The organism is Rhodococcus sp. 06-1460-1B (assembly GCF_002258475.1).
Lineage (GTDB): Bacteria > Actinomycetota > Actinomycetes > Mycobacteriales > Mycobacteriaceae > Rhodococcoides > Rhodococcoides fascians.
This window is the reverse complement of the sequence record NZ_NOYS01000033.1, coordinates 171494-228773: the sequence shown is the minus strand read 5'-3', so window position 1 is coordinate 228773 and position 57280 is coordinate 171494. Positions and strand designations below refer to the sequence as shown.

Below are 57280 nucleotides of genomic sequence, written 5' to 3'. Positions count from 1 at the left end.
AGCGAGTTGTCTCGACCGACGATAGGCGGGGTACCTGCCGGGCCACCGACGGTGAGCAGCAACAGATTGACTCCGTTGCCGAACAGCAGCAGACCGAGCAGCATCTTGGTGATGCTGCGTTCGAGCAGCAGGTACACACCCGATGCGACGAGAACGCCGACGATGACGAGCATTCCGACATCTGCGGTCATCGGGCACTCACTCGGCCTTGGCTCTGCATTTCCACCTGTGCGTCGAGACGCGCGCCGAGACTGCGGAGCACGTCGAGTACCAACCCGACCACGATGAGATAGACACCGAGGTCGAAGAACAATGCGGTGACCAGCTTGATGTCACCGAGAATCGGCAGTGTCACTTCCAACGTCGCCGACGACAGTGCCGGAGCGCCGAGGAACATCGACGCCACCGCCGTGCCGGCCGCGAAGATCAACCCGAGACCCAGGATCTTGCCTGCGTCGATCGGGACCGCTTCGCCGAGCTCGTACCGGCCACCGGCGAGATACCGCAGCACCAGCGCGAGGCCCGCCGTCAGACCACCGGCGAAACCGCCGCCGGGGGCATTGTGTCCGGAGAAGAAGAAGTAGATCGACAGCACCATGATCGTCGGGAAGATCAACCGCGTCGTGACTTCGAGAATCAACGAACGATGCCGCGGATCGATCAGATCGCCGCCGAGCAGCCACGTCGTCTCCGCCGCGTCGTTCGTGTCCGACGACGATGCGGGGGCGTCGGACACCCGCGGAGCGCTGCCGAACCGCCGGTTGCGGAACACCAGGCTGGCCACGCCCGTCGCGGCGACGAGGAGTACGCAGATTTCGCCGAGTGTGTCCCAGGCGCGGATGTCGACGAGGATCACGTTGACGATGTTCTTGCCGTCGCCGAGCTCGTACGCGGCCTCGGGGAACTGCAGTGAGACCGGCGCGGCACTGCGGGCGTTCATCGCGAACGCGCCGAGCACGCTGACGGTCGCTCCGACGGCGACGGCGAGTGCGGCGCGGGGGCCACGCGAACCTGCCGAGCCCCGGTCGTCGACCTCGGCGGGCAGTTTGCGCAGTACCAGGACGAACACCACGAGGGTCAGCGTCTCGACGAGGAACTGAGTCAGGGCGAGGTCAGGAGCGCCATGGATGGCGAAGATGACGCCGCAGCCGTACCCGGTGAGTCCGACCAAAATGACACTGGCCAGACGGTTGCGCATCACTGTCGCGCCGAGGCCACCCGCGATCATGATCACTCCGATGACCAGCTGCAGCGGGGTGTTCCACAGCGTGTAATCCAGGCCGGGTTCTTGGCCGACGATCAACACGATGATCGGCAGCAGCACCAGCGTCAGCAGGATCGTGCCCTGAGTGAGGGGGAGCGAACCACGCTGCGTGGTGCCGGTCAAGCGAATGGACAGGGTGTCCATGGACTTGAGCACGTTGTCGTAGATGCGGTCTGCGTTACCGAGCGGCGGATGCTCGAATTTGAGTCGGTTGACCACCCGGTGTGCGATGAACAGCCCGACGCCGCCGGTGACGACGACGACGGTCAGCGCCAGCGGCAGGTTGAACCCGTGCCACAACGCCAGGTGGTAAGGCTCCTGCCCGTACGACGGCAGGGTTCGGGCGTAGGGACTGACGATGTGGTCGACGACCGAGGACGTGAATCCGGCGATCAGACCCAGAACGGCGAGGAACGCGGGCGCGGCGAGGAACAATGCGGAGGGTGCATGCATGGCCCTGACGGACGGGCTCGGACGCTTGAGCTGTTTGCGGGCGAACGCGCCCCAGACGAACCGAATGCTGTAGGTGACCGTCAGAATCGAGCCGATCACCAGGCCCGCGACGACGACAGCCGCGACCGTGGGGTCGAGCGTCGGCGTGCTGATCACGGCCGACAGGGCTGTTTCCTTGCCGACGAAGCCGATCATCGGTGGTAGTCCGGCCATGCTCGCCGCCGCGAGCGCTGCAATGGCGGCGAGCCACGGGGCCTTCTTGCCCAGGTGGGCGAGCTTACGAATGTCTCGGGTGCCGGTGGTGTGGTCGATGATGCCGACCACCATGAACAGCGTGGCCTTGAACATCGCGTGCGCGATCACCATCGTCAGACCGGCCAACATGGCCTTCTCGGATCCGATGCCGACCAGGACCATCAGGAAGCCCAGCTGGCTGACCGTGCCGAACGCCAGAATCAGTTTCAGGTCGAATGCACGCAGTGCTCGCCACCCGGCCAGAATCATCGACAGCAAGCCGAGGCTGATGACCGTGGCGCGCCACGGACCGGAGTCCGCGAAACCCGGAGCGAGGCGCGCGACCAGGTAGATACCGGCCTTGACCATCGCGGCGGCGTGCAGGTAACCACTGACCGGCGTCGGCGCGGCCATGGCACCGGGCAGCCAGAAGTGCATCGGCACGATGGCCGATTTGCTCAGTGCGCCGATGAGGATCAACACGATCGCCACTCCGGGCAGCCAGCCGCCCGGGGCGTTCGCGACGACGTCGGACAGGTTGTACGACCCAGCGGCCTGGCCGAGGACGATGATGCCCACCAGCATCGCCAGACCACCTGCGGTGGTGACGAGCAGAGCCTGCGTCGCGGCGCGCCGACTCGACGCGCGTTCTGCATAGTGGCCGACCAGCAGGAACGACAACACCGTCGTGATTTCCCAGAAGATGTAGAGCACGAGCATGTTGTCGCTGGTGATCAGACCGAACATGGCTCCGGAGAACGCGACCATCTCGGCGGCGAACAGGCCCAGCCTGGGCTCGTCGTCCTCGAAGTAGCGGGCGCAGTACAGCAGGATCAGCGAACCGATGCCCAGAACGAGCAACGACATGATGGCGGCGAGCGAATCGAAGCGCATGTCGATGTCCATCGACAGGCCGGGAACCCATTCGATGTGCAGCTTCTGGTCGGTGTTCCAGTTGCCGAACACCCAGATCAGGCTGAGCAGTGGCACCAGGGCCAAAGGGAAGAATGCAGTACGTCCCCACCACCGGACGAGAAGCGGCGCGAGCAGCGCGGCGGCGGCGTGCGCAAGAAGAATAGCGAGCAAAAATCACTCCGTCGTCTCGGTCGCCTCGGCTTTCGGGCCGGGGCGGTGGTCGTAGGGCGGCGATGAGTAGGGTCGTGAAATTGTGTGTGAAATCGACCTGGGTCTCCGAAGACTCGGCCTTTGAGAAATAGCGGACCGACCACCGAACGGTGGCGGGCACGTTTGTCGGTTTCCATCCTACTTTGCGTGGTCGACGGCGTGCCATGCGGTACAAACCGGACGTTTCCGATAGAGAGAGTCGATCGTCGATGAGTGAACCGAGACCCATTCGCACCGCCGGTCTTGCGTACGTTCGCCACCGCCGCATGCTTCAGACGCGGTCGACGGGCAAATCTGCCTTCTACATGGCCGGCGGCAAGATCGATCCCGGCGAGTCGCCCGAGCAGGCGCTGCACCGCGAGATCAGGGAAGAACTCGACGCCGCGGTCATCGACGTTCGGCTGCTCGGAGTGTTCGAGTGCCAGGCCTGGGGCCATCCGATGGGCACCCCGCTCGAGATCACGTGTTTTCTCGCCGATCTTGCCGACGAGCCGACGCCGACCAGCGAGATCGCCGAGATTCGATACTTCACTCGCGACGAGTACGCCGCCATGCCCGATGTCGCCCCGGGGTCGTTGATGGTGTTCGACCGAATGAAGGCCCTCGATTTGATCGACTGAAGCGCGTATGTTGGATGTGGGAGAACGTACGTTCTCCACAACCGCCGCGAAGGAGTCTCCATGACCGACCTGTCCCAGAAGGCCACCACCCTGCTCGAGCTGCACCAGCCGGGCAACCCGGTCGTCCTGCCGACCGTATGGGACGCCTGGTCCGCCAACCTCGCCGTGTCCGCCGGCTTTACTGCACTGACCGTCGGCAGCCACCCCGTCTCCGACTCCATCGGCAAGCCCGACAACGAGGGCATCACCTTCGACGAACTGCTCAACCGCATCTCCCAGATCTCCGCCGCCGTGGACGCACCGCTCTCGGTCGACATCGAATCCGGCTACGGAGAAGACCCCAAGCGCCTGATCGACGGACTGATCTCCGCCGGAGCCGTCGGCCTCAACATCGAGGACACCGTCCACAGTGAGGGCGGCCGACTCCGCGAAGCACAGGAACACGCCGACTTCGTCGGAGCCCTCCGCGCCGCATCCGACGCCACCGACGTCCACGTCGTCATCAACGCCCGCACCGACCTGTTCGTCAAGCAGATCGGTGACGAGAACGATCGCGTCGACCGCGCCATCGCACGCCTGAAACTGGCCGCCGCTGCCGGTGCCGACTCGCTCTACCCCGTCGGCTTCCACAACGACGCCGACTACAAGCGTCTCGCCGAAGAACTCCCGCTGCCCATCAACGCCATCGCCAACCCCGCCGAGGGCGACCTCTCGCACTTCGCTTCCCTCGGCGTCGGTCGCATCAGCTTCGGCCCGATCTTCCAGATGGTGCTCGCCAAGCGCGCCGAAGAAGTTCTGGCCCGCTGGAAGTGAGAGCGGCTGCGCCGCTTGTGAGTGAAACTTCGTAGCCTGCTACGAGTTTCCGCTCACGACCCGTAAGCCCGCAGATGCGCCACCTGCTCGGGATCGAGTGACGGCTTGACCGTCGCCCGAGCGGTGGCGACATCGTCGGCGGTGACGTCCGCTGCGTCCATCGACCGACGCATCGCCGTCAGTGCGGCCTCGCGCAGCAGGGCTGCGCAGTCCGCGGCGGAGTAGCCGTCGAGATCGCGTGCGAGGGATTCGAGATCGACATCCTCGGCGAGCGGGGTCGACTTGCCCGACGCCTTCAGGATGTCCACTCGCGCATCGGCATCCGGCGGCGGGACGAAGACCAGGCGCTCGAGCCTGCCGGGTCGTAGTAGAGCCGGGTCGATCAGATCGGGCCGGTTCGTTGCGCCGAGAACGACGACGTCGCGCAGTGGTTCGACGCCGTCGAGCTCGGTCAGCAGTGCCGCGACCACTCGGTCGCCGACACCGGAATCCGAACTCTGCCCGCGACGCGGTACGAGGGCGTCGACCTCGTCGAGAAAGATGAGCGAGGGGGCGGAGTCGCGGGCACGCTGAAACAGTTCACGCACAGCCTTTTCCGAGGATCCGACCCACTTGTCCATCAGTTCCGCGCCCTTGACCGAGTGCACGCTGAGCTGGCCCGAACTGGCCAGGGCGCGCACCAGAAACGTCTTGCCGCATCCGGGTGGGCCGTACAGCAGAACTCCGCGCGGTGGCTCGATGCCCAAGCGCGCGAACGAATCCGGATGACGCAGCGGCCACAGGACGGCCTCGGTCAGGGCCTGCTTGGTCTCGACCATGTCTCCCACGTCCTCGAGGGAGAGGCTGCCGATCGCCAATTCCTCGGCCCCCGATCGTGACAACGGCCGAATCACCTGCAGCGCGCCGATCAGGTCGTCGTGCATCAGTGAGGCGGCCGTCGCATCGTTCGATGCTCGCGCGGCCGCTCGTAGCGCCGCTTCGCGCACCAGGGCAGCGAGATCGGCGACAACGAAACCCGGTGTCCGTGAAGCTATTTCGACGAGGTCGACATCACCCTGAGGGACCTTCTTCAGTAGATGCTCCAGTAACGCTCTGCGACCGGCGGCATCGGGGAGAGTGAGGGTCAGTTCGCGATCGCACAGATCCTGCCCACGCACTCTGGCGTCGGTGGCCTCGGGATGTGCCGTCGTCACGATCAGTGCGAAGCCCGGAGTGTCCACGGCACGGCGCAGCACATCGAGGACGAACGTCGACGCAGGCTCCGGATCGGACGGCAGCAACGCGTCGACATCGGTGATCAGCAGCACCCCCGAGCCGGTCAGTTCGTCCACCGCAGCAGTGACGCGTTCGACGCGAGCCGACGCCTCCAATGCGCCGATCGACGGCCCGTCCAGCACGACGCATCGCCGTTCGCCGATGACGGCGCGTGCCAACGTCGTCTTGCCCACTCCGCCGGGGCCGGTGATCAGCACACCCAGATGCGGAGATGCGCCGAGGGTGGCGAGCAGTTCCGACTCGTCGAGCGCCAGTCGTAGCCACTCGGTGAGTTTGGCCTGTGCAGTGCTCACACCCACCAGGTCGGCTGCGCTGACGCGTGGCGGGGCCGCAGCTCCGAGCGTCGGAACCGATGTGGCCGAGGCTGATTCAGGTGATCCCGAGGCGACCGTGCCGCGTCCCCAGCTCACCGCAGAATTGGGTTGCACGCTCACGGGACCGCCGGAGGGTTCGACGGCCGAGACCGTCAACAGTTCGGTCGTCCACGCCACCCCGAACGTTCGCGACAGTGCCTGCGTGGCCGTCGACGTCGATGTGCCGGGCCCCAGATCGCGGGGGAGGAGCGACACGGTGTCGCCCACGGTGAGGACCTTGCCGAGCAGCGCTTGGCGCAGGGTGGCGTCGGAAATGGAACCGGTGGCCAAGGCCGACCCGGTGACCGTGACGGTTCTCGCCCCGTAGACCGTCACGGGAGCGACTGCCACAGAAGCATTTTCGCGCAGTCCGGCATTGGAGAGCGTGACGTCGTCGAGCAGCGCGGTACCCTGCGGGATTCCGCTGGGAGCCTCGGCAACCACCGCAGCCGTACGCCGAGAACCGATGAGCGAGACGGCATCCCATTCCCGCAGACCGAGCGCCGCCAAGACCTCGGGATGGAGCCGGACGACGCCTCGCCTGGCGTCGGCAGCCGAGGTGTTCAATCGGGTGGTGAGAACGAGCTCGGGGGTTCGGGATTCGGTCACACGTCCAACCTAATGGGGTCGTCAGCTGCGCGGTCGGCGAAGTCCCAGACGCGCCTGCGACCGGCGCGCGTTGCCGGGCGACCGTCGAATGGCGCGGCGTTCCGCGCGACGCTCGGCCGGCTTCGCATCCCACGTGTACGGGCGTGCAGCCGTCCAGCGCTGCGAGCGCACCGCGAACGGAATGTGCACGAGGTAGGCGAACACCAATCCCATCAGCAGGACCAGCGGGAACGTGATGAGCGCGGCAGCGAGCAGCGCGACCAACACCAGCAAACCGGCGGCCAAGCGCGGTGGCACCGAGACCGTCTTGAGCGCGAGAGTGGGGATGGTGCTGACGATCAGACCGGCGGTGAGGATCGACCAGCCGGCGACGACGTAGAACGAGGCCCACCAGCCGTCGCCGAATTCCTCGAATGCAGCGATCGGGGCGAGCGCGATGAGTGCACCTGCGGGTGCGGGGACCCCGGTGAAGAACTCGCGGGCGTACGCCGGGGTGTCGTCCTCGTCGAGCAGGGTGTTGAACCGGGCGAGGCGGAGCACGATACTCACGGCGTACACCAGTGCGACGATCCAACCGCCACTACTGCCCTCGAGCAGAGTCACGTAGAGCACCAGGGCGGGCGCGACGCCGAACGAGATTGCATCGGACAGAGAATCCAGCTCGGCACCGATCTTGCTGGTGGCGTCGAGCAGACGAGCGATGCGGCCGTCCAGTGCATCGAGTATCGCAGCGGCACCGATCATCGCGAGTGCGGTTCCGAGTTGACCGTCGAGAGCGAACTTGACCGCCGACAGCCCGGAGCACAACGCGAGAATGGTGACGACCGACGGAAGCAGACGGATAGCAGCAGGCGGCTTGGCGCGTCTGGTGATCATGTCGTTTCTACTGGGGGAGCTCGGCGAGTACCGTCTCGGCACCGACCGCTCGTTGGCCGCGTTCGACGAGGAGCGTCGTCCCGGCCGGGAAGTAGGTGTCGACGCGGGAGCCGAATCGGATCAGGCCGTACGTGTCGCCGATGGAGAGCACGTCTCCGACCTTCGCGTTGTTGACGATGCGTCGAGCGATGAGACCGGCGATCTGAACTACGCCGACGTGGTGGCCGGATTCGGTCTCGATGTGCATGCTGTTGCGCTCGTTGACCTCACTGGCCTCGGCCAGGTCGGCGGACTTGAACTGGCCGCGGCGATGTACGACCTCGACCACGCGTCCGCCGACGGGAACACGCTGCACGTGCACGTCCAGAACGGACAGGAAGATGCTCACTCGCGGCACGGGCTGTGCACCGAGATCGAGCTCGGCGGGCGGGACGGCGGTGTCGACGAGGGTGACCAAACCGTCGGCGGGAGCGACGACGACGCCGGGGCGGTTCGGCGGCACCCGCGACGGGTGGCGGAAGAAGGTGGCGCAGGCTCCTGCGGCGACGAGCCCGGCATTGCGGACCCACTTCGACCGACGGGCGAGCACTGCGACGGCCAGGGGACCGCCGACGAAGGGCAGTCCGGCGGGGTGTAGCGGTGGAACCGTTTCGCGAACCAGGTCGACGATGTGAGCCACTCCCGTGCGGGGTGGTTGATCAATCGGGGCGGGACGGCGTGCCACGGTCTCCTCTTACTGTCGGGCGAGCTCGGATGCGGGCAGGGATTGGACGCCGGGGACTGATCGGACGGCGAACAAAACGACTGCCGGGGCCCTCACAGAGTACGTGAGCGGCCCCGGCAGTCGGGAAGTGCGAGTGAAATCAGACGCGGCTGCGACCGGTCACGAGCTTGACCAGGAACAGCAGGATGCATGCACCGAGGATGCAGGTGATGAAGCTGAAGATCAGGCCGCCACCTTCGACGTCGACGCCGAAGACCTTGAGCAGGTAACCGCCGATGAGGCCGCCGATGATGCCGACGACGATGTTCAGGATGATGCCCATCTGAGCATCGGTCTTCATGATCTTGCTGCCGATCCAGCCTGCGAGCCCGCCGATGATGATCCAGCCGATGATTCCGAGACCCAACATGTGTTGCCCCCACTTTCCGTGTGTTCGATTGCTTGTCGAAACCATGGATGCCCAGGGGCAACAAACCTGAAACCTTCCTGAGAAAAGTTATTTTCGGCTCGACTTTTCGCTTTCGGTCTTGATTCGTCGGAGCGTGCTGTTCATGCCTTCGACCAGCTCGACATCGAACTCGTCGATCCCGCCGAGGATCCGCTTGACCAGCAGCGACGACACGGCCGAGGTGCCGCTCGGTGCTTCCCGCTTCTCGACGACGGTGGTTCCGTTTGCCGTCGGAGTGAGCGTGTACGACCAGATCGTCTTGTTCTCGACGATGCGGAACGCCAGTGCCTTGTTCGGCTCGAAGGTGACGACCTTGGCGCTGGTCGGCCAGACGAGCAGGCCCTTGCGGTTGATGTTGAGCGTTCGGGTGCCCTTGCCGACGGGTCCGCCGAAGACCTTCATCTTCTTGCACTGCGGACTCCACTCGCCCATGCGCTGTAGGTCCGAGACGACCGACCACACGGCCTGCGGACTGGCATCGATGTCGATCGTGGCTTCGAGGGTCTTGCTCAACGTGGGCCTCCGGGTTGTAGGAATAGCTGCAACTGATCGTCACACCAATCGTGTGCATCCTATGCGGCCGTGACCACACTCGGCCACCATGTGAGTGAAACCTCGTAGCCCACTACGAACTTCCACTCACATGCGAGCGAAGCGAGCTCCACTCCCGCTCACATGCGAGCGAAGCGAGCCAAGACGAACGCATACAGGCCGTAAAGAGCGATTCCCACGCCGGCGAGGATCAACAGAACCTGCCCGTACGGCTGGGCTCCCAGGGTCTTGACGGCGCCGTCGATTCCGGTGGCCTTCGACGGGTCCGACTGCAGTACCGCCACGACCACGAGGATTCCGGCTCCCACGAGCGCCGTGCCCTTGGCCGCGTATCCGGCGATACCGAGTTTGACGACCGCTCCGCTCTGGCTGCCTTCGAGGTCGTCGAGGAAATTCTTCGAGACGCCCTTGTAGACGTGGTATCCGCCGACGCCGATGACGATCAGGGCGATGACGATCAGTACGAGCTTGCCGCCACCGGATTCCATCAGTCGCGCCGAGTAGCCGGCGTTCTGTTGTCCGCTGGACTTACCGGATCCGGTCGCGAAACCGTAGGTAGAGAATGCGAAGGCGATGTAGACGACGGCCAGCGCCGCCGCCTTGAGTCGATCCATCGCGCTGCCCTCGTCGGAATCGGACTTCTTGCCGACGATGGCCTCGACGATGCGCCACAGGGCCAGTGCCACGAACGCGACGACGGCAACCCACAGTGCGATCTTGCCGCCGGGCTTCTCGGCCAGTTCTGCGAGTGCTCCGGACTGGTCGGCGTTACCGCCCTGACCGAACGCCAATCGGATGGCGATGTACCCGATCAGGATGTGCAGCACTCCGCTGACGAAGTGGCCGGCCCGGGCCGCCTTCTCGAATGCACCGTTGTCCTGAACTGAATTGGCCAGTGATTTTCCTGTAGCCGATTTGCCTGCTCCCGAATGTCCCGACGTGGATTTTCCCGACGTGTTCACGAACGTTCCCCGATCAGTTGATGTGGGCCGATGTTTACCCCACGTAGAGCGGGGAGAAACGGTCTTTCGGCGCGAAACGCCGTACGAGATCCCAGCCCGGCGTTAACGCCGGGCGGACACTGATCGATGTAGCAAGCGGAGTGTCGGGACCAACGAAGAAATTGTTCGGAGTGATCCACCGTGAAATTACAGTCGATAATGCGTCGTACCAGCAGTGATCTGCCCCTGTTGAAGACCGCCAGGATGAGCGGCAGTCCGCGTACCTGGCCTGCCGAGAAGCTCGAGCGGCTGCTCACCCCGCAGGAGATCGATCTGATCAGGCGCGGCCGAATCTGACCCTGCTGTTCCCAGGCTCGACGCCGTCACTCACCTCCCATAGGGGGTCCGGTGGTGGCATGCTCATGAGGTTGACGAGCACCAGTCCTGGAGGGTCATGAAACCGGTCATTCTCAGCGTCGACGACGATCCCGGAGTATCGCGTTCGGTCGCCCGCGACCTGCGCCGCCGGTACGGCGAGCAGTACCGCATCGTGCGCGCGGAATCCGGTGCCGGGGCGCTCGATGCGCTCAAGGAACTGACGTTGCGCGGCACTCCGGTCGCGATCCTGTTGGCCGACTACCGCATGCCGAACATGAGCGGCATGGAATTTCTCGAACAGGCCATGGATCTGTTCCCGACGGCGCGGCGAATCCTGCTCACCGCCTATGCCGACACCGACGCTGCGATCGACGCCATCAACGTCATCGATCTCGACTACTACCTGCTCAAGCCGTGGGATCCACCCGAGGAAAAGCTCTACCCCGTCCTCGACGCTCAGCTCGAAGCCTGGTGTGCGTACGACCACCGGGCGGTGGAGGACACCAAGATCGTCGGCCACCGCTGGTCTGCGCGGTCTTCGGAGATCAGGGAGTTCCTCGCCCGCAATCAACTGCCGTACCGCTGGTACATGTCCGACGAATCGGAGGGTGCGCGGCTGTTGGCGGCGGCCGGAGTGGCCGACGACCGGCTGCCGGTGGTCATCACCACCGAAGGTGACGCGTTGATCGAGCCGTCCGATGCCGAACTCGGCAACCGCCTGGGGCTGACGGTCTCGCCGTCGGAAGAGTTCTACGACCTCGTCGTCATCGGCGGCGGCCCGGCCGGTCTCGGCGCTGCGCTCTACGGCGCGTCCGAGGGCCTGCGCACCACGTTGATCGAGCGCACCGCGACCGGCGGGCAGGCCGGGCAGAGTTCACGCATCGAGAACTACCTCGGTTTTCCCGACGGCGTCTCGGGTGCACAACTCGCGGAGCGGGCTCGGCGGCAGGCGCTGAAGTTCGGTGCCGAGGTGGTCACCACGCAGGACGTCGTGGCCTTGGAGGCCAACGGCGCTGCGCGGACCGTGCGGTTCGCCGACGGCCGCAGCATCAGCGCCCAGACGATCATCCTGTCCACCGGCGTCGCGTACCGCCGGTTGGAGGCCCCCGGAATCGACGACTTCACCGGTCGCGGAGTGTTCTACGGATCGGCGATGACCGAGGCAGCTCGCTGCGCCGAGCAGGACGTCTTCATCGTCGGCGGCGCGAACTCCGCAGGCCAGGCAGCGGTGTATCTCTCACGGGGCGCGAGGTCGGTGACGATCCTGATCCGCGCGGCGTCCCTCGAGGCATCGATGTCGTACTACCTCATCAAGCAGATCGAGGAGAACCCGAAGATCAGCGTTCGGCCGTGTACCGAGGTCGTCGGCGTCTCCGGTGACGGGCACCTCGAGCAGATCACGCTGCACAACAGGGCAACCGACGAGACGACGACGGTGGACGCGCAGTATCTGTTTCTGTTCATCGGCGCGGCACCGCGTACCGATTGGCTCGACGGCGTGCTCGTGCGTGACGATCACGGATTCGTGGTGACGGGCCCCGATCTGGTGGTCGACGGCCGCGGTCCTGCCGGGTGGACACCCGCGCGGTTGCCGCATCACCTCGAGACGAGCGTGCCGGGAGTGTTCGCGGCCGGGGACGTCCGGTCGGACTCGGCCAAGCGGGTTGCCTCGGCAGTGGGAGAAGGAGCGATGGCCGTGATGTTGGTGCACAGATACCTGGCAAATCCGTGAACGCGCCCCTGTGCGATCCGGAGGAGTTGCGGACGCTGTTCTTGTTCGAGCAGCTCACCGACGCACAGCTCGCCGAGCTGTGTCGAGACGGCCGTATCGAAACGATCGAGCCGGGGCCGGTGTACGCAGAGGGCGACCCAGCGACGTGCTTCTACGTGTTGATCGAGGGCTCGGTGGTGCTCTCGAAGCTCTCGGGCGGGGAAGACCTGGTGGTCAATCGCACCTCGCAGCGCGGGGTGTATGCCGGTGCGTGGCAGGCGTATCTGGGCGATCGAGTACCGCAGACCTATCAGGGTTCGATGCGGGTGACCGCGCAGTCCCGGTTCTTCGTCCTCGATGCCGACTGCTTCGCCTCGATCGTGCGCGAGTGGTTCCCGATGGCGTTGCATCTGCTCGAGGGATTGTTCTTCGGAAATCAGAACACCAAGCAGGTCGTCGAGCAGCGAGAACGCTTGTTGGCGTTGGGTTCTCTGTCGGCCGGGTTGACGCACGAGCTGAACAATCCGGCCGCGGCCGCGGTGCGGGCGACGTCCGCGTTGCGAAATCGGGTGGCGCACATGCGGCAGAAATTGGCAATGATTGCCGGCGGGACTCTCGATCGCTCGAGCTTGTCGCATCTGGTCGGACTGCAGAACGAGGCCGTGGAGTTGGTGGCCAAGGCTCCGAAGCTCACCGCAATGGAAGCGTCGGACCGGGAGGACGAGCTCGGAGAGTGGTTCGACGACAACGGAATCGACGGGGGATGGGATCTGGCCCCCACTTTCGTCTCGGCGGGTCTCGACGTGCCGTGGCTGGATCGGGTGTCGGCGACGGTGGGGGATCCGGCCATGCTCGAAGGGGCGATCAGGTGGCTCAACTACACGGTGGAAACCGAGTTGTTGATGAACGAGATCTCGGATTCGACCACTCGGATCTCCACTCTGGTCGGCGCGGCCAAGCAGTACTCGCAGATGGATCGAGCGCCGTACCAGACCGTCGATGTGCGGGAACTACTCGACAGCACGCTGATCATGTTGGGGCGCAAGATCGGTGACGATATCCGCGTGGTGAAGGAATACGACCCGTCGGTCCCGCCCATTCCCGCGTATGCCGCCGAGCTCAATCAGGTATGGACCAATCTGATCGACAATGCGGTGCAGGCCATGGAGGGCCGCGGCACGCTCACCGTCCGCACACTTCTCGACGACGATCAGGTGCAGATCGAGGTGTGCGATACCGGACCCGGTGTGCCGGAGGACATTCGGTCGCGAATATTCGAGCCGTTCTTCACCACCAAGGCCGTCGGTGAGGGCACGGGGCTCGGTCTGGACATCTCGTGGCGGATCGTGGTGAAGAAACATCAGGGCGATCTGCGAGTGGTGTCCCAGCCGGGGGACACCCGATTCATCGTGCGACTGCCCGTTCATCCAGCAATCGAGGAGGCATCATGACAATCGACGGTATCGATCCGACAGTCTCGCCGTCCGGCCCGGGCTGCGTGGAGTGCACGCAGACGCAGGGGTGGTGGGTGCATCTGCGGCGGTGTGCGCAGTGCGGGCACATCGGGTGCTGTGATTCGTCTCCGTCGCAGCACGCCAGCAAGCATGCCGAATCCACTCGGCACCAGTTCGTGCGCAGCTTCGAGCCCGGCGAGGACTGGTTCTACAACTACGAGGACGAGCAGATGTACGACGGGCCCGAACTTGCTCCGCCGCAACATCATCCGCTCGACCAGACGGTTCCGGGCCCTCGTGAACGGGTGCCCTCGAATTGGCAGAGTCTGATCAACTGAATGGGCGGGGCCGACTGAACAGTCGATTTCGCGCGGATGAACACCGCAAATCGAGTGCGCACTGTGGGTAATCTCGCAGCATGACCTTGATTGCGGAGGACCTGCTGCTGTTGTTGCTCGACGACGAATCGGGCAAGCCATCGGCCGATTCCACCAAGTTGCCCCGTGTTCTCGCGGGTGCGCTGGTCGTCGAGCTCGCCCTGGGCGGGTCGCTCCGCATCACCTGTCCCGGTGAGCAGACCAAGAAGGACCACGTCGTCGTCGCGGGAGATCCGCCCGCGGACCCGTTGCTGCGCCGGGTGTTCGATCTGGTGGCAACGGCGTCGCGGTCGATGAAGCCGCAGAAGGTGATCGAAAAGTCGCAGAAGAATCTGGCGAAGGAACTGGCTGCGCGTCTGGTCGCGCAGGGCTTCGTCACCGAGAAGCAGGACAAGGTCTGGGGGCTTTTCCCGACGACGACGTGGCCGGCTCGCGACACCTCGCGGGAGAAGGTGCTGCGGGATGCACTGCGGAGTGCTCTCGTCGACGGCACGACGCCGACGCCGCATTCGGCTGCTCTGATCTCACTGATCTCGGCAGTCGATCTGACGCACAAGGTCATCGTCGATGCCGACAAGAAGGTGCTGAAGACGAGGGCCAAGCAGATCGCCGAGGGTGAGTGGGCGGGTGCAGCTGTCCGCAAAGCGGTCTCGGACGTCAATGCCGCGGTGACGGCAGCGATCATGGTGCCCGTCATCGTTTCGACCACGAGCAGCTGAGGGCGAAAATGAGAAGTATTGCGATTCTGTTGTTCGACGACGTCGAGGTGCTCGATGCCTGCGGGCCGTTCGAGGTGTTCTCGGTGGCCAATCGGGTGGCACAACGTGCCGGTAGCGCGGTGCCTTTCGACGTGACGCTCGTCGGGCTCGACGACGCAGCGGTACGCGCGCGAGGTGGGATGAGGATCGGCGTCGACACCACGATCGACGATCCACGGACCTACGACCTCGTCCTGGTTCCCGGCGGTGTCGTCGACGCGGTCGAAGCGGACGGCCGAGTGCTTCAGTGGCTGCAGCGACTTCGACCCACCGCAGAAGTTGTCGCATCGGTGTGCACCGGTGCTTTCGTTCTCGCCGCGGCGGGCCTGCTCGATTCGCGTCCGGTCACCACGCACTGGGAGGACCTCGACCTGTTGCGCACCCGCTGGCCCGCGCTGGCCGTGCATGAGGGAGTTCGATACATCGACCACGGTGATTTGGCGACGTCGGCCGGTATCAGTGCAGGCCTGGACCTTGCGCTGCATCTGGTCGCGCGGTGGACGAGCGCCGATCAGGCTCTCGCCACCGCGGGCCAGATGGACTACGACTGGTCAGGCGCTGAGCACCCGTAGGACCAGGGCAACGACGGCGAACACGGCCAGGCCTGCCGCCGGACCGAATTCCTTGTCCTTGATGCGCAGGTGCGCGACGACTGCTCCGACGAAGTACGCGATGACGCCGATGGCTGCCGCGACCCCGATCGGCCATGCGAACAGGCCGACGAGCAGGCCGATGGCACCGAGAATCTCCGCGTAGGCCAGCCGCGGAATCTTGTCGGCGGGCACGCCCACCTGCTCGAGCATCGGGACGACGGAGGGGTTGCGCGTCAACTTCCCGACGGCGGAGAACGTGAGTGCCACGGCCAGCAGCACCGACACGACGACTGTTGCGATGAACATGAGCCCTGCTTTCATTTCTGAGGCCACTAGTGAAACAGAAGTGGCAAGGCAGACAGTAGCACTTCGGTACGGTGGGGTCATGGCCGCGAACGAACCCACTCACGAACCTCGTGCCTGCGACGGAGCTCTGACCAAAGCGTTCGGCTTCCTCGGCAAGCGATGGAACGGAATTCTGCTGGCCACCCTGATGAACGGGTCGATGGGATTTGCGGACCTACGCCGGGCCGTCGGTGGCATCAGCGATTCGGTCCTGTCCGAGCGGCTCGGAGAGCTCGGCAAAGCCGGCCTGGTCCAGCGAACAGTGGACCATGGACCGCCGCTCTCGGTGCAGTACAGCCTGACGCCGTCCGGAGCGGCGCTGCTGCCGTCACTGCAAGCACTGACCGACTGGGCTTCGAAAAACCTCTGACCCCCGCGAACGTGTCGCGAGGGCCAGAGATCGGTGGGTGAGAAGGTGTTCAGTCGCCGTTCTTGACGTTCTGGCCTTCGGCCGAATCTGCGAACTCCTGGGTGTCGAACACTTCGCCGCCCAGGGGATCGACCGGTGCGTTGTCACCGGAGTACTCGACCGCACCCGTCTCGGGGTGAATTTCGAGTTGTTCGGTGGGCACCTCGTGCACCGCCAGCACGACGCTGCCGTCCGTGCGCGGCGGCGTCACCCCTTCCCGGGACGGTGCCAAGCCGGAGAACGTCGACGAAATCCCGGCACTCACTCGCTTGCGTGCCGCCGGTGACACCGGTGCGGTCTCCGGCTCGTCCTCCCCGACATCGGGTGTCGCGGTGACGCGCAAGTACCGCGGGGTGGTGGCGACGTCGTAGCGGAAGGCCTTGAGCATCGACACGCATGCCAGCACCAACACGATCGAGAACGGTACTGCCGTGGCTATCGACATCGTCTGCAGGGCAGTCAGAGAACTGGTTCCTCCGATCAGCAGCAGCACAGCCGCAGCCACGCCCTGCAGGACGGCCCAGTACACCCGCGTGATCTTCGGGGTTTCCAGCTCGCCGCCGGTCGCGAGGATGTCGATCACCAGCGAGCCGGAGTCCGAGGACGTCACGAAGAAGAACACGATCACAGCAATGGCGATGACGCTGGTCAACGCCGCAATCGGCAGACCGTCGAGCACCTGGAACAGACTGGTGTTGGTGTTCACGGCCCCTTCGGCGTCGAGCAGATCGCCGTCGTTTCGTTGCCGCAGAATGCCCGTGTCACCGAAGATCGTGAACCACAGCGAACCGACGATGGTCGGTGCCAGGAGTACGCCGAAGACGAATTCACGGATGGTGCGACCGCGAGAGATGCGGGCGATGAACATGCCGACGAAGGGTGCCCAGCTCATCCACCAGCCCCAGTAGAAGATGGTCCAGCCGCCGGCCCAACCGTCGTCGGAGAACGGAGAGGTGCGCAGCGCCAACTCGGGCAGGGCCTGGACGTAACCGCCGAGATTCTGCACCCAGGACTGCATCAGGAACAGCGTCGGGCCGAGGAGCAGCACGAACAGGGCGAGCGCAGCTGCCAGACCCATGTTGATGTTGGACAGCCACTTGAGGCCCTTGGACACTCCACTGACCACCGAGAAGGTGGCGATGCCGGTGATGGCGGCGATGAGCAGGATGACGAACCAGTTGGTGGTCTCCACCCAGCCGAGGTACTCCAGCCCCGCGGAGATCTGCTGCACACCGAATCCGAGCGAGGTCGCCACACCGAACAGGGTGCCGACGATGGCGACCGTATCGATGGTGTGCCCGATTGCACCCTCGATGCGCTTGCGGCCCAGCAGTGGCTCGAGCAGCCAACGCACGGTCAGCGGGCGACCCTTGCGGTAGGTCATGTACGCCATACCGAGGCCGACGACCACGTAGATGGCCCATGCGTGCAGACCCCAGTGGAAGAGCGTGAGCTCCATCGCCTGGCGTGCGGACGCGTCGGTGCTGCCGGGGATGCCTCCGGCCTCGGGTGGTGTCACGTAGTGCGAGAGGGGCTCGGCGACGCCGTAGAACACCAGGCCGATTCCCATGCCGGCGCTGAAGAGCATCGCGAACCAGGACAGGACGCCGAACTCCGGCTTCTCGTCGTCTCGGCCCAGACGAATGTTGCCGACCCTACTGAGGCCGCAGTACAGCGCGAACAGTACGAAGCCGGTCGCGGCGAGGATGTACCACCAGCCGACGCCGGACGTGATCGCCTTGTTGAGTGTGTCGAACGAATCCGCCGCGGTGCTCGAATAGACCACGGAGAAGGCGATCATGACGAAGATGATGATGGACGCGGGCACGAAGACCGGTTTGAGCAGTCCTCCCCACGCTTCCTTCACAGCTTTCATTTACTTGACTTCCTTTGAACTCGAGTCACGGTGATCGGCTGACCACTATCGGTATGCCGCTATATTTCTCTTGTTTCGGTCAAGTACCGGTAAACACCATAAGCGACATCGGCGCTGGTGGCGAAACTGCCGCACGCCCCGGCGGCACCACCGAGTCGCCGGAATGTGCCCCGCGGACTACAGTTCTGTCGATGCTGCGGCTTCGTCCGATCGTCCCTCTCGTGAGCCTGTGGGCTGTGAGTGAGGCTGCGCAGCAGGTGATTCCATGACGCCCGGCCAGCTGCAGCCGGGTGCGGAGTTCGCCGGCTTCCGGGTGCAGCGTCGCCTCGGGGTCGGCGGCATGAGTGAGGTGTACCTCGTACTCGGCCGGGGACACGATCGGCTCGAAGCTCTGAAGATCCTCGACCACGACGCCTCGCGCTCGCCGCGACTGCGCACCAAATTTCGGACCGAGGCCACGGTGGCCGAGCTGCTGGTGCATCCGAACATCGTGTCGGTGCACGAACACGGTGAATTCGAGGGCCAGTTGTGGATGTCGATGCACTACGTCGACGGGTACAGCGCGGCGCGGTTGGTCGCTCGCGGTCAGATCCCTCTCGACGTCTCCCGTGTGGCGCGCATCGTCGCCGAGGTGGCCAAGGGCCTCGACTATGCCCACTCGAACGGCGTCCTGCACCGCGACGTCAAGCCGTCGAACATCCTCATCTCCACCGAGCGAGTAGACGGGTACGAGCAAGTGTTGTTGTCCGACTGGGGAATTGCGCGTCTGGTCGACGACTCGACGCCGCTGGTCGTCGGCGGAACTGTACTGGCGTCCATCCACTACGCGGCACCGGAACTGCTTCGCGGGGGAGTGCTGAGCGCGCAGACCGACGTCTACGCATTGGGGGCGACGCTGGTCGAATTGCTGACCGGGCGAACGCCGTACCCGTTGGCCACGCCGCTCGCGATCACCGCCGCACATCTGTCGGCCGAACCGCCTGCGGTGACGAGGCGTCGGCGATCACTGCCGCGGGGTCTCGACGCGGTGGTCGCACGCGCGTTGGCCAAGGACCCGGCGGATCGATTCCAGACCTGCGTGGAGCTTGCCGATGCCGTGGCTGCTGCTGTTTCTGCCGGAGTGCCGGAGCCGCCGGCGCGACGCTCACCGTTCACCCGCTCGCGATGGCTCAGGTTTTCTTGACTCCATGAGCAGGGCCCCGCATCGGGTCGATGCGGGGCCCTGGCTCGAGAGGGGGTTGGGAAGGGTCACTCCTCCGGTTCGGTCGGACGGTTGGCCACCACCGGGTACTGGCCGGTGTAGCCCATTCGTTCTTCGGCCACCGAGAGCACCTTGGTGCGCACCAGGAACCAGCCGCCGATCAGTGCGGGGATGATGACGACGAGGGTCGCGATGGTCCACGAGCCGATCGGGGCATCGAAGGCCATCAGGACCAGCACGCCGAACAGGAACACCAGCGTCGCGTAGCTCGTGTACGGCGCACCGAACAGTCGGAACTTGGGCCGCTTCAGGATGCCCTTCTTGGACCAGCGGTACAGCTGAATCTGGCACAGCACGATGGTCGCCCAGCTGGCGATGATGCCCAGTGCGGACATGTTGAGCACGATCTCGAACGCCTCGCCGGGGGCGATGGCGTTGAGGGCGACACCGAACAGGGTGATGAAGCAGGTCAGCAGAATGCCGCCGAACGGTACTCCGCCCTTGGTCATCTTCTTGGTGAATTCCGGTGCGCTGCCGTTCATCGCCATCGACCGCAGAATTCGGCCGGTCGAGTAGAGACCGGCGTTGAGGCTGGACAGCGCCGCGGTGAGCACCACGATGTTCATGATGGTGCCCGCGCCGCCGAGGCCGATGCTCGAGAAGAACGTCACGAACGGCGAGGTACCGGCCTGATATGCGGTGTACGGCAACAGTAGTGCGAGCAGTACCAGCGAGCCGACGTAGAACAGTGCGATACGGGCGATGACCGAGTTGATCGCCCGCGGCATGATCTTCTCCGGGTTCTCGGTCTCACCGGCCGCGGTACCCACCAGTTCCACTGCGGCATAAGCGAACACGACGCCCGAGATGACGATGACCAGGGGCCACGCGCCGGACGGGAACAGGCCGCCGTTGTCGGTGATCAGGCTGATTCCGGGCATCTCGGAACCGACGGGGATGCGGCCGGCCAGGAAGACGATGCCGACGATCAAGAAGGTCACCAGCGCGATGACCTTGATCATGGCCGCCCAGAACTCCATTTCACCGAACCACTTGACCGACACCAGGTTCAGGCTCATCACCAGAACCAGTGCGACCAGCGCGATGGCCCACTGCGGAATCACCTCGAAACTTCCCCAGTAATGCATGTAGGTCGCGATGGCCGTGACGTCGACGATGGCCGTCATCGCCCAGTTGAGGAAGTACATCCACCCGGCGACGAATGCGGCCTTCTCGCCGAAGAACTCGCGAGCGTACGAGACGAAGCTGCCCGACGACGGGCGGTGCAACACCAATTCGCCGAGGGCACGGAGAATGAAGAAGACGAAAATTCCACAGAGGGCGTAGGCGAGGAACAGGCCGGGGCCGGCACTGGCGAGGCGTCCGCCCGCGCCGAGGAACAGGCCGGTGCCGATTGCGCCACCGATCGCGATCATCTGCAACTGTCGAGGTTTGAGGCCCTTGTGGTAGCCCTCTTCCTCGTGGTCCATCGCCGAGTTGTCGTACGAAGTGTCGACCGTATCGGACATGTTCGATCCTCACTTGTCGCATTTGCGGGGTTTTGTCCGAATTTTTCGGCGTCGAAGCCGTTGTCACCCAACGGTATTGGCGTCGAGGGTCCACCGCACAGTATTCCGATGTAAACAATGCGTACGGGTGTGAACAGTGTGTGACAAATATCGGCTCGGCTGAGCATTTGCTCGGAACCTTCGTGGCGCGGTGGCGTCGAGCATGGGGGTGCGGGGGTTCGCCGACGGCATACGACCTTGCACTCGCCATGGGCGAGTGCTAGAAATGCAGTTGGCACTCTCGACACGTGAGTGCCAGGTCGGGACACGGTGAGGCCGGGGAATCAACGACACCCCTGGTCGTCCGTCGCGGGCACCGAGCTCGGCCAGCAATGTGTCACCCCCAATCCGGAGGATCACTTCGCAATGGCCAAGATCATCGCGTTCGACGAAGAGGCACGCCGTGGCCTCGAGCGAGGCCTCAATGCCCTCGCCGACGCAGTAAAGGTGACGTTGGGCCCCAAGGGTCGCAACGTCGTACTCGAGAAGAAGTGGGGAGCTCCCACGATCACCAACGATGGTGTTTCCATCGCCAAGGAGATCGAGCTCGAAGATCCCTACGAGAAGATCGGTGCCGAGCTCGTCAAGGAGGTCGCCAAGAAGACCGACGACGTCGCAGGCGACGGCACCACCACCGCTACCGTTCTCGCCCAGGCACTCGTCCGTGAAGGCCTGCGCAACGTCGCAGCCGGCGCGAACCCGCTCGGCCTCAAGCGCGGCATCGAGAAGGCTGTTGCAGCCGTCACCGAGTCGCTGCTCGCGTCCGCCAAGGAGATCGACACCAAGGAGCAGATCGCTGCTACCGCTGGCATCTCCGCAGGCGACCCGTCCATCGGCGAGCTCATCGCCGAGGCCATGGACAAGGTCGGCAAGGAAGGCGTCATCACGGTCGAGGAGTCCAACACCTTCGGCCTGCAGCTCGAGCTCACCGAGGGCATGCGCTTCGACAAGGGCTACATCTCGGCGTACTTCGCCACCGATGCAGAGCGTCAGGAAGCCGTCCTCGAAGACGCGTACATCCTGCTCGTCAGCTCCAAGATCAGCACCGTCAAGGACCTGCTGCCGCTGCTGGAGAAGGTCATCCAGTCCGGCAAGCCGCTCGTCATCATCGCCGAGGACGTCGAGGGCGAAGCTCTCTCCACCCTCGTGGTGAACAAGATCCGTGGCACCTTCAAGTCCGTCGCCGTCAAGGCACCCGGATTCGGTGACCGCCGCAAGGCGCAGCTCGCCGACATCGCCATCCTCACCGGCGGCGAGGTCATCAGCGAAGAGGTCGGCCTCTCCCTGGAGACCGCCGGACTCGAGCTGCTCGGTCAGGCACGCAAGGTCGTCATCACCAAGGACGAGACCACCATCGTCGAGGGCTCGGGAGATTCCGACGCCATCGCCGGTCGCGTCAACCAGATCCGCGCCGAGATCGAGAACTCCGATTCCGATTACGACCGCGAGAAGCTGCAGGAGCGCCTGGCCAAGCTGGCCGGTGGCGTTGCAGTCATCAAGGCCGGAGCGGCAACCGAGGTCGAGCTCAAGGAGCGCAAGCACCGCATCGAAGATGCAGTGCGTAACGCCAAGGCAGCCGTCGAAGAAGGCATCGTCGCCGGTGGCGGCGTGGCACTGCTCCAGGCAGCGCCCGCACTCGACAACCTCAAGCTCGACGGTGACGAGGCAACCGGCGTGAACATCGTTCGCGTCGCACTGTCCGCCCCGCTCAAGCAGATCGCATTCAACGCAGGCCTCGAGCCCGGCGTCGTTGCGGACAAGGTCTCCAACCTGCCCGCAGGTCACGGCCTCAACGCCGCGACCAACGAGTACGAGGACCTGCTCGCTGCAGGCATCAACGACCCGGTCAAGGTCACCCGCTCGGCGCTGCAGAACGCAGCGTCCATCGCGGCTCTGTTCCTCACCACCGAGGCCGTCGTCGCCGACAAGCCCGAGAAGGCCGGAGCGCCCGCTGGCGATCCGACCGGTGGCATGGGCGGCATGGACTTCTGAGTCCAGCCCCTCGCTGAAAAAGCCCGACTCCCTTTCGAGGGGGTCGGGCTTTTTCGTGTGCTGTAGTCAGTCCTGGTGATACGCGATGTTGACGACGTTGCCGTCGGGAGCGCGAACGAAGAAGCGGCGCACACCCCACGGCTCGGTCGTCAATGGGTGCACGATCTCGTAGCCCAGTTTCAGCGCTTCGGCGTACGCGCCGTCGACATCGTCGGTGTGCACCGACATCACCGAATCCTCGGGTGCGCTCCGATCGCTCGTCCAGCTGAACGCTCACCGGGCGATCGGGTGACGACAGCCGCGCGACCCACCCCATATCGAACTCCTCGGATTTCAGACCGAGGAACTCGGTGTAGAACGATTTGGCCTCGTCGACGTCCGGAACCCGCAGATTGGTGATGATGCTCGTCGTTTTCATCGAACTCCCTTTCCGAACGTGGGCCGGTCGGAGACCCGGGAGGTTCGACGCTAGCAGCGGAGTTGTCGGCTGTTCGGTGGTTAGTGTGGGGCATGACGCGAATCCGCTCGATGACGGTCGCACTCGCTCTGGCAGCGGCCCTCGCGGGCTGCTCCACCTCCGGAACTGCCACGCCCGTATCGGCACCGACCACAACCGATGTCACCGCCACCACCGAGCGCGCCGAGCCGACGTCTACAACGCCAACCACTACCTCGAGTGCCGCCGAGCCGTACGTCGTCGGCAGTACGCGCATCACCGGATCGACAGCGCGTGCGACCTACGATGTCGCGATTCCACAGCTGAGCGGCGGCAATCCGGCCGTGACAGCGGAGTTCAACGAGTCGATGCGCGCGGCGTTGCAGGACCAGATCGACCGCGATTACGGGAACGACTTCGCTCTCAGCGACGGCTACTCGACGGGTACGACCTATGTCGGGCGGCGGGTGATCAGTGCCGAACAGATCACCGATTGGATCGCCGTACCGCCCGGAGCGCACGGTAATTCACTGCTTGCGACCGTGACGATCGACGCCGATACCGCACAGCCGATCACTCTCGGTGATGCCTTCACCGACCTCGATGTCGGTCTGTCTCGACTGTCCGATCGAGCAGCGGCAATTCTCCCGTCCACCCGCGCGGGCGCGAGCTTCGAGCGCTCGGGCATCGAGCCGACGGTGGCCAACTTCGGCAACTGGACGGCATCGCCGGAAGGTATGAACATTCACTTCGGTGACTACCAGGTGGGGGCCTATGGCATCGGCCTCGTCACGATCACAATCCCCTGGACCGACCTCTCAAATGTTCTCGCTCCCGGCATGCAGGACGTGTTGAGCAGCTGACCCTCAGCCCGGCAATGCGAGCATGGACCCATGATGATTCGCGCAGGGGTGCTGGAGGTTGCGTACGAACGCGTCGGTGATCCGTCGGGTCGATCGGTAGTGCTGATGCACGGGTTTCCGTACGACCCGCGCAGTTACGACGACGTCGCCAGGCTGCTCGCTCAGTCCGGCTACGACGTGGTGGTGCCCTACCTGCGCGGCTTCGGACCGACTCGCTTCGTCGACGCCGACACGATGCGCTCGGGTGAACAGGCTGCGATCGGCCACGATCTTCGCGAGCTGATCCTCGCCCTGGAGCTGAACGACCCCATCGTCGCCGGCTACGACTGGGGTGGCCGAGCGGCGTGCGTCGTCGCCGCGCTGTGGCCGGAATTGGTGTCCGGTCTGGTGAGCGTGTCCGGGTACCTCGTGCAGGACATCGAGGCGGCGGTGTCCACGCCCGTGCTGCCGCACCTCGAGAAGCGGTATTGGTATCAGTACTACCTGCACTCCGAGCGCGGCCGGGCCGGGCTCGCGGCCTACCGCGCCGAGATCGCGCAGACACTGTGGACGGATTGGTCGCCGACATGGAGGTTCGGGGACTCCGAATTCGCGGCCACCGCGCCCTCGTTCGACAACCCCGATTTCGTGGATGTGTCCGTGCATTCCTATCGGCACCGATACGGCATCGAGGCGGGGGACGTCGCTTGCGCCGCGACGCAGGAGTTGCTCACACGGCAACCGGCGATCACGGTGCCCACGGTCGTGATCGATCCGACCGAGGACACCGTCGCCTCGTTGTACGGCCGCACAGACCACACGGCGCACTTCACCGATCTGATCGATGTTCGTCAGGTCGAGTGCGGCCACAACCCGCCCCAGGAGTTGCCGGGGCAGTTCGCCGACGCCATCATGACACTCGGCCAGGTGATCCGGGATCGCGAAAGGACCTAGTCGACCGCGAGCTCGCCCAGTTCGTTCCAGTCGGTGCCGTCGACCTCTTGACTGATGATTTTCGGGGTCTCCTGCAGGTACGGCGGGAGATCCTTCTGGGCCTGCTTGAAGTGATCCGAATTCACATGGGCGGCACCGGCATCCGGATCCTTGAACGCTTCCACGAGGACGTATTCGGTGGGGTCGTCGAGGGTGCGCGACCAGAAGTACCAGAGGCATCCATCCTCGGCCTGGCAGGCTTCGGTGAAATCGCGCGAGATCTCGGGCCAGTTGTCGGCGTGCTCGGGCTTCACCTTGAACTTGGCGGTGATGAAGATCAACGTTGCTCCCTGTGGTTGTAGTGACGAATCTGGGTTATACCCGATTTCACGGTACGAGAATCGCGCGGCCGCGAACCCGACCGTTGTCGAGGTCGTCGATGGCACTCTGAAAGTCGTCCAAGGCGTACGTCTGCGTGTGCAGGTTGACGGCACCACGGGCGGCGAGGGACATCAGATCGCACAGGTCGTTGTAGGACCCGACGAGATTGCCGACGATGTTCTTCTCCGCCGACACCAGGTCGATGGTCGGGACGTCGACGTTCTCGCCGTACCCGATGACGTGATAGTCGCCGGCCCGCCTCGTCATGGCCAATCCCTCTGCCGTGGAACCGTTCTCACCGACGAAGTCGAGTACCACCTCGGCTCCGAAGCCGCCGGTGAGTTCCATGACCTGATCGACCTGACTGCCGTCGGCGACCACCGCGTGATCGGCCCCCAAGGTGAGCGCCAGTTTCACGGCGTCGGCATTGCGGTCGATGACGATCAGCTCTGCGGGGGAGAGTGCCTCGAGTACCTGAATGCCGATGTGGCCGAGGCCGCCTGCTCCGATGACGACGCACTTGTCGCGGGGAGTCAGACGCCGGGCCGCCTTCGCGGCCGCGTGATATGCCGTCAGGCCGGCATCGGCAAGTGCAGCGACTGCGGACGGTTCGAGTGAATCATCGATCTTGACGACGGTTCGCGCATTGGTCCGCAGATAGTCGGCGTATCCACCGTTGGTGTCGATACCCGGGAAATCGCTCGTCTCGCAGTGGACGTCGTCGCCCGAGCGGCACGCCCGGCACAACCCGCACGTGACGAGTGGATGCAGAATCACCTTGTCGCCCTCGCGGACGTTGGTGACGGCCGAGCCGACGGCGTGGACCCACCCGGCGTTCTCATGGCCGATCGTGTAAGGCAGTGTGACGCCGGATTTCTCGGCCCACTGGCCTTCGAGAATGTGCAGATCGGTACGGCACACGCCGGCACCGCCGATCCTGACGATGACGTCGAGTGGGCCCTGTACTTCCGGAATCGGAACCTCGGTCATCTCCAGATTCTTGTGATATCCGACGACCTGGACGGCGCGCATCGAACTCATGAAACATGCTCCTGTGTAGTGCGGAGGGGGACAGTGAGAGTGGTGAGAGGAACGAACGCGCCCTCTTCGCGGGGGACTTGCTGTTCCTCTGCGCCGGGGTAGCGGGTCTGCAGCAATCCGCGGCAGAAGTGCGCATTACCGTCGATCGAGACGCGGGTGGCGCGGGCGCGTCGCATCACCATCGTCAGGTCGCCGGTGTGCGGGCGACCCGCATGATCTACTAGTGCCGGTGCGGCCGGATCGGTCCGCAGGCCGAGAGCCTCGCGTCGGCGAAGCAGCGCGGTCGAGGTGCGATCATCCGGTAGATCTCCGAGAACCACTGCGGCCAAGTCGTTCTCGGTCGAGTCGGGATTGGCGCGCAACCACGCCATGAGCGACCGTTCCATCGCCGCCACGTACGCCTTGCGACGGAACGTCGCGCGTAGTTCGTCGAGATCCTCCTCGGCCTCGTGTCCGAAGGTGCCGCGGTAGCCGGCGTCGGCGGCGAGGCCGGCATTGATCTTGTCCGAGTCGTGGTGATCGTCGAGTTCGACGAGAACGTGCTCGGTCCACGGCAACGCCGTCAACACGTCCTTGGAGTCTCCCGCCATCAAATACGCGAAATTCGGTGAGCAGAACGACGTGGGCAGTCGAAGATGAACGTGCACTGTGCCGTCATCGACCTCGAGGGATCGCACGAACCCGAGATCGGTGATGGGCTCGTCCAATTCGGGATCCAGGACGACGCCGAGCGCGGTGTACGCCTCGTCCTTCCTGGTGGTCACAGCAGTCGTCACGTCACACCGCCGCAAGGTCGGCGCGTTCGGGCTGACGCGGTCCGGTCTCGGTTTCGTTCGCGTCGGGCAGCTGCAGCTCGGCGGGCACCGGGATGTCGTACAGCTTGGCGGCGTTCAGTCCGAGCACCTTCTTCTTCTGTTCGAGTGTGATCGGTGCGTATTCGTCGAGGGACTCGTGGATCTGGAAGTCGACGAATCCTTCGACCAACCACTTGGGCGTCCACAGTGCGTAATCGGAGGAGAAGAAGATGCGGTCCTCGCCGAGCCAGTAGAGCAGCTCGCCCATGATCTGACCGAAGTACTTCGGGCGCGTGTGCATGAACGGGATGGCGACCGCGAGGCCGGCATACACGTTGGGTTCCTGGGTGGCGATCCAGCAGAAGTCTTCGAGTCGTGGCAGTCCGCAATGCTCCACGACGAAGTTCAGATCGGTGAAGTCGGTGGCCACGTGGTCGACGTCCGCTACGTCGAATGCATCGCGATCGAGCGGACGAATGGTCGGTCCCTTGTGTACGTGGATGTTCTTGATACCGACCTCGCGGCACACCTCGAGGTAGCGCCGCGTCCAGTCGTCGTCGAGCTTGTAGCCGCGAGAATCGCCGTGCCACTCGGCGGTGTACAGCTTGACGCCTTTCAATCCGAAGCGTTCTGCATCTGCACGCAGCTGATCGAGGCCACGTTCGCCGTTGCGCGGGTCGAAGTGATGGTTGTAGGTCAGCTTGTCCGGGTGAGCCGCCGCGAGCGCGGATGCCTCCTCGGTCTGCCCGAAGCCGGATTTGTAGAACTCGCCGAGGTGAGCGGGCTGGAAGATGGCGTGATCGACGTATCCGATATCGAACAGGTCGTGCATCAGCCGCTCGCCGCCCTGGTAGAGGTACTCGTCGTACGTCCACAGCTCGCTCTCGGGAGAAAGGTTGCGGTGGTAGTCGTAGAAGCAGTCGATGAACTGCTTGCCGTGGATATTGCGTTGGTTCTCCTGCCGCGCATCCCAGAGTGCGACGTGGGCGTCCACGATGAAGTAGTTTTCGCCGTTCTTGCTGTACATGGCTGACCTCCAGAGACTGTGCGTGACGTCTGTCACAAGCGATCTGTCGATGACGGTAGGCGCGGCGGGAGCTCGGCGACGTGGCGTGATGTCTCAATTCGAGACGCTGGTTTCGGATCCATGGCGACCAGCGAATGTAACCTGAATCACATGGCAGATCCCGAGGGTCTCGTGCGGGCCCGCTTGCACTCGGAGCCCCTCGCTGCCGTGTCGCATCGGTTGCTCGCATCGTGGCACCGAAGCCAGGAATTCGGAGTGCCACTCGAAGACGTCGTACCCGCATTTTCGGGCACCTACGACGGCGAATCGCTGTTCTACCGATGTGGGCGCGAGGTGCTCGACGGACTACGCGATACGTTGGCGAACGAGCCGGTGTCGATGATGCTGACCGACGCCGACGGTCTGGTGCTCGATCGAGTGAGCGCGGACCGCGAGCTGTTGGCCGCGCTCGACCGTGTGCATCTGGCCCCCGGCTTCTCGTACGGCGAGAACCAGGCGGGCACCAACGGCCTCGCCCTCGCGCTCGCCGATCGAATTCCGGCAGTGGTGCGCGCCTCGGAGCACTACTCGCTCTCGCTCACCGGGTACACCTGCGCCGCGGCGCCGGTGCTGAACCCGATGACGGGCACCGTGGAGGGCTGCGTCAACCTGACCACGTGGTCGGAGTCGTCGACGGATCTGCTGCTGGCCCTTGCTCAGTCGGCGGCAGGGAACACCGCGGCGATGATGCTCGCGCGAGCGCAGGGACAGCACGCGCGTCCGGCACCACGTGGGACGGTCTTTCGTGTCGAAGCGTCATCGGGTCGGCCGGGCGCGGGCAGCGTCCCGACGCTGTCGACGCGGTGGAATCAGGCTCTCGCGTCCTCCGAAACAGCTCTGAGCCAACATGATTCGGTCCTGCTGGTGGGAGAACCGGGAACCGGACGTGCCACGATTCTGGCCCGAGCGCTCCGTACCATCCGCCCACGGGGTCGAATTCTGAGTGCCGGAGTTCCGGCGGCGCGCGACGTCGACGCCTGGCTGGATCTGTGGACGCCCGAGCTGCCCAAGCCGGACACCGCCGTGATCGTCCGCGACGTGGACCGGCTGCCGGCGCGAGGGGCGGACGCGTTGGCGGAACTGATCTCTCGCGTCGGTGACGGCGTGCCCGTCACCCTGACGGCCTCCGATTACGACGCTGTTCCCGCTGCCCTGGCGCAGTTGGTGCGTTCGGTCGTCGAGGTCCCGCCGCTGCGCGATCGGCCCGAGGACATCGCTCCGCTCGCTCGGCATCTGGCATTGCGGGCGCGTGGACGCGAGGTCAGCCTGACCGGCGACGCCGAACGAGCCCTCGTCGGATATTCGTGGCCGGGAAACGTCACCGAGCTGGCGACGGTGATGCACGAGGCGGCGGTCCGCGCCGACGTCGTCGGCGTCAATCACTTGCCGCCCGAGGTGCTTTCGCGGACCACGCAACGTCTGACACGAATCGAGACGTTCGAACGCGACGAGATGATTCGAGTGCTCAGCCGGCCCGGCATCACGATGAATCAGGCGGGCGAGGAACTGGGAATGAGTCGAGCCACGATCTACCGCAAGCGAGACCGCTACGGCATCACGCTGCGTTCCCACACGTAGCTTCGGTGAGCCTGCGAGAAAATCTCCGACTTCCGAGCGCGCGCGGCCGCGGGTACATCTAGTGTCGCTGGTATGGCATCTCCGGCAATAGAACTCGAGGTGGGCACGCGCACGGTGCGCATTTCCAACCCCGATCGGGTGTATTTCCCCGAGAGCGGTGCCACGAAGCTGGACCTGGTGAACTACTACCTCAGCGTCGGCGACGGCATCGTCCGCGCGTTGCGGGAACGGCCGTGCATGATGCATCGCTTCCCCAAAGGCCTCGCCGGTGAGAAAGTGCACCAGAAGCGGGTGCCGCACGGAGCCCCGCCGTGGTTGGAGACCGTCGAGGTGACGTTCCCCCGCTACAACCGCACCGCGGACGAGCTGTGCGTGACCGAATTGGCGCACGTCGCGTGGGCGGTGCAGATGTCGACGGTGGAGTTCCATCCGTGGAACTCGCGCCGCGCCGACGTCGAGATGCCCGACGAATGGCGCATCGACCTCGATCCGATGCCCGACTGCCCCTTCGATCGGGTCCAACGCGTCGCCGGTGTCGTGCAGGACGTGCTCGGTGACCTCGGCGCAGTCGGCTGGCCCAAGACCTCGGGCGGTCACGGTCTGCACATCTACGTTCGCATCGACCCCGCGCACGGCTTCAAGGACTTACGAAGGGCTGCACTGGCATTCGCGCGGGAGGTGGAGCGCCGCGCACCCGAGGACGTGACGACGACGTGGTGGCGCAAGGATCGAGACCCGTCGAAGTTGTTCGTCGATTACAACCAGAATGCCCGCGACCACACGATCGCCAGCGCGTATTCGGTGCGGGGAAACCCGAAAGCGACTGTGTCGACACCCATTTCGTGGGCCGAGGTACCCGACGTCGATCCACGCGAGTTCACGATCTTCACCGTACCGGCCAGATACGCCGAACTGGGCGACCTACATGCGGGTATCGACGACGCGGTGTTCGCAATCGACGAGCTACTCGAATGGGCGGAACGCGACGAGCATCAGGGCCTGACGGAGCCCGAGGAGTAGCCGAACTCGAAGTTATGGACGGAAATCGGCAGAAATCCGTCCATAACTTCGAGTTCGGCAGCCAGAAGTCAGTCGGTGCCGGACTCGATTGCGGCGTGGTCGAGGGCTGCGGAGTCCACGGAGTTCTCGGCGCTGCTGGCGGCGATGGCGTCGGCTCCACCGGGGGCGAGTTCGCCGATCAGGTCGCCCCAGGCGGTCAGCTGATCCTGGGCGGCGTACTGCTCGAGTTTGCTGCGCGAGTCCGCGATGTCGAGGTTGCGCATGGTCAACTGGCCGATGCGGTCGCCGGGGAAGAAGGCCTGCCCCTGGCTGCGTTCCATCGACAGTTTCTCGGGGTGGTAGCTGAAGTTGCTGCCCTGGGTGTCGACGATGGTGAAGTCCTGACCGCGGCGCAGGCGAACCGTCACGCTGCCGGTCACGACGTTGCCGACCCAGCGCTGCAGGCCCTCGCGCAGCATGAGCGCCTGCGGATCGAACCAACGGCCCTCGTAGAGCAGGCGTCCGAGGCGGCGGCCCTCGTTGTGGTACGAGGCGATGGTGTCCTCGTTGTGGACGGCGTTGACCAGCCGCTCGTACGTGATGTGCAGCAGTGCCATGCCCGGGGCCTCGTAGATGCCGCGACTCTTGGCCTCGATGATCCGGTTCTCGATCTGGTCGGACATGCCGAGTCCGTGGCGGCCGCCGATGGCGTTGGCTTCCATCACCAGGTCGACGGCACTGTCGAAGGACTTGCCGTTGATCCGAACGGGACGGCCACGCTCGAAGTCGACGGTGACGTCCTCGGCTGCGATCTCGACCTCGGGGTCCCAGAAGCGGACACCCATGATGGGCGAGACGATCTCGAGGGATGTGTCGAGGTATTCGAGACGCTTCGCCTCATGGGTGGCACCCCAGATGTTGGCGTCGGTGGAGTACGCCTTCTCGGCCGAGTCACGGTAGGGGAGGGTGCGCTGGGTGAGCCACTGCGACATCTCGTGCCTGCCGCCGAGCTCGGCGACGAATGCCTCGTCGAGCCACGGCTTGTAGATGCGCAACTCGGGGTTGGCGAGCAGGCCGTAGCGGTAGAACCGCTCGATGTCGTTGCCCTTGTACGTCGAGCCGTCGCCCCAGATCGAGACGCCGTCCTCCTGCATCGCGCGCACCAGCAGCGTGCCGGTCACCGCGCGGCCGAGGGGAGTGGTGTTGAAGTACGTCTGCAGCGACGATCGGATGTGGAACGCGCCGCAGGTCAGTGCCGCGAGGCCTTCCTCGACCAGCGGTTCGCGGCAGTCGATCAGCCGGGCCTGCTCGGCGCCGTACGCAAGGCCGCGGGCGGGTACGTCGGACAGATCCGGCTCGTCGTACTGGCCGATGTCGGCGGTGTAGGCAAACGGGATCGCGCCGTGCTCGCGCATCCACGCCACGGCCACCGAGGTGTCGAGACCACCGGAGAATGCAATGCCGATTCGTTCACCGACCGGGAGGGAGTTCAATACCTTCGTCACGGCCCGCAGCTTAGTCGTACGGTCAGCTGGGCCGATCGGCGAGCGACTCCACTGCACCACGGACGGCATCGAGGTGGGCGGTCATGGCGCGGGCTGCTGCGTCGTACTCGCCGGATCGGATGCCGGCGACGATGGCGTCGTGTTCGACGTTGGACTGCTGCTGCCGGTGCGCGACGAGGTTCAACGTTTCGGACTGCCGCGTCAAGGCGTCCCGGATGTCGACGACGATCGACTCGAACACGCGGTTTCTGCTGGCCCGCGCGATGGCGGTGTGGAACTGCGCGTCCAACAGGACCCAGGCCTCGTGGTCGTCCTCGGAACGCATCTCGTCGGCGAGGCCGGAGAGCACCGCCAACTCGTCGTCGGTGCGTCGTTCGGCCGCCCACCCGGCTGCGGGTACCTCGACGTGGGGTCGGGCCTCCATGAGTTCGCGGGCCTCGTAATTGCCGATGTCGAGGTCGCCACCCACTCGATCACGGACGACGAAGGTGCCGAGGCCCGTCTTGGTTTCGGTCAGACCGAGCGCGTGGCACGAGCGCAGAGCCTCGCGGATGACGGAACGACTGACGCTGTGTCTGGCGGCCAGCGCCGCCTCGGACGGGAGCTTCTGCCCGACGGGGAGCTTTCCCGACGAGATCGCGGCACGCAGGTCGGCGAAGACTGCCTCGGCGGCGCTCATGCGGGCATTGGTGGGCGCACTGACTGCCCAGCTGTCCGACAGGTTCATGCAGTGATCCTATCCCGGGGTTGACCGGCGAGGTGTTCTACGCCACACTCTACCTGTCAGACAGCCGGACAGCTGGACACCCCTTGAAGGAGCGCACCCACCGTGGCCGATACCCGCATCGAGAAAGACCTTCTCGGCGAACGCGAGATTCCGATGACCGTCTACTGGGGAATCCATACCCTGCGCGCGCTGGAGAACTTTCCCATCACGGGGCGGCCGATCTCCACCAACGCCCACCTCGTCCGCGGGCTCGCAGCCGTGAAGTGGGCGGCCGCGGCGGCCAATCAGGACCTCGGAATACTCGACGCCACCCGCGGGGAAGCGATCCGGGCAGCGTGCCAGGAAATTCTCGACGGCCAGTGGCACGAACAGTTCGTCGTCGACGTCATTCAGGGTGGCGCGGGGACGTCGACCAACATGAACGCCAACGAGGTCATCGCCAATCGTGCCCTGGAAATCCTCGGCCACGCGCACGGTGACTACTCGATGCTGCACCCCAACGAGCATGTGAACGCCTCGCAGTCCACCAACGACGTGTATCCGACGTCGGTGAACATCGCGACCATCTTCGCGGTGCACGAGCTGATCGCATCGATGAAGGTCCTGCGAGATTCGTTCTCCCGCAAAGCAAGCGAGTTCGCCACCGTCGTCAAGATGGGCCGCACCCAGCTGCAGGACGCGGTGCCGATGACACTCGGCCAGGAGTTCGGCACCTACGCGATCATGATCGACGAGGACTGCTCACGGCTCGAGGAAGCCGCGTTGCTGGTGCACGAGATCAACCTCGGGGCCACGGCCATCGGCACCGGGCTCAATGCTCCTGCCGGATACACCGAATCGGCCGTCGCGCACCTGCGCACCATCACCGGCCTGCCGTTGGTCACCGCAACGGACCTCATCGAGGCAACGCAGGACGTCGGTCAGTTCGTGCATCTGTCGGGTGTGCTCAAGCGCGTCGCAGTGAAACTGTCGAAGATCTGCAACGACCTTCGGCTGCTGTCCTCCGGGCCGCGCGCGGGCTTCAACGAGATCAATCTGCCTCCGATGCAGGCGGGTTCGTCGATCATGCCCGGCAAGGTCAACCCCGTCATTCCCGAGGTTCTCAATCAGGTTGCCTACGAGGTGATCGGCCACGACGTCACCATAACGATGGCCGCCGAGGCAGGGCAGTTGCAGCTCAACGCTTTCGAGCCGATCATCGTCAAATCCCTGTCCGACGGTATGGCGCATCTGAGTGCGGCCTGCCGGACCGTCGCGCATCGGTGCGTAGACGGCATCACCGCGAACGTCGATCTGCTGCGTGAGCGGGTGGAGAACTCGATCGGTCTGGTCACCGCGCTCAGCCCGTACCTCGGGTACGTGGAGTCGACGGCCATTGCGCAGGAAGCGCTGGTCACCGGTCGCAATGTCGTCGACCTGGTGCTCGAGAAGGGCCTGCTGGCGCGAGAAGAGCTGGATCGATTGCTGAGCCCCGAGCATCTCGCGAACCTGCGGGTGGCTCCCACCGAGCATTCCGTTGCTCCCGAGACGTCGACGAGGTAATGCGATGAGCACCGAGAACCCGATCCAGAAGCAGGCCTTCCGCGAGGAGGAGCTGGGGTATCGAAAAGAGCTGGCTCCGCGCCAGATTCAGATGATCGCCATCGGCGGCGCGATCGGCACCGGCCTGTTCATGGGTGCCGGTGGAAGACTGCGTGACGCCGGACCCGCGTTGGTTCTGGTCTACGCACTGTGCGGCTTCTTCGCATTCCTGATCCTGCGCGCGCTGGGTGAGCTGGTGATGCACCGCCCGTCGTCCGGATCGTTCGTCTCGTACTCCCGCGAGTTCTTCGGTGAGAAGGTCGCGTTCGCAGCCGGGTGGTTGTACTGGATGAACTGGGCGATGACGGCCGTCGTGGACGTGACGGCAGTGGCGCTGTACATGAACTTCTTCAAGAAGTACTGGGCACCACTGGGCAACGTCGATCAATGGGTGTTCGCGCTGGCCGGACTGGTGTTGGTTCTGGGTCTGAACCTGGTGTCGGTCAAGGTGTTCGGTGAGCTCGAATTCTGGTTCGCACTCATCAAGGTCGTGGCCCTGGTGACGTTCCTCGCGATCGGCACCTACTACGTCATCTTCGGCACCCCCATCGACGGCCAGGCTCCGGGTCTGAGCGTCCTCACCGACAACGGCGGTCTCATCCCCAATGGACTGCTTCCGGCGATCGTCGTGATCCAGGGCGTCGTATTCGCCTATGCCTCCATCGAATTGGTCGGTACCGCCGCCGGAGAGACGCAGAACCCCGAGAAGGTCATCCCCAAGGCGATCAACACCGTCATCGTCCGCATCGTCGTCTTCTACGTCGGCTCGGTGCTGCTGCTCTCGCTGTTGCTGCCGTACACCGCGTATCAGGCCGGGGAGAGCCCGTTCGTCACGTTCTTCGGAGCGATCGACGTCGAGGGTGCCGACGCGATCATGAACCTCGTCGTGCTCACCGCAGCGCTGTCGTCTCTCAACGCCGGGCTGTACTCCACCGGTCGCATCCTGCATTCGATGGCGGTCGCCGGTTCGGCACCGAAATTCGCGGCCCGCATGAACAAGCAAGGAGTTCCGTACGGCGGCATCGCGCTGACGTCGGTGGTGACGCTGCTCGGGGTCGTCCTCAACGCAGTCGTCCCGGCGCAGGCGTTCGAAATTGTGCTGAACCTCGCTGCGCTCGGCATCATCAGCGCGTGGGCCGTCATCGTGGCGTGCCAGCTCAAGTTCTGGTCTCTGTCCAGGACCGGCGCGGTCACCCGGCCTGCGTTCCGGTTGTTCGGTGCGCCGTACACCGGCTACGCAACGCTAGGCTTTCTGGCGTGTGTACTGGTACTGATGGCCTTCGACAAACCCGTCGGTACGTGGACCGTCGCGTCCATCCTGCTCATCGCGCCGATGCTGATCGCCGGATGGTACATGTGCCGCAACAGAATTCGAGAGGTAGCCGCCCGTAATGACTGAGGAGTGGAGCCTGCCGGAACGACCCGACAGTGCTGAGTTCGTCGCGTTGTTGACCACCGGTGGGACGATCGCCAGCAGTCGCGACGAGCACGGGGTTTCTCGGCCGGTCGCAGGCGTGGGCGTCGACATGGACGGCGTGGTGGTGCGCGAGGTGATGTCGAAGGACAGCTCCGCCCTGGACCTCGCCGATCTCGACGCCATTCGCACTGCCGTGGTCGACGCGTTGGCCGAGGACGGCTGCGCCGGAGTGGTGGTGTTGCACGGCACCGACACCATGGAGGAGTCGGCGTTGTACGTCGACCTGTTCCACGACGACGCGCGTGCGGTGGTGTTCACCGGGGCCCAACGCACCGCCGATCATCCGGACCCGGACGGCCCCGGCAACATCGCCGCCGCGGTGACGGCGGCGCGGTCCGAGCAGGGGGTGCTGATCGCGTTCGGCGGACGAGTACTGCCGGCCCGCGGGGCGATCAAGAAGCACACTTCCGAACTCGACGCCTTTCGGTCGGCAGCAGTGCCGAGGCCGGACCCGCTGCGGTGGCAGCCCGTCGCGGGAGTGCGCGTGGACGTCGTGGCCCTGTACCCGGGCGCGGACGGGGTGCAGATCGATGCCTGTCGCGAAGCCGGGGCGTCGGGCATCGTGCTCGAGGCGTTGGGCTCGGGTAACACCAACGCTCTGGTGGTGCACGCGGTGAAAGAGGCCGTTGCTGCTGGGCTGCACGTGGTCGTCACGACGCGGGTGCCGTTCGGTGAGACCTCGCCGACGTACGGCGGCGGAGGCGGCGGCCACGATCTGCTCGACGCCGGTGCGGTCTTCTCCCGCGAACTCCGGGCCGGACAGGCGCGCATCCAGTTGGCGGCGCTGGTCGCCACTGGAGCTACTGACGTGGTCGTCCACAATTCGTTCGCCTAGGCGGGATCCCGCCTACGGAGGCGAACAGTGGACACTCAGCGCACCAGGGAGGCGTGACGTGAGCACGATCGAGATCGAATTCGCTCCACATTGGGTGAACGCGTCCTTGGTGCGCACGCTGGCGCGGCCGTTCGTGACGATCGACGGCGTGGAGCATCGCCAGTCGTGGTCGGAACCGTCGACCTACGAGCTGGCACCGGGTGGCCACGAGCTCACCGCATTCATCCGCTATCGCGGCACGACATCGGCACTCGGCATCGGACGGCGACGCGTCGAACTCGGTGCAGAACAGCATCTTCGGCTGCGAGCTCGAAACGGGTGGGCGAACCACATGCCGTTCGAGTTACAGCTCCGATTCGCCCCAGGTCTCGACGCGTAGTTCGTCCCCGACCGAGATGGTTCCTTCCTCGATCACCGAGAATTTCGAACCGAAGGCGACGCCCTTCTGCCGGGCCCGGCGGTAGGTGCCGAGAGTGCGCAGAGGTTCGGGTCCGGTGCGAACACCGGTGCTCTGCTCCACCGTGGTGACGGCGCAGCGGATCGCCAGCTTCGTGTACGTCAATCGTGCGTCGCCGATCGAGATGTCGCGCACTTCGTCCTCGACATGAGCGTCCTGCGAGCCGTCGACGACGATGTTGGGCCGAAATCGGTCGATCGGCAGCGGGGCGTCGAGGCGGGAGTTCAGACCGGCCAGTGTGGCGGTCGAGAGGATGTGGACGGCGGCGCTGTCGGCGAAATGGGCCGAGCCGGGGCGGATTCCGTCGGTGACGCGGCCGTGATCGCGGGGCGCGGCGACGAGGCGTGAGGGCTCGCCGATGACGTCGGTGAGCCAGGCGGCGATGTCGTCGCCCTGGTCGATGCCCCGCAGCGGCGTGCCGAACATCGTGACCTCGCGGTCCGCGGAATCACGATCGACGACGGCGGTGACGCTCCCTGCGCTCTCGTGGCGCAGTGTCAGTGAGCCGTTTTCCACCGAGCAGCGAACGACGGCCAGTACGGGATCGGTGCGTTGGCTGCGGAACGAGCCGTCCGCGTCGACGATCATGAACGCTCGGTCGTGTTCGAGACCGGCTGTGCTCACCCGGGTCGAGTCCAGTGCCGTACCGGCACATCCTTTGACGGGATAGGTCACCAAAGACGACACGCGCACCCGTCGAGGATACTGGGACACATGACTCGTGCTCTGTTGGTAGTCGATGTTCAGAACGATTTCACCGAGGGTGGTGCTCTGGCCGTGGTCGGCGGTGGGGAGGTGGCGCGCAGGATCAGCGCGTACCTCGCCCGGAGCGGCGACGACTACGACCTCGTGGTGTCCTCACGCGACTGGCACGACGGCGACAGCGACAACGGTGGACATTTCGCCACCGACGCTGCCCCGGATTTCGTCACCACGTGGCCCGTGCACTGCGTCGCGGGAACGGTCGGCGCGGAATATCACCCGGATTACCGAACCGGCAGCGTCGACGTGCATGTCTACAAGGGGCAGGGCAGACCGTCGTATTCGGCGTTCGAAGGCGTCACCGAGGACGGAACATCCCTGTCCGAGATCCTGACCGCCAACGAGGTGACGGCCGTCGACATCGTCGGTCTCGCCACCGATTACTGCGTGCTGGCGTCGGCGAAAGATGCAGTGGCACAGAACCTGGACGTTCGGGTTCTCACCGATCTGGTGGCCGGGGTCGCTCCCGAGACCTCCGCAGCGGCTCTCGACGAACTCCGCGAAGTCGGAGCAGCAGTGGTGTGAAACAGCAGTGGTCTACGAGTCGATCGTGGTGGTGATGGACGTGACCGACGGTGCCGCGGGGGTGCTGCCGAAACCGAACGTCACCGGGGGAGTGACGGGCGTCAGCGAGCCGAGGTCCTCTCCTTGCCAGGATGCGACGACGTCGACGACGCGGTGCTGGTGCCTGGCTCCGTAGTATTCGCGCCTGCCTCCGCCGGCGCTGCCGCGAGTTCGCACTCCGCGCAGTATCACTCGGGCGATGGGGTCGCTGATCGTGCAGAACCACGGTGCGGTGGACACGGCGTCGGGGACGAGGCTCAGGGCGCGGCCGAGAACCGTCGGTCCGGCCACTCGGATGCGTACCGACAGATCCCCGGCCACGACGGACCGCCACCCGTCGGGCTGTTCGGAGAAGGTGACCGGTACCAGCTCGGTGGAATCGAACGAGTATGTCGCCGTGACGAATTCACGTACTGCCTCGTTCGGTGCCACGAGTAGGCGTCGACCGTCCGCGAATTGGACCATCACATCGGTGAATTCGCCGAGGGGCGAGCGCGTCCAGTGTCCGACGACGATGCGCACTCCCGACGTCGTACCTACCCCGTAGATCTCTCCGTGAAACCGTGATCTGGTCATCTTCGTGCACTCTCACCTAGGTAGCACTATGCGGTGCATAGTGGAGGTCATGGCGTCCTCGCAACCCACTGTATTCGTCCTGTTCGGCGCGACCGGAGACCTCGCGAAGCGAATGGTTCTGCCGTCGTTCTACCAACTCCACGTCGAAGGCCTGCTGCCGGAGAAATGGATCCTGATCGGCAACGGTCGCAAGGATTCGTCCGACGACGAGTTCCGCGACCACGTGAAAGATGTGCTCGACGAGTTCGCCGAGAACGTGGCCGACGACGATTGGTCGGCGTTCTCGAAGCGAATCCGTTTCGCGGGCAACGGCTTCACCGTCGACGATCCCGGCAAGCTCCCCGACGTCGTCGCCGACGCCAGGAAAGAGATCGGTGACGACGCACAGCTGGTGCACTACATCGCGCTGCCGCCGAGCACGTTCGTCGACTACACGAAGGCCCTCGGTGCACACGATCTCGCCGAGGGTTCCCGAGTGGTGTACGAGAAGCCCTTCGGCACCTCGCAGCACAACTTCGAGGAACTCGACAAGGCCGTGCACGAGGTCGTGAAGGAGGAACAGGTCTATCGCATCGACCATTTCCTCGGTAAGGAAGCAACGCAGAACCTGCACGTGTTGCGGTTCGCCAACGGCATGATCAGCGGCATCTGGAACTCCGAGCACGTGGAGCATGTGCAGATCGACGTGCCCGAGACACTCGACATCGACGACCGCGCCGAGTTCTACGACGAGACCGGTGCCGTTCTGGACATGCTGGTGACCCATCTGTTCCAGGTGGCCGCCGAGGTGGCCATGGAACCCCCTGCGTCGTTGAAGGCCGAGGATCTGCAGTCGGCTCGCGAAACGGTGATCGGGCAGTTCCGTCCACTCGACACCGACGAGGTGGTTCTGGGGCAGTACGACGGCTACCGCGATGTCGACGGCGTTGCCGAGGATTCGACGGTCGACACGTTCGTGGCCGCGAAGCTGTGGGTGGATACCGATCGCTGGCGTGGGGTGCCGTTCCTGCTTCGTACCGGCAAGATGCTCGGTGCCGGAGCGCAGCGGGTATCGCTGGTGTTCCGCAAGCCCGCCGACAGTCCACTGTCGACGCTGCCCGAAGACGGCGCGGTGCTCTCGTTCGACCTGTCCGGTGACGGCAGCATCGATATCGCCATGACGGTCAAGGAACCGGGACCGGATTTCGACCTGTCCGTCGGGCATCTGTCGTTGCCGCTGAAATCGGTGCCCGACGCGGAGCCGTTGAGCCCGTACTCCCGTCTGATCCTCGATGTACTGAACGGGGACCGATCGCTGTTCACCAGACCCGACGGCCTGGCCCACGTGTGGGAGGTGGCGGCGCCGCTGTTGAACGATCCGCCCGCGGTGAAGAACTATGCGCCGGGCTCGATGGGACCGACGGAAGCCGACGAGCTGGCTGCGCCCTGCGGTTGGTTGATCACCGGGAAAACCGAGGACTGATCACCGGAACGGTGAAGAACCGGGTCGGCTTTCGAGCCCCGAAACAGCCGGTGGGTCCTTTTTGTCCGAAACGATGGAATGGATCGCGTCTGGAACGTTATGTTCCTGTGGCCTGGTCACCCTCCGACTCGGGCCACGACGTGTCTTTCGAAAGGCTTACCCATGCTCCTCGATCTCCTCACCGGCCTCCTGCCCATCCTCGGCGGCGGCGAAGACGGTGGCATCACCGGACCCATCACCGGTGGCCTCACCGATGGTCTCGGTGAACTCCTCGACGGACTGCTCGGCGGAAGCACCGGTAGCTTCGGCTCCAGCTAGGCCCCATTCCGCGAAGTCCGACGGCAAGGCCCCGTTCCTCCACCGGCGAGGATGCGGGGCCTTTCCGCGGTCGCGGGAGCTCACGGGCGGCGCGGCATCAGCATCAGGGCCGCCAGGTAGATCAGCACGACTGTGCCACCGCTGAGCACTGCACCGGCGACGGTGGCGACGCGAACGAGGTTGACGTCCCAACCGAAGTAGTCGGCTATACCGCCGCAGACGCCTCCGATCATCTTCTGCGAGTTGGACAAGGTGAATTCTCTGGGGGAATTGCTCTCGAATGTCATGGTGAGAAGTCTGCGTCGCCGACGCCTGTGGGCACATCGGGGCTTTCACCCATATCGACCCGGAGAATCGAACGATCGAGAAACGGGTCGATATGCAAGTTCGGTGACTTTTACGACGCAGACACTCGACCTGTTGTCGGCGCGAGGATTACGGTCGGAAGTGTCGGTCGCTTCCGGTCCGTCCCCCTTGCAGACCGGAAGAGTGTCCGATGCGTCCGGTTGCGCTCGGTGTTCACCGAATCGCCATGGACCCGTCACCGATGAGCACTAACTTTCGGCGCATGACCGACTTCGATCTCCGCAACGGCGTGGCTGCACGCAAGAATCTCAGCGACGTGCGAGACATCACGACCGCCGTGGATCTTGCCGATACTTCGGGGTTCGTCGTCGACGACTCCGATGACGACGACCCGGTGCTGCTGACGATCCCGGGCGGTCACGTCGTCGACACGTGGCGGGAGAACTACCCCTACGACGAGCGTATGACCCGTGCCGAGTACGAACTCGAAAAGCGGCTGCTGCAAATCGAACTGCTCAAGCTGCAGATGTGGTCCAAGGACACCGGACGACGCCACGTCATCATCTTCGAGGGTCGGGACGCCGCCGGTAAGGGCGGCACGATCAAGCGGTTCATGGAGCACCTCAATCCCCGCGGCGCACGCGTCGTCGCGTTGGAGAAGCCGTCGGTGCGGGAGTCGACGGAGTGGTATTTCCAGCGGTACATCGGGCATCTGCCTGCGGCCGGCGAAATTGTGATGTTCGACAGGTCTTGGTACAACCGTGCCGGTGTCGAACGGGTCATGGGGTTCTGCACCGAGGAGCAGCATGCACAATTCGTTCGGCAGGCACCGCTGTTCGAGCAGATGTTGGTGGACGAGGGCATCAGCTTGACCAAGTTCTGGTTCTCGGTGTCGCAGCACGAGCAGCGCACTCGCTTCGCGATCCGGCAGGTGGATCCGGTACGGCAGTGGAAACTGTCGCCGATGGATCTTGCGTCACTGGACAAGTGGGATGCGTACACCGCGGCGAAGGAAGAGAACTTCCGCGCCACCGATACCGACGTAGCACCGTGGACCGTGGTGAAGAGCAACGACAAGAAGCGCGCGCGGATCAACGCGATGCGGTTCGTGCTCAACAAGTTCGACTACGCCAACAAGGACTCCGAGATCGTGGGCGAAACAGACCCGTTGCTCGTCGGTCGCGCGAAAGACGTGCTCGGAGAATAATTCTGAGCTACATACCGGGGTCTGCTCGGTGAACGTCCTGCGTCGCTTCGGTATCCGAGCGGCGAGTTCGTGCCGCGTTGTGCACCGCGCCGATGGTTGCGGTAGGAAAGTGGTAGGCCGTATTACCTACGGCTGTACGAAGAGACGAGCATCAGGAGTTCTCATGGGTTCAGCTGCGCAGTTCATCACCGACATTGCAACCGGAGTCTACGACGGCATCGTCGACGCGATCGTCGAGCAGATCGTCGGCGTGCTGACGTCGGGTAGCGCCGCGTAATTCGTCGGTCTACGAGTCGCGGTCGCTGTCGGGGGCGGCCGCGACTTTTCGTCTCCGTGACCGCTTTGTGACAGCTCACCAAGATTTCTGACTTTTCGATGCCAATGCGTGTACGAAACGTTATCCGTTCGGGTAGAAATCTTCATGCAGAGGTAATCGAGTGACGACCGTCACGTTCGATCTGCACATCCCTCGAACAACAAGGAGCCTGTCGCATGTCCGCTGAACTCGGTGACCTCTTGGCAATCTTCATCCAGCTCTTCTCGGGTATCAGTTCTTCCTCCGACTGACATCCCGGCTCCGCGCCGTAGGCCTCGGCCTGGACGGCCGACCGGAGCCGAATCGATGAACAGTAAGGCCCGCGACGCCGCGTCGGCGGCGAATCCCCCTCTCTCGAAGGAGTTTTGATGGAATTTCTCTCGCTGTTGCTGCAGTTGCTCGCTGTCGGCAGCTCCGAAGGAACAGGTTCGGTCGTCAACATCCCCGGCACGCTTCCCAGCTGAAGCGCGACCCCGAAGCCGGGCCCGACTCACCGTCGGGCCCGGCTTTCGTGGTTTCGAAGTGTCATTCACACGACCGAAATATCCTCCAGCGGTCGATGATTCGCCGCCGACCGGGTAGACCTGAGCCTCATCGTCGATGCGCTCGGTATCGACGGTAGTAGAGGGGGCACCATGCTCGAAGCCATAGTCGGATTCATCAACAGTCAGCTGTTCTGGTTCAGCTGGTCGACCGGTAGCTACCACCCGATCATCCTGTGAGGTAGTGCCCTGGGGAAAGTGCGGTCGCACCGTCATAGGGTTGGCCGATGCAGACGGTTCCGATTCAGATGCCCGACGGTTCGACGGTGCCGGTGACGCTGTTTCCGAGTGAGGGCCGAGACGATGCGCCCGTCATCGTCGTTCTCCCGGGTCTCGGCATCCCCGGCGGCTACTACCGGCTGTTCGCCGAAGCGCTCGTCGCCCGCGGATTCCATGCTGCGATCGGCGATCTTCGGGGCCAGGGGGACAGTAAGCCGAAGCCGAGCTCGTCGAGCAGGTACGGATATCAGGAACTGGTCTCGGTCGACTTTCCGGCGATCTTCGAGGTGGTGCGCGAGCAGTTCCCTGCCGCAACCCCGTATCTGCTGGGCCACAGTATGGGCGGACAACTGGGCGCGATGTACGCCGCCCGAATTCGAGGCAGGCTCGGTGGCTTGATCCTGGTGGCGTCCGGGTCGCCGTACCACCGCGGTTTCGGCACCACTCGCGGGGTCCCGCTGTACTTCGGCGCGGCGGCGATGGCGATCACCAGCAACATCGCCGGATTCTGGCCGGGGGACCGCATCGGGGTCGGCGGATTCGGTCGTCAATCACGAGTGTTGATCGACGACTGGTCCAGGTTCGCCCGAACGGGCTCGATCGAGCCGGCCGGTGCCGACATCGACTACGAGGAACGGATGGGCCGGCTGACCCTACCGGTGCTGGCAGTGACCATCGAGGGCGACGATCTGGCCCCCAAGGGTTCGATGGAGAATCTGACGGCCAAGCTTGCCAACGCCGACATCACCACCGAACACATCGACGAGCCGCTGGGCCACAACGGGTGGATCCGCAATCCCACCGCGGTGGCCGACCTGGTCGAGCGGTGGATGCACCGCTGACACAACCCCGTGCCGAACGATACGGTCGTTTGGACTAATTCATGCGATAAGTTCCAACTCCGCGCCCGTTCTGGTGTACAACGCTAGTGACTCAACTTCTGTTCTGCCGAAGATAGCGAGCACGTGTATGAACGGCCTGGGGGCTACAGCTCGTCGGATCGGTAGGGCTGTGCTCGTGGCCGCGTGTATCGCTGCGTCGGCCGCGCAGGGCACGGCCCTCGCCGCGCCCGACGCGGACAACGCGTCGACGTCGTACGTGGTGCGAACGGAGGAGACCGACGCCGTCGCCATGACGGCGTTCGTGCATTCGGCCGCGATGGATCGGACCATCCCGCTGAAGATTCTTCGTTCTCCGGACCGTGCGAAACCGAGCCCTACCGTGTACCTGCTCAACGGCGCGGGCGGTGGGGTGGACGGTATGGACTGGTACACCCAGACCGATGTCGTGTCGTTCTTCGCGGACAAGAACGTCAATGTGGTCACTCCCGTCGGCGGGGCCTATTCCTACTACACGGACTGGCAGCACGACGATCGCGCGCTCGGCCGCAACAAGTGGGAGACGTTCCTGACCCGCGAACTGCCTCCACTCGTCGACCAGCTGCTGAAGGCCAACGGCCGCAACGTCATTGCCGGAATCTCGATGGCTGCGACGTCGGTGCTCAATCTGGCGGCACACAACCCCGGTCTCTTCCGGGCGGTCGGCTCCTACAGCGGCTGCGCCTCGACCACCGATCCGTTGGGCCGCGCGTACGTCAAGACCGTCGTATCGATGGCGCTCGGAACCGACGTGAAGAACATGTGGGGCCCGGACGGCGACCCCGACTGGGTGCACAACGACGCTGTCGTCAACGCCGACAAGCTGCGCGGCACCGCGCTGTACATCTCCAACGGCAGTGGCCTGGCGGGGGCATCGGACACCTTCGACGGAACCAACCCCAACGGCCCCGGTTTCGTGCTGCTGAACCAGATGGTGGTGGGCGGTGCCATCGAGGTCGCCACCGGCGACTGCACCCGTCGACTGAAGAGCGCGCTCGAAAAGCTGGACATCCCAGCCCATTTCGAGCTACGGGAACGCGGGACGCACTCCTGGGGATACTGGCAGGACGATCTCCACAATTCCTGGCCTATGTTCGAGCAGGCTCTGGCCGACTGACATCACCGGCTCTCGAGGTGCCGCCACAGGAACTCGTACGTCAGTGCGGTCTTGAAAGCCAGCTGCGCATTGTCCGACGCCCCGCCGTGGCCGCCCTCGATGTTCTCGTAGTAGCTCACGTCCTGACCGAGCTCGGCCAGCCGCGCAGCCATCTTGCGGGCGTGACCGGGATGGACTCGATCGTCTCGGGTGGACGTGGCGATGAGTATCGGTGGGTACTTCCGCTCGGACGCGGCCACGACGTTCTGGTACGGGGAGTACTGCGAGATGAACTCCCATTCGGCGGGGTCGTCGGGGTTCCCGTACTCGGCCACCCAGGACGCTCCCGCGAGCAACAGGTGGTACCGCTTCATGTCCAGTAGCGGGACCTGACATACCAACGCCCCGAACAGTTCCGGGTACTTCGTTTCCATGATGCCCATCAGCAGGCCACCGTTGCTGCCGCCCTGGGCGGCCAAGCGATCGGCGGTGGTGATCCCTCGGGCCACCAGGTCGCGGGCGACCGCGGCGAAGTCCTCGTGGACCAGATGCCGGCCCGCTCGCAATACCTGGGTGTGCCAGGACGGTCCGTACTCGCCGCCGCCGCGGATGTTGGCAACGACGTAGGTGCCGCCGCGTTCGAGCCACGTTCGACCCATTGCTCCGCTGTAGCCGGGCGTCATCGAGATCTCGAAGCCGCCGTAGCCGTACAGCAGTGTGGGGCCGGGGCCTGCGTCGCCGCGTCGGACGACGAAGTAGGGGATCGCAGTGCCGTCGTCCGACTCCGCGAAGAACTGCTCCACCGTCATGCCGTCCGCGTCGAAGAAAGCGGGAGCCTGCTTCAGTACCTCCAGCGCGCCGCCGACCGTGCCGACCAGCAGCGTCGCCGGGGTGAGGTAACCCGAGGAGCCGAGGAAGAACTCGTCCCCGTTCTCCTCGGCGTCCGTACCGATGATCTCGGTCGACGCCAACTCCGACAACCCGTCGACGGTGGTCGTATCCCAACCGTGCGCACCGGGTGTGAGTACATGCAGACGAGTCCGGACATCCTGCAGCGTCACCAGCAGCAGATGATTCTCGGTCCAGGCGTACTGATGCAGGGATGTGTGCTCGTCGGGAGTGAACAGAACCGTCAGAGATGCTGTGCCGCTCATGAATTCGTCGAAGTCGGCCGCGAGCAGCGCGCCCGCCGGATGGGTGACGCCGTCGTAGGTCCACTCGGTCATCGTCCGAACCAGCAGCCAGTTCTCGTGGACCGACGTCGATGCGTCCGTCGGCGTCGGAATGCGGGTCACCGCCGTACCGTCGAGCACGTAGGTCTCGGAGTTGTAGAAGTCGGTGGACCGCTGCACGAAGTCGCGCTCGAATCCCGGCGTGCGGTCGTGCCACGCGGAGATCGAGATGTCCCGCGATTCGCCCTCGTAGACGGTCTCCGCGTCGGCGAGCGGGGTGCCTCGGTGCCATCTCTTGGTGATCCGCGGATAGCCGGATTCGGTCAAGGACCCCGGTCCGAAATCGGTGCCGACGAACACGGTGTCGGCGTCGATCCAGCCGATGTCGGTCTTGGCCTCGGGCAGCGTGAAACCGCCGTCCTCCGCAGCGCGGAACGTGCGGGAGTCGAGATCGAACTCGCGTACCACCGTCGCGTCGGCACCGCCTCGGGACAGCGTCACCAGAGCGCGCAGCTGGTCGGGGCGCAGTACCTGAGCGCCGCCCCATACCCAGTTCTCGCCCTCGTCGGCGGCCAGGGCATCGAGATCGAGCAGGACGTCCCATGCGGGTTCGTCCGTGCGGTACTCGTTCATCGTGGTGCGCCGCCACACCCCGCGGATGTGCTCGGCGTCGCGCCAGAAGTTGTAGAGGAACTGCCCGCGCCTGCGTGCGTACGGGATCCGCGCATCGGTGTCGAGAATCTCGCGTACACCCGCCACGGTGGCGTCGAAACGCTCGCCTGCCAGCGCCTGGATCGTCACCTCGTTCTTCTCGCGTACCCACGCGAGTGCGTCGTCGCCGGTGACGTCTTCGAGCCAGAGGTACGGGTCGTCCGAGAAAGCCATGGCACAGTTCTAGCAGCACACGTGCGGTCGGGTGCAGGACGCGTGCGAGGCTACCGGCTGGTAACGAAGACCAGGTCGAGACAGTGTCGGAGGGCACGACTACGCTGGGGACTCGTGACCTCACACTATGACGTCGTTGTCCTCGGAGCCGGTCCCGGTGGGTACGTCGCTGCTATCCGCGCGGCACAACTCGGACTCAGCACTGCCATCATCGAGAAGAAGTATTGGGGCGGTGTGTGCCTGAACGTGGGCTGCATCCCCTCGAAGGCGCTTCTCCGTAACGCCGAGCTGGCGCACCTCTTCACCAAAGAGGCCAAGCTGTTCGGTATCTCGGGTGAAGCATCCTTCGACTTCGGCGCAGCATTCGACCGCAGCCGCAAGGTCGCGGACGGACGCGTCAAGGGCATCCACTTCTTGATGAAGAAGAACAAGATCCCCGAGTACGACGGCCAGGGCACGTTCACCGATGCCAACACCATCGAGGTCGAACTGTCCAAGGGCGGCACCGAGACGATCACGTTCGACAACGCGATCATCGCGACCGGCAGCACCACCAAGCTGCTCCCGGGAACCGAGCTCAGCAAGAACGTCGTCACGTACGAAGAGCAGATCATGACCAAGGATCTGCCGGGCTCGATCCTCATCGTCGGCGCGGGTGCCATCGGTATGGAATTCGGGTACGTCCTGAAGAACTACGGAGTCGACGTCACCATCGTCGAGTTCCTCGATCGCGCGCTCCCCAACGAGGACAAGGACGTCTCGAAGGAGATCGAGAAGCAGTACAAGAAGCTCGGCGTCAAGGTCATCACCGGCGCAGGTGTGCAGAGCATCGACGACGACGGCTCCAAGGTCACCGTCGAGATCAAGCACAACAAGTCCGGTGAGAGCGAGACCTTCACCGTCGACAAGGTGATGCAGTCCGTCGGATTCGCGCCTCGCGTCGAGGGCTTCGGTCTCGAGAAGACCGGTGTCGAGCTCACCGATCGCGGTGCCATCGGCATCACGAACACGATGCAGACCAACGTCCCGCACATCTACGCCATCGGCGACGTCACCGCCAAGCTCCAGCTCGCCCACGTGGCGGAGGCGCAGGCCGTGGTGGCTGCCGAAACCATCGGCGGCGCAGAGACATTGCCGATCGACGACTACCGGATGATGCCACGCGCCACGTTCTGCCAGCCGCAGGTCGCGAGCTTCGGTCTCACCGAGGACCAGGCCCGCGAAGAAGCGCAGGCTCGTGGATCCGACATCAAGGTCGCGAACTTCCCGTTCGCCGCCAACGGCAAGGCACACGGCCTGGGCGACGCGACGGGCTTCGTCAAGCTCATCGCCGACACCGAGCACGGCGAGCTGCTCGGTGGCCACCTCATCGGCCCCGACGTCTCGGAGCTGCTGCCGGAGCTGACCCTGGCCCAGAAGTGGGACCTGACGGTCAACGAGCTGGCCCGCAACGTCCACACGCACCCGACGCTGTCGGAGGCACTGCAGGAAGCGATCCACGGCCTCGCAGGCCACATGATCAACTTCTGATCTCTGCTGTAGAACGACGAACGGCGGCGACCACCTCGGTGGTCGCCGCCGTTCGCTTCGTTCTGGGGTACTAGGACTGCTGTCGGGTACTAGGACTTTCGCCAGTGGTCGAATCGGCCCTTGATGTCCGACGCCACGTCGCCGATTCCGTTGCCGACGGCGTCGACGGCACCGGTGAAGCCGCTGCCGATGTCGCGGACCGTCTTGATCAGCGGGTCCTCCGACGTGTCGAAGTTGTTCTTGTACGTGCGGGCCGCGTTACGGAACTCCTCCGACACCTTGGCCTCGTGGTCGGTGGACCGGCGCGGGTAGTCGCCGCGGAGGACCGCCGCGTACTCGCCGGTGTCGACCCACTTCTTCAGCTCCGCAGCGCGCAGCACCGAGAACGGGTGCGAGAGGAGCTCGAGATTGAGCAGCTTGAGCACGCCGTCGCGCAGGTCTCCACTGGCCTCGTACTCGGCGGCCTGAGCGAGGAAGGCGTCGACGTCGATTTCGCTGATACGTGCGCCGCCCGCCAACTTGAGCTGCACGCTGATCGCGGTGTGCACGTCCTGTCCGCACAGTAAACCTGCTCTGTCGCCGGATAATTCGGACTTGCGCTGCCATTCCATCAGTCCCGCGATGACCGCGCGCAAGGCCCAGCCGCCCACCGGAACCCAGCCGACCGTGCCGGCGAGGCGCATCAGGTGCATGAGAACGGTGCGGTACACCGCGTGGCCGGACAGGGCGTGGCCCAGTTCGTGGCCGACGACGAATCGCTGTTCCTCGTAGGTCATTATGTCGAGCATGCCGGTGGTCAGGACGATGAACGGTCGATCCATCCCGATGGTGAACGCGTTGACCATCGGCGACTGAACCACGAACAGCTCCGGAGTTTCCTCCGCGCCGAGAATCTGCACACAATCGGCTCGAAGATCGTTCAGATCCTTGAACTGGCGTTCGTCGACGCGCACCGCGGTGGCCAAGTACATCAGGCGGTGCTGTCTCTCGCGCAGCAGTCCGGACAGCGTTCGCAGCACCGTGTCGAAGCCCTTGAGGGTGCGAAGAGTGACCAAGGCTGCTCGGTCCGAAGGGTGTTCCCAAGTGCGAGAAGAGATATCGGGAAACTCGATACGAGTACGGTCCGGTGCGTGTGTCACTGTGTGGCTCCCAGTCTGATCGGTCTGTTTGCCAAAGTATCAGTAAAAAGCCCTTCCGGTTCGTTCTTGACCACGGTCAGGTCTCGCACCGCCGGGGGTTAAGCAGGGTCGGTAGCGCTAATTCTTGGTGGCACTGACGAATTGGGCGAGACCGCGGATGTCCTGCTCGATGTCGGTCATGCCCGCAGCAGCGAACATCTCGGTGAACTGCCCCTTCGGGAACACGCGTACCCCGACGGCGGCAGATCCCAGGCCGACGACGGTGCGCAGCGGTGCCAGGCCCAGTTCACAGCTGGTCATGATGGCGATGCGTCCACCCGGTCGCAGGACGCGGATGAGCTCGTCGACCACCTGCAGTGGATGTGGCACGAGATACAGTGCGGCATAACAGCATACGGCGTCGAATGTCGCGTCGGCGTACGGGAGTTCGGCCGCATCGCCGCGAACGTATGCCGCACGCGGCCCCCGATTGTCGCGCACTGCGCGAGCGATCATAGCCTCGGAGATATCGAAGCCGACGGCGATACCGTCCTCGGTCAGCTGCTCCGACAGGAACCTGGTGAAGTTGCCGGGGCCGCAGGCGACGTCCAGGACTCGCTGTGGCCCGTGTAACCGCAAGTCGGCGACGGCCTTGGCGCGTTCGGCGGACATGGGCAGCCCGCCGATTCCCATCATCGATACTCCGAACGGTCGCCAGATGTTCTCGTAGATCGCCGCGACACCGCGGTTGTTCATCGCTCGGCTGGCCATCGTCGGATTGGGGGCCTTGGCGTTGCCCATGAGTTCGACGTAGCCGCCGTCGATCCGGGCGCTCGTGCGGACCGACTCCGGTTCGATCATCGCCAGAGCGCGGCGCAGTGCAGTCTCGGGTGTCTCGTTCATCGTCGTGGTGGCCGGTCGCCGTAGTCGCGTTCGACGCGGAGGGTGCCCAATGTGGTTGCGAGCCCGTCGTATTGGGTGACCAGCAAGACGAATTCGATGAGGCGACGTTCGTCGAACTGGGTCGCCAGTTCGGACCACGTGGCGTCGGTGAGCGTCTTGGTCTCGATCAGCTCGTCGACGGCAGTGAGGATGGTGCGGTAGCGAGTCGACAGCCCAGGGGCGTGCGGGCCGGTCATGATCAGCTCGAGCAGGTCTCGGTCGATGCCGGCTCGACGGCCCAGGCGGATGTGGTGGTCCATCTCGTATGCCGATTCGCGCAGGTGCGCCACCCGGAGAATCACCATTTCCGATTCCTTGCGGGAGATCTTTCCGCCCGGCATCAGATGGCCGCTGTAGAACAGCCACGCCCGGTACAGGCCGCCGGTTCGACCGAGAGTGGTGAACAGGTGGGGGTTGGGTACTCCTGCGCCCTTGGCGATGACCTTGCAGATGACCCAGTTGACGGGGCCGAGGGTGCGGGCGGTACCGGACGGAATGCGTGGAGTGGTCACGATCACATCTTACCGACTGGTAGCTCCGCCGTCCGGGGACGCGGCGGGGTAATGATCTGGAGGGTAGGCTAACCTCCTTTGTGTCTCGCATTGTTCTACCCGGAGGTCCCTCGAAGTGGTGCAGTTCAAGCTCGGTCTGACAGCGTTGGCCATCACCGCGCTCGCGCTGGCGGCAGGAGCGACGGCATGCTCGTCGGCCGATACCGCCGACGGGTCCGCCGGCGAAGCGACTCGAACGGTCGAGACCGTTCGAGGCTCGATCGACGTTCCCGACAATCCTCTGCGGGTCGTCACCCTGGAACCGGTGGAACTCGACACCACGGTCGCGCTCGGCATCGTGCCCGTCGGCACGGCGGTGCTCAGCGAAACCGCCGGTGTACCGACCTATCTCGGGACGGAAGCGGCCGGCATCGCCACGGTCGGCACGGTGGCCGAACCGACCATCGAGGACATTGCTGCCGCGCAACCCGACCTCATTCTCGGGACGGAGACTCGGCACGCGCAGTACTACGACCAACTCTCCGCCATCGCGCCGACGGTGTTCATCGCCTCCCAGTCCGATCCGTGGCGCGACAGTGTCCGATTCGTCGGGCGCGTTCTCGGCAAGGAAGCGAAGGCCGAGGAACTGCTCACCGCCTACGACGACCGGTGCGCCGAGATCGCCGAAAAGCACGACACCGCCGGGAAAACAGCGCAACTGATCAGGCCGCGCAGTGGTGAGCTGACCCTGTACGGGCCGTCGTCGTTCGCCGGAAGCACGCTCGAATGTGCCGGATTCACCACCCCGCCGCGGCCGGAATGGACCGACGAGATCTCGGTCGACCTCTCTCCCGAGCTGGCGGCTCAGGCGGCAGCGGACTTGATCGTCGTCACCGCCGACAACCCGTCGGACCCCGCCGCAATCCCGTCGTCGATCACCGACAACGCTGCGACACTGCCCAATCCGCATGCGGTGGACCTGTCGTACTGGATCACCGGCGTGGGGCCCATGGGCGGACAGACCGTGCTCGACGACATTGACCGAATCCTGTCGGCTGACTAGTTGGGTCGTTCCGCAGGCTCCACTCCTGTCGGATGCCAGCTGACGCGTTAGATTCGGACCGCGCCGGCCAACGCCGCGGCCTGACGGGCGCGCTCGACCACTCGGTCGCGGGACGAATCGATATGTGCAACAAGCGTATCCAGCGCCGTGTCCAGCTGCCCGGTCAGCAGGTGCTCGACGATCGCGAGATGTTCATCGATCGCCGAGACCACGGCCGAGGCGTCGAGACCACCGAGAATACGCACGGGCCGCACCTTGGCGTTGACGGCGCACAGGGCCTCGGTCAGAGCCGCATTGCCCGACGCGGCCGACAACGCGACATGGAACTGCTCGTCCATGGCGACCATGTCGTCGGTGGTCTCCGGTGGGTGCGCACGCAACCCGGCCCACGTCGCCGCCAACGCCGACAAGGCAGCCCGATCGAAGGACTGCGGCGTCGAGCGAGTGATTCCGCGGGACTCGAGAGTCGACCGCAGTTCGTACAGATCCGGTAGGTCGCCGAGCCGGGGACGATAGGGATGCAGACCGGCCTCGTCGCGCACGACCAGACCGTCGGCTTGCAGACGTGCCAGCGCCTCTCGCACAGGAGTGCGCGAGACGCCGTACAGCTCGGCGAGACGCTCCTCGCCGAGCCGTTCCGTGGAGCCGATCGCACCGGAGATCAGATCCCGGCGCAGTGACGAATAGACCTTCTCGCGAAGGTCCTTGCGCGGCACGATACGCCCGGTCAGATCGCCATGGCTGCGCGCACGTCGGCCTCGGAATCGGATCCGCCCACACCGGTGGACGTGATCCGGCCGGCCTCGAGAATGTAGTACTTCTGGGCAGATTCCAATGCGAAGCCGATGTGCTGCTCCACCAACAGAACTCCGAGACCGCCGCGGCGGGTGAGCTCGATGACGGTGCGCTCGATCTCGGCGACGACCGACGGCTGAATGCCCTCGGTCGGCTCGTCGAGAATCAGCATCCGCGGTTCGGTGATCAAGGCTCTTGCGATGGCGAGCTGTTGGCGCTGGCCGCCGGACAGTAGGCCGGCTCTGCGATTCAGCAATTCCTTCAGCGCCGGAAAGAGGTCGAGTGCCTCGTCGATCAGTGCCTTGCCGCGCTTGCGCCCGTCGGCCACCACCTGCAGATTCTCCGCTGTCGTCAACTGACCGAACGACTGCTGGCCCTGTGGCACGTACGCCAGTCCGCGGGCGACGCGGGCGCTGGGCCGCAACGCACTGACGTCCTCACCGTCGAACATGACCTTGCCCGAGTTCACTTTCAACAGCCCGACCGCCGCGCGCAGCAGCGTCGTCTTGCCCGCACCGTTGTGGCCCATCACCGCCGCGACACCGTCGGCCGGAACCGTCAGCGACGCACCGTGAACGACCTCGCTGCGGCCGTAACCTGTTCTGACGTCGACCAGTTCAAGCATGATCGGCTCCCTCTTCTGCGATGTGCTCGAGTTCCTCGCCCGCCGCGGCGGTGCCGAGGTAGACCTGCTGAACCTTCGGATCGGCCTGCACCTCGGCCACGGTGCCCTCGGCCAGAACGCGTCCGGCCGCCAGCACTGTCACCGAGGTCGCGAACATCCGCATGAAGTCCATGTCGTGCTCGACCACCACCACGGTCCGTTCACCGCCGATGCGTTGCAGCAGCTGGCCCGTCTCCTTACGTTCCTCGTGGCTCATGCCGGCGACCGGCTCGTCGAGCAGAAGCACATCGGCGTTCTGCACCAACAACATTCCGATCTCGAGCCACTGCTTCTGGCCGTGCGCCAGAATTCCTGCGGCCTTGTCTCTCTGGGCCGTCAGACCGATCGTCTCGAGGGCCTCCTCGATCTGGGGCAGAACCGATGCCCGACGGCGCAGCATCGTCAGCACGGATCGTCCGGACCCAGCGGCGATGTCCAGGTTCTGCAGCACCGTCAGATTCTCGAAGATGCTGGCCGTCTGAAAGGTTCGACCGATACCGAGCCGGGCGATCTGATGCACCTTCTTGCCCAGCAGTTCCACTCCGGACTTGGTGACCGAGCCGGTGGCCGGAACGAGACCGGTGATGGCGTCGATCAGCGTGGTCTTGCCGGCTCCGTTCGGTCCGATGAGGAAGCGAAGATCGCCCTGCATCAGCGTCAGATCGACGTTGGTGTTGGCCTTGAAGCCATCGAAACTGACTGTCAGATCGCGGACTTCGAGGTACTGACTGGACATGCCGGCGTTGCCGCCGAACGTGGGCTGCGGGCCTTCGACGTGGATCATCGTGCGAGCTCTTTCTCTGGTTCCGCGCTGGCCTCCGGGACCGATTCGGGCTCTTTCTTTCGCTTGCGCAGTGCGAAGAGTCCGGCGATGCCGGCGGGGAAGAATCCGACGACCACGACGAACAGCAGACCCTGCGCATACGTCCAACCGGACGGGAATTGCTCGGACAGCGTGGTCTGCGCCCACGCGACTCCGAGCGCGCCGAGAACCGGGCCGAGCAGAGTGGTGCGGCCGCCGATGGCGACGCCGATGAGAAACGCGATGGACGGAACGATGCCGACGTCGTTGGGGGAGATGATGCCGACGATCGGGACGAACAGCGCACCGGCGAGACCGGCGAAGAACGCTGCGGCGACGTACGCGACGATCTTCACGTTCGCCGGGTCGTAGCCTAGGAAGCGCACTCGCTCTTCCTGATCGCGGACGGCCACCAGTAGTTCGCCGTAGCGCGAGTACATCAGCTGGCGGGTGATGGCGACGACGACGAGCAGTACACCGGCGGCGATGAAGAACAGCATCTGCTTGTTGGCGGGGTCGTTGAGGTTGAACCCGAAAAACGTGCGGAACCTGTTGAGTCCGTTGGATCCACCGGTGGTCTGCTGTCCGATGAGCAGGATCGCGAAGGCGGCGGCCAGTGCCTGACTGAGGATCGCGAAGTACGCGCCCTTGACGCGACGCTTGAACACGCCGAGGCCGAGCACCAGCGCCACCAGTGCCGGCACGAACAGGATGCCCAGGATCGTCGTGATGGGCGAGGTGAACGGCAGCCAGTACGAGGGCAATTCACGGATACCGGCGATGGACATGAAGTCCGGTACCGCGTCGCCGCGCAGATCGGCGTCGGAGATCTTCAGATGCATGGCCATGATGTAGGCACCGATGCCGAAGAAGACACCCTGGCCGAGGGTGAGCATTCCGCCTCGGCCCCAGGCCAATCCGATACCGACAGCCACAATTGCGTAGCAGATGAACTTGCCCAGCAGATTCAACCGGAAGTCGCTGAGGACGGCGGGAGCCACAGCGAACAACAGGATTGCGGCGAGCGCGAAACCCAGCAGAGCGCCGCGCTTGGCGATGAAGTCGCTCATACCAGGCTCCTTGTCTTGACAGCGAACAAGCCCTGCGGGCGGGCCTGGAGGAAGATCACGATGAGGACGAACACGATGACCTTCGCGATCGAGGCCGTGGTGCTGTATTCGATGAACGAGTTGAGAATCCCGAGGGCGAAGGCGGCGATCACCGCGCCCTTGATCTGGCCGAGTCCACCGACGACGACCACCAGGAAGGCGTCGATCAGATAACTCTGTCCCACAGTGGAACTCGTGGATCCGATCAGAGTCAGTGCCACGCCCGCGACGCCCGCCAAACCGGAGCCGAGGAAGAACGTCGAGATGTCAGTCCTGCGGCTCGAGATGCCCGAGGTTTCCGCGAGATCGCGGTTCTGCACCACCGCGCGGATGCGTCGACCCATTGCGGTCTTCTTCAGCGCGATCGACAGTGCGACGACGGCGACGACCGCCAGCACGAGAATGAAGATTCGGGTCTTGGGCACCACGGCACCGAGGATGTCGACGCCGCCGCTCAGCCATTCCGGCGAGACGACGTTGACCGCCGGGGCACCGAAGATGTCGCGAGCGAGCTGCTGCAGGATGAGCCCGACGCCGAACGTGACGAGCAGGGTGTCCAATGGACGGTGGTACATGCGCTGGATCAGCGTCACCTCGAGCAGCACACCCATTGCGCCACCGACGAGGAAGCCGACGATCAGCGAGATGAACAGTGATGCACCGCCGGTCGAGACGATCTGCTGCACAACGTAGGCCGTGTACGAGCCGGCCATGATGAACTCGCCGTGTGCCATGTTGATGACGCCCATCTGACCGAACGTCAGTGAGAGCCCGAGGGCGGCGAGCAAGAGAATGGATCCGATCGACAGGCCGGTGAACAACTGTCCGATCACGACGTCCATGGGGGAGCTCCTTCGGAGCA

At 64.6% G+C, this 57280-nt stretch carries 56 protein-coding genes and 1 pseudogene (1 of these 57 only partly in view); 27 read left to right on the top strand and 30 right to left on the bottom strand.

Annotation, left to right across the window (positions count from 1 at the left end; translation table 11 throughout):
- Both CH268_RS19370 and CH268_RS19365 read right to left on the bottom strand, forming a co-directional pair.
- Nucleotides 1-191, bottom strand: the start of a protein-coding gene (locus CH268_RS19370) for a Na(+)/H(+) antiporter subunit C (protein ID WP_094665613.1). It extends 466 nt beyond the left edge of the window; 191 of the gene's 657 nt are visible here — the first part of the coding sequence; the start codon lies at nt 189-191; its stop codon lies off the left edge, out of view.
- Nucleotides 188-3037 (bottom strand): Na+/H+ antiporter subunit A, encoded by a 2850-nt coding sequence (locus CH268_RS19365; RefSeq protein WP_032406515.1) that lies wholly within the window; start codon nt 3035-3037, stop codon nt 188-190. Before CH268_RS19365 ends, CH268_RS19370 begins: the two co-directional genes overlap by 4 nt.
- Before the next feature lie 248 nt (nt 3038-3285).
- Here CH268_RS19365 and CH268_RS19360 point away from each other — a divergent pair, with 248 nt between their 5' ends.
- The gene (locus tag CH268_RS19360) at nt 3286-3696 is read left to right on the top strand and encodes an NUDIX hydrolase (protein ID WP_027498464.1); all 411 of its coding nucleotides are present in this window, start codon (nt 3286-3288) and stop codon (nt 3694-3696) included.
- Between the two features lie 60 nt (nt 3697-3756).
- The gene (locus CH268_RS19355; RefSeq protein ID WP_094665612.1) at nt 3757-4509 is read left to right on the top strand and encodes an isocitrate lyase/PEP mutase family protein; all 753 of its coding nucleotides are present in this window, start codon (nt 3757-3759) and stop codon (nt 4507-4509) included.
- 53 nt (nt 4510-4562) lie between these two features.
- On the opposite strand, the gene CH268_RS19350 is transcribed toward CH268_RS19355, so the two are convergent.
- The 6 genes from CH268_RS19350 to CH268_RS19325 all read right to left on the bottom strand — a co-directional run bounded on the left by CH268_RS19350 (nt 4563) and on the right by CH268_RS19325 (nt 10242).
- Nucleotides 4563-6746, bottom strand: coding sequence for an AAA family ATPase (locus CH268_RS19350; protein WP_094665611.1), 2184 nt, complete (start codon nt 6744-6746; stop codon nt 4563-4565).
- Between the two features lie 21 nt (nt 6747-6767).
- Nucleotides 6768-7622: a CDP-alcohol phosphatidyltransferase family protein gene (locus CH268_RS19345; protein ID WP_027498461.1), complete on the bottom strand. Its 855-nt coding sequence runs from the start codon at nt 7620-7622 to the stop codon at nt 6768-6770.
- A 7-nt stretch (nt 7623-7629) separates the two neighbouring features.
- Nucleotides 7630-8346: a phosphatidylserine decarboxylase gene (locus tag CH268_RS19340; RefSeq protein ID WP_094665610.1), complete on the bottom strand. Its 717-nt coding sequence runs from the start codon at nt 8344-8346 to the stop codon at nt 7630-7632.
- Between the two features lie 139 nt (nt 8347-8485).
- Nucleotides 8486-8755 carry a GlsB/YeaQ/YmgE family stress response membrane protein gene (locus CH268_RS19335; RefSeq protein ID WP_027498459.1) on the bottom strand — a complete coding sequence of 90 codons (270 nt, stop codon included), beginning with the start codon at nt 8753-8755 and terminating at the stop codon, nt 8486-8488.
- An 87-nt stretch (nt 8756-8842) separates the two neighbouring features.
- A complete protein-coding gene (locus CH268_RS19330; RefSeq protein WP_057472693.1) occupies nt 8843-9307 on the bottom strand; it encodes an SRPBCC family protein in 465 nt (154 codons plus the stop codon).
- Nucleotides 9308-9465: 158 nt separating this feature from the next.
- Nucleotides 9466-10242, bottom strand: a complete 777-nt coding sequence (locus tag CH268_RS19325) for a DUF1206 domain-containing protein (RefSeq protein ID WP_027498457.1) — start codon at nt 10240-10242, stop codon at nt 9466-9468.
- A 264-nt stretch (nt 10243-10506) separates the two neighbouring features.
- On the opposite strand from CH268_RS19325, the gene CH268_RS27960 reads away from it, so the two are divergent.
- The 6 genes from CH268_RS27960 (at nt 10507) to CH268_RS19300 (ending at nt 15537) form a co-directional block, all read left to right on the top strand.
- Nucleotides 10507-10644, top strand: a complete 138-nt coding sequence (locus CH268_RS27960; RefSeq protein ID WP_155288428.1) for a hypothetical protein — start codon at nt 10507-10509, stop codon at nt 10642-10644.
- A gap of 97 nt (nt 10645-10741) precedes the next feature.
- Nucleotides 10742-12397, top strand: a complete 1656-nt coding sequence (locus tag CH268_RS19320) for an FAD-dependent oxidoreductase (RefSeq protein WP_094665608.1) — start codon at nt 10742-10744, stop codon at nt 12395-12397.
- The gene (locus CH268_RS19315) at nt 12394-13827 is read left to right on the top strand and encodes an ATP-binding protein (RefSeq protein WP_032390652.1); all 1434 of its coding nucleotides are present in this window, start codon (nt 12394-12396) and stop codon (nt 13825-13827) included. Before CH268_RS19320 ends, CH268_RS19315 begins: the two co-directional genes overlap by 4 nt.
- On the top strand, nt 13824-14168 hold the full coding sequence (locus CH268_RS19310; protein WP_032390651.1) for a UBP-type zinc finger domain-containing protein: 345 nt from the start codon (nt 13824-13826) through the stop codon (nt 14166-14168). The genes CH268_RS19315 and CH268_RS19310 overlap by 4 nt, the downstream gene beginning before the upstream one ends.
- 80 nt (nt 14169-14248) lie before the next feature.
- Nucleotides 14249-14926 (top strand): GOLPH3/VPS74 family protein, encoded by a 678-nt coding sequence (locus CH268_RS19305; protein WP_094665607.1) that lies wholly within the window; start codon nt 14249-14251, stop codon nt 14924-14926.
- A gap of 8 nt (nt 14927-14934) precedes the next feature.
- Nucleotides 14935-15537 (top strand): DJ-1/PfpI family protein, encoded by a 603-nt coding sequence (locus CH268_RS19300; protein WP_027498452.1) that lies wholly within the window; start codon nt 14935-14937, stop codon nt 15535-15537.
- On the opposite strand, the gene CH268_RS19295 is transcribed toward CH268_RS19300, so the two are convergent.
- Nucleotides 15517-15864, bottom strand: a complete 348-nt coding sequence (locus CH268_RS19295) for a DoxX family protein (protein WP_094665606.1) — start codon at nt 15862-15864, stop codon at nt 15517-15519. The genes CH268_RS19300 and CH268_RS19295 overlap by 21 nt on opposite strands.
- A gap of 79 nt (nt 15865-15943) precedes the next feature.
- On the opposite strand from CH268_RS19295, the gene CH268_RS19290 reads away from it, so the two are divergent.
- Entirely contained in the window at nt 15944-16273 is a 330-nt protein-coding gene (locus CH268_RS19290) for a winged helix-turn-helix transcriptional regulator (RefSeq protein WP_094665604.1), read from the top strand.
- A gap of 49 nt (nt 16274-16322) precedes the next feature.
- On the opposite strand, the gene CH268_RS19285 is transcribed toward CH268_RS19290, so the two are convergent.
- A complete protein-coding gene (locus CH268_RS19285) occupies nt 16323-18188 on the bottom strand; it encodes a BCCT family transporter (RefSeq protein ID WP_094665602.1) in 1866 nt (621 codons plus the stop codon).
- Between the two features lie 265 nt (nt 18189-18453).
- Here CH268_RS19285 and CH268_RS19280 point away from each other — a divergent pair, with 265 nt between their 5' ends.
- On the top strand, nt 18454-19371 hold the full coding sequence (locus CH268_RS19280; RefSeq protein ID WP_094665600.1) for a serine/threonine-protein kinase: 918 nt from the start codon (nt 18454-18456) through the stop codon (nt 19369-19371).
- Between the two features lie 65 nt (nt 19372-19436).
- Here CH268_RS19280 and CH268_RS19275 read toward each other — a convergent pair whose 3' ends face one another.
- Nucleotides 19437-20918, bottom strand: a complete 1482-nt coding sequence (locus tag CH268_RS19275) for an amino acid permease (RefSeq protein WP_027498447.1) — start codon at nt 20916-20918, stop codon at nt 19437-19439.
- 405 nt (nt 20919-21323) lie between these two features.
- Between CH268_RS19275 and groL the strand changes: the two genes are divergently transcribed.
- On the top strand, nt 21324-22949 hold the full coding sequence (groL, locus tag CH268_RS19270; RefSeq protein WP_008713461.1) for a chaperonin GroEL: 1626 nt from the start codon (nt 21324-21326) through the stop codon (nt 22947-22949).
- Nucleotides 22950-23015: 66 nt separating this feature from the next.
- On the opposite strand, the pseudogene CH268_RS19265 reads toward groL, so the two are convergent.
- Nucleotides 23016-23367, bottom strand: a pseudogene (locus CH268_RS19265) (VOC family protein).
- 92 nt (nt 23368-23459) lie between these two features.
- On the opposite strand from CH268_RS19265, the gene CH268_RS19260 reads away from it, so the two are divergent.
- Nucleotides 23460-24248 (top strand): RsiV family protein, encoded by a 789-nt coding sequence (locus CH268_RS19260; protein ID WP_094665707.1) that lies wholly within the window; start codon nt 23460-23462, stop codon nt 24246-24248.
- A gap of 30 nt (nt 24249-24278) precedes the next feature.
- The gene (locus tag CH268_RS19255; RefSeq protein WP_094665598.1) at nt 24279-25181 is read left to right on the top strand and encodes an alpha/beta fold hydrolase; all 903 of its coding nucleotides are present in this window, start codon (nt 24279-24281) and stop codon (nt 25179-25181) included.
- Here the strand turns inward: CH268_RS19255 and CH268_RS19250 are convergent.
- From CH268_RS19250 to CH268_RS19235, 4 genes are read right to left on the bottom strand one after another with little or no spacing between them, the layout of a single operon-like run.
- Entirely contained in the window at nt 25178-25501 is a 324-nt protein-coding gene (locus tag CH268_RS19250; protein ID WP_094665596.1) for a putative quinol monooxygenase, read from the bottom strand. The two genes, CH268_RS19255 and CH268_RS19250, sit on opposite strands and share 4 nt — an antisense overlap.
- 46 nt (nt 25502-25547) lie before the next feature.
- Nucleotides 25548-26573 (bottom strand): NAD(P)-dependent alcohol dehydrogenase, encoded by a 1026-nt coding sequence (locus CH268_RS19245; protein ID WP_027498442.1) that lies wholly within the window; start codon nt 26571-26573, stop codon nt 25548-25550.
- A 5-nt stretch (nt 26574-26578) separates the two neighbouring features.
- Nucleotides 26579-27358 (bottom strand): iron-sulfur cluster assembly protein, encoded by a 780-nt coding sequence (locus CH268_RS19240; RefSeq protein WP_080731069.1) that lies wholly within the window; start codon nt 27356-27358, stop codon nt 26579-26581.
- 1 nt (nt 27359) lies between these two features.
- Nucleotides 27360-28403 carry an amidohydrolase family protein gene (locus tag CH268_RS19235; protein WP_094665706.1) on the bottom strand — a complete coding sequence of 348 codons (1044 nt, stop codon included), beginning with the start codon at nt 28401-28403 and terminating at the stop codon, nt 27360-27362.
- Between the two features lie 150 nt (nt 28404-28553).
- Here CH268_RS19235 and CH268_RS19230 point away from each other — a divergent pair, with 150 nt between their 5' ends.
- On the top strand, nt 28554-30020 hold the full coding sequence (locus tag CH268_RS19230; RefSeq protein WP_051365423.1) for a helix-turn-helix domain-containing protein: 1467 nt from the start codon (nt 28554-28556) through the stop codon (nt 30018-30020).
- Between the two features lie 72 nt (nt 30021-30092).
- Nucleotides 30093-31040 carry a non-homologous end-joining DNA ligase gene (ligD, locus tag CH268_RS19225; RefSeq protein ID WP_094665594.1) on the top strand — a complete coding sequence of 316 codons (948 nt, stop codon included), beginning with the start codon at nt 30093-30095 and terminating at the stop codon, nt 31038-31040.
- A 68-nt stretch (nt 31041-31108) separates the two neighbouring features.
- Here ligD and argG read toward each other — a convergent pair whose 3' ends face one another.
- Together argG and CH268_RS19215 are read right to left on the bottom strand one after the other, a co-directional pair.
- Complete coding sequence (gene argG / locus CH268_RS19220) at nt 31109-32524, bottom strand: argininosuccinate synthase (protein WP_032373710.1); 1416 nt, start codon at nt 32522-32524, stop codon at nt 31109-31111.
- A gap of 22 nt (nt 32525-32546) precedes the next feature.
- Nucleotides 32547-33251: a FadR/GntR family transcriptional regulator gene (locus tag CH268_RS19215; protein WP_094665592.1), complete on the bottom strand. Its 705-nt coding sequence runs from the start codon at nt 33249-33251 to the stop codon at nt 32547-32549.
- Nucleotides 33252-33353: 102 nt separating this feature from the next.
- Here CH268_RS19215 and aspA point away from each other — a divergent pair, with 102 nt between their 5' ends.
- From aspA to CH268_RS19195, 4 genes are read left to right on the top strand one after another with little or no spacing between them, the layout of a single operon-like run.
- Nucleotides 33354-34793 (top strand): aspartate ammonia-lyase, encoded by a 1440-nt coding sequence (gene aspA, locus CH268_RS19210; RefSeq protein WP_027498436.1) that lies wholly within the window; start codon nt 33354-33356, stop codon nt 34791-34793.
- Nucleotides 34794-34797: 4 nt separating this feature from the next.
- Complete coding sequence (locus CH268_RS19205) at nt 34798-36231, top strand: amino acid permease (protein WP_032390644.1); 1434 nt, start codon at nt 34798-34800, stop codon at nt 36229-36231.
- Nucleotides 36224-37144 carry an asparaginase gene (locus CH268_RS19200; protein WP_094643896.1) on the top strand — a complete coding sequence of 307 codons (921 nt, stop codon included), beginning with the start codon at nt 36224-36226 and terminating at the stop codon, nt 37142-37144. Before CH268_RS19205 ends, CH268_RS19200 begins: the two co-directional genes overlap by 8 nt.
- A 58-nt stretch (nt 37145-37202) precedes the next feature.
- Nucleotides 37203-37523 (top strand): hypothetical protein, encoded by a 321-nt coding sequence (locus CH268_RS19195; RefSeq protein WP_032373712.1) that lies wholly within the window; start codon nt 37203-37205, stop codon nt 37521-37523.
- Here the strand turns inward: CH268_RS19195 and CH268_RS19190 are convergent.
- Nucleotides 37488-38294 (bottom strand): MOSC domain-containing protein, encoded by an 807-nt coding sequence (locus CH268_RS19190; RefSeq protein ID WP_094665705.1) that lies wholly within the window; start codon nt 38292-38294, stop codon nt 37488-37490. The two genes, CH268_RS19195 and CH268_RS19190, sit on opposite strands and share 36 nt — an antisense overlap.
- A gap of 21 nt (nt 38295-38315) precedes the next feature.
- Here CH268_RS19190 and CH268_RS19185 point away from each other — a divergent pair, with 21 nt between their 5' ends.
- Nucleotides 38316-38888 carry an isochorismatase family protein gene (locus CH268_RS19185; protein ID WP_094665590.1) on the top strand — a complete coding sequence of 191 codons (573 nt, stop codon included), beginning with the start codon at nt 38316-38318 and terminating at the stop codon, nt 38886-38888.
- 12 nt (nt 38889-38900) lie between these two features.
- On the opposite strand, the gene CH268_RS19180 is transcribed toward CH268_RS19185, so the two are convergent.
- Nucleotides 38901-39503 carry a hypothetical protein gene (locus CH268_RS19180; RefSeq protein ID WP_032386158.1) on the bottom strand — a complete coding sequence of 201 codons (603 nt, stop codon included), beginning with the start codon at nt 39501-39503 and terminating at the stop codon, nt 38901-38903.
- A 49-nt stretch (nt 39504-39552) separates the two neighbouring features.
- Here CH268_RS19180 and CH268_RS19175 point away from each other — a divergent pair, with 49 nt between their 5' ends.
- Entirely contained in the window at nt 39553-40965 is a 1413-nt protein-coding gene (locus CH268_RS19175) for a glucose-6-phosphate dehydrogenase (protein WP_032390714.1), read from the top strand.
- A gap of 162 nt (nt 40966-41127) precedes the next feature.
- Complete coding sequence (locus CH268_RS27955; RefSeq protein WP_155288427.1) at nt 41128-41283, top strand: hypothetical protein; 156 nt, start codon at nt 41128-41130, stop codon at nt 41281-41283.
- Nucleotides 41284-41363: 80 nt separating this feature from the next.
- Here the strand turns inward: CH268_RS27955 and CH268_RS19170 are convergent, their stop codons facing one another.
- Nucleotides 41364-41570, bottom strand: a complete 207-nt coding sequence (locus CH268_RS19170) for a PspC domain-containing protein (RefSeq protein WP_027498428.1) — start codon at nt 41568-41570, stop codon at nt 41364-41366.
- 281 nt (nt 41571-41851) lie between these two features.
- Here CH268_RS19170 and ppk2 point away from each other — a divergent pair, with 281 nt between their 5' ends.
- The 3 genes from ppk2 (at nt 41852) to CH268_RS19155 (ending at nt 45868) form a co-directional block, all read left to right on the top strand.
- Nucleotides 41852-42796: a polyphosphate kinase 2 gene (gene ppk2, locus CH268_RS19165; protein ID WP_094665588.1), complete on the top strand. Its 945-nt coding sequence runs from the start codon at nt 41852-41854 to the stop codon at nt 42794-42796.
- Between the two features lie 1085 nt (nt 42797-43881).
- A complete protein-coding gene (locus CH268_RS19160; RefSeq protein ID WP_027498426.1) occupies nt 43882-44715 on the top strand; it encodes an alpha/beta hydrolase family protein in 834 nt (277 codons plus the stop codon).
- A 127-nt stretch (nt 44716-44842) separates the two neighbouring features.
- On the top strand, nt 44843-45868 hold the full coding sequence (locus CH268_RS19155; protein WP_094665586.1) for an alpha/beta hydrolase: 1026 nt from the start codon (nt 44843-44845) through the stop codon (nt 45866-45868).
- Nucleotides 45869-45870: 2 nt separating this feature from the next.
- Here CH268_RS19155 and CH268_RS19150 read toward each other — a convergent pair whose 3' ends face one another.
- Nucleotides 45871-47904, bottom strand: a complete 2034-nt coding sequence (locus CH268_RS19150) for a prolyl oligopeptidase family serine peptidase (protein ID WP_094665584.1) — start codon at nt 47902-47904, stop codon at nt 45871-45873.
- 114 nt (nt 47905-48018) lie between these two features.
- Between CH268_RS19150 and lpdA the strand changes: the two genes are divergently transcribed.
- Nucleotides 48019-49434, top strand: a complete 1416-nt coding sequence (lpdA, locus tag CH268_RS19145; protein ID WP_032365160.1) for a dihydrolipoyl dehydrogenase — start codon at nt 48019-48021, stop codon at nt 49432-49434.
- A gap of 89 nt (nt 49435-49523) precedes the next feature.
- On the opposite strand, the gene CH268_RS19140 is transcribed toward lpdA, so the two are convergent.
- The 3 genes from CH268_RS19140 to CH268_RS19130 form a co-directional block, all read right to left on the bottom strand.
- Nucleotides 49524-50573 carry a M48 family metallopeptidase gene (locus CH268_RS19140; protein WP_032365161.1) on the bottom strand — a complete coding sequence of 350 codons (1050 nt, stop codon included), beginning with the start codon at nt 50571-50573 and terminating at the stop codon, nt 49524-49526.
- Nucleotides 50574-50690: 117 nt separating this feature from the next.
- Nucleotides 50691-51455 carry a class I SAM-dependent methyltransferase gene (locus tag CH268_RS19135; RefSeq protein ID WP_255182448.1) on the bottom strand — a complete coding sequence of 255 codons (765 nt, stop codon included), beginning with the start codon at nt 51453-51455 and terminating at the stop codon, nt 50691-50693.
- On the bottom strand, nt 51452-52012 hold the full coding sequence (locus CH268_RS19130; protein ID WP_027498420.1) for a carboxymuconolactone decarboxylase family protein: 561 nt from the start codon (nt 52010-52012) through the stop codon (nt 51452-51454). Before CH268_RS19130 ends, CH268_RS19135 begins: the two co-directional genes overlap by 4 nt.
- A gap of 112 nt (nt 52013-52124) precedes the next feature.
- Here CH268_RS19130 and CH268_RS19125 point away from each other — a divergent pair, with 112 nt between their 5' ends.
- On the top strand, nt 52125-53048 hold the full coding sequence (locus CH268_RS19125) for an ABC transporter substrate-binding protein (protein WP_441346989.1): 924 nt from the start codon (nt 52125-52127) through the stop codon (nt 53046-53048).
- 47 nt (nt 53049-53095) lie between these two features.
- Here CH268_RS19125 and CH268_RS19120 read toward each other — a convergent pair whose 3' ends face one another.
- From CH268_RS19120 to urtB, 5 genes are read right to left on the bottom strand one after another with little or no spacing between them, the layout of a single operon-like run.
- Nucleotides 53096-53764, bottom strand: coding sequence for a GntR family transcriptional regulator (locus CH268_RS19120; protein WP_094665580.1), 669 nt, complete (start codon nt 53762-53764; stop codon nt 53096-53098).
- An 11-nt stretch (nt 53765-53775) separates the two neighbouring features.
- Complete coding sequence (gene urtE, locus CH268_RS19115; RefSeq protein ID WP_032373723.1) at nt 53776-54468, bottom strand: urea ABC transporter ATP-binding subunit UrtE; 693 nt, start codon at nt 54466-54468, stop codon at nt 53776-53778.
- Nucleotides 54461-55291, bottom strand: a complete 831-nt coding sequence (urtD, locus tag CH268_RS19110) for an urea ABC transporter ATP-binding protein UrtD (RefSeq protein WP_094665578.1) — start codon at nt 55289-55291, stop codon at nt 54461-54463. Before urtD ends, urtE begins: the two co-directional genes overlap by 8 nt.
- Entirely contained in the window at nt 55288-56379 is a 1092-nt protein-coding gene (gene urtC, locus CH268_RS19105) for an urea ABC transporter permease subunit UrtC (protein ID WP_032389028.1), read from the bottom strand. Before urtC ends, urtD begins: the two co-directional genes overlap by 4 nt.
- Nucleotides 56376-57260, bottom strand: coding sequence for an urea ABC transporter permease subunit UrtB (gene urtB, locus CH268_RS19100; protein WP_027498414.1), 885 nt, complete (start codon nt 57258-57260; stop codon nt 56376-56378). The genes urtC and urtB overlap by 4 nt, the downstream gene beginning before the upstream one ends.
- Between the last annotated feature and the right edge of the window lie 20 nt (nt 57261-57280).

Excerpts from the sequence above, each read along its gene's own strand:
- CH268_RS19320 (WP_094665608.1), top strand. The coding sequence starts at position 10,742 with ATGAAACCGGTCATTCTCAGCGTCGACGACGATCCCGGAGTATCGCGT.
- urtC (WP_032389028.1), bottom strand. The coding sequence starts at position 56,379 with ATGAGCGACTTCATCGCCAAGCGCGGCGCTCTGCTGGGTTTCGCGCTC.
- CH268_RS19345 (WP_027498461.1), bottom strand. The coding sequence starts at position 7,622 with ATGATCACCAGACGCGCCAAGCCGCCTGCTGCTATCCGTCTGCTTCCG.
- CH268_RS19335 (WP_027498459.1), bottom strand. The coding sequence starts at position 8,755 with ATGTTGGGTCTCGGAATCATCGGCTGGATCATCATCGGCGGGCTCGCA.
- CH268_RS19260 (WP_094665707.1), top strand. The coding sequence starts at position 23,460 with ATGACGCGAATCCGCTCGATGACGGTCGCACTCGCTCTGGCAGCGGCC.
- CH268_RS19245 (WP_027498442.1), bottom strand. The coding sequence starts at position 26,573 with ATGCGCGCCGTCCAGGTCGTCGGATATCACAAGAATCTGGAGATGACC.
- CH268_RS19235 (WP_094665706.1), bottom strand. The coding sequence starts at position 28,403 with ATGTACAGCAAGAACGGCGAAAACTACTTCATCGTGGACGCCCACGTC.
- ppk2 (WP_094665588.1), top strand. The coding sequence starts at position 41,852 with ATGACCGACTTCGATCTCCGCAACGGCGTGGCTGCACGCAAGAATCTC.
- CH268_RS19170 (WP_027498428.1), bottom strand. The coding sequence starts at position 41,570 with ATGACATTCGAGAGCAATTCCCCCAGAGAATTCACCTTGTCCAACTCG.
- CH268_RS19360 (WP_027498464.1), top strand. The coding sequence starts at position 3,286 with ATGAGTGAACCGAGACCCATTCGCACCGCCGGTCTTGCGTACGTTCGC.
- CH268_RS19255 (WP_094665598.1), top strand. The coding sequence starts at position 24,279 with ATGATGATTCGCGCAGGGGTGCTGGAGGTTGCGTACGAACGCGTCGGT.
- urtE (WP_032373723.1), bottom strand. The coding sequence starts at position 54,468 with ATGCTTGAACTGGTCGACGTCAGAACAGGTTACGGCCGCAGCGAGGTC.
- CH268_RS19180 (WP_032386158.1), bottom strand. The coding sequence starts at position 39,503 with ATGACCAGATCACGGTTTCACGGAGAGATCTACGGGGTAGGTACGACG.
- CH268_RS19275 (WP_027498447.1), bottom strand. The coding sequence starts at position 20,918 with ATGTCCGATACGGTCGACACTTCGTACGACAACTCGGCGATGGACCAC.
- CH268_RS19200 (WP_094643896.1), top strand. The coding sequence starts at position 36,224 with ATGACTGAGGAGTGGAGCCTGCCGGAACGACCCGACAGTGCTGAGTTC.
- CH268_RS19155 (WP_094665586.1), top strand. The coding sequence starts at position 44,843 with ATGAACGGCCTGGGGGCTACAGCTCGTCGGATCGGTAGGGCTGTGCTC.
- groL (WP_008713461.1), top strand. The coding sequence starts at position 21,324 with ATGGCCAAGATCATCGCGTTCGACGAAGAGGCACGCCGTGGCCTCGAG.
- CH268_RS27955 (WP_155288427.1), top strand. The coding sequence starts at position 41,128 with ATGCTCCTCGATCTCCTCACCGGCCTCCTGCCCATCCTCGGCGGCGGC.
- CH268_RS19285 (WP_094665602.1), bottom strand. The coding sequence starts at position 18,188 with ATGAAAGCTGTGAAGGAAGCGTGGGGAGGACTGCTCAAACCGGTCTTC.
- CH268_RS19305 (WP_094665607.1), top strand. The coding sequence starts at position 14,249 with ATGACCTTGATTGCGGAGGACCTGCTGCTGTTGTTGCTCGACGACGAA.
- CH268_RS19290 (WP_094665604.1), top strand. The coding sequence starts at position 15,944 with ATGGCCGCGAACGAACCCACTCACGAACCTCGTGCCTGCGACGGAGCT.
- CH268_RS19295 (WP_094665606.1), bottom strand. The coding sequence starts at position 15,864 with ATGTTCATCGCAACAGTCGTCGTGTCGGTGCTGCTGGCCGTGGCACTC.
- CH268_RS19160 (WP_027498426.1), top strand. The coding sequence starts at position 43,882 with ATGCAGACGGTTCCGATTCAGATGCCCGACGGTTCGACGGTGCCGGTG.
- CH268_RS19135 (WP_255182448.1), bottom strand. The coding sequence starts at position 51,455 with ATGAACGAGACACCCGAGACTGCACTGCGCCGCGCTCTGGCGATGATC.
- urtB (WP_027498414.1), bottom strand. The coding sequence starts at position 57,260 with ATGGACGTCGTGATCGGACAGTTGTTCACCGGCCTGTCGATCGGATCC.
- CH268_RS19310 (WP_032390651.1), top strand. The coding sequence starts at position 13,824 with ATGACAATCGACGGTATCGATCCGACAGTCTCGCCGTCCGGCCCGGGC.
- ligD (WP_094665594.1), top strand. The coding sequence starts at position 30,093 with ATGGCATCTCCGGCAATAGAACTCGAGGTGGGCACGCGCACGGTGCGC.
- CH268_RS19175 (WP_032390714.1), top strand. The coding sequence starts at position 39,553 with ATGGCGTCCTCGCAACCCACTGTATTCGTCCTGTTCGGCGCGACCGGA.
- CH268_RS19355 (WP_094665612.1), top strand. The coding sequence starts at position 3,757 with ATGACCGACCTGTCCCAGAAGGCCACCACCCTGCTCGAGCTGCACCAG.
- CH268_RS19280 (WP_094665600.1), top strand. The coding sequence starts at position 18,454 with ATGACGCCCGGCCAGCTGCAGCCGGGTGCGGAGTTCGCCGGCTTCCGG.
- CH268_RS19205 (WP_032390644.1), top strand. The coding sequence starts at position 34,798 with ATGAGCACCGAGAACCCGATCCAGAAGCAGGCCTTCCGCGAGGAGGAG.
- CH268_RS19230 (WP_051365423.1), top strand. The coding sequence starts at position 28,554 with ATGGCAGATCCCGAGGGTCTCGTGCGGGCCCGCTTGCACTCGGAGCCC.
- urtD (WP_094665578.1), bottom strand. The coding sequence starts at position 55,291 with ATGATCCACGTCGAAGGCCCGCAGCCCACGTTCGGCGGCAACGCCGGC.
- CH268_RS27960 (WP_155288428.1), top strand. The coding sequence starts at position 10,507 with ATGCGTCGTACCAGCAGTGATCTGCCCCTGTTGAAGACCGCCAGGATG.
- CH268_RS19215 (WP_094665592.1), bottom strand. The coding sequence starts at position 33,251 with ATGAACCTGTCGGACAGCTGGGCAGTCAGTGCGCCCACCAATGCCCGC.
- CH268_RS19185 (WP_094665590.1), top strand. The coding sequence starts at position 38,316 with ATGACTCGTGCTCTGTTGGTAGTCGATGTTCAGAACGATTTCACCGAG.
- CH268_RS19300 (WP_027498452.1), top strand. The coding sequence starts at position 14,935 with ATGAGAAGTATTGCGATTCTGTTGTTCGACGACGTCGAGGTGCTCGAT.
- CH268_RS19150 (WP_094665584.1), bottom strand. The coding sequence starts at position 47,904 with ATGGCTTTCTCGGACGACCCGTACCTCTGGCTCGAAGACGTCACCGGC.